Source organism: Streptomyces sp. ADI95-16, assembly GCF_003721495.1.
GTDB classification, from domain to species: Bacteria; Actinomycetota; Actinomycetes; order Streptomycetales; family Streptomycetaceae; genus Streptomyces; species Streptomyces goshikiensis.
On sequence record NZ_CP033581.1, the window covers coordinates 5,762,387 to 5,819,449 of the forward strand.

At 72.3% G+C, this 57,063-nt stretch carries 54 protein-coding genes and 2 pseudogenes (2 of these 56 only partly in view); 40 read left to right on the forward strand and 16 right to left on the reverse strand.

Features of this window, described 5'->3' with window-relative positions; translation table 11 throughout:
• The 4 genes from leuC to EES41_RS25905 all read left to right on the forward strand — a co-directional run.
• A protein-coding gene (gene leuC, locus EES41_RS25890; protein ID WP_123080514.1) for a 3-isopropylmalate dehydratase large subunit crosses the window boundary here: on the forward strand, positions 1-665 show its 3' end. The gene continues 760 nt to the left of window position 1, outside the view; the window shows 665 of its 1,425 coding nt (coding positions 761-1,425); its start codon lies off the left edge, out of view; it ends in the stop codon at positions 663-665.
• A gap of 3 nt (positions 666-668) precedes the next feature.
• Positions 669-1,262 carry a 3-isopropylmalate dehydratase small subunit gene (leuD, locus tag EES41_RS25895; RefSeq protein WP_123080515.1) on the forward strand — a complete coding sequence of 198 codons (594 nt, stop codon included), beginning with the start codon at positions 669-671 and terminating at the stop codon, positions 1,260-1,262.
• Between the two features lie 137 nt (positions 1,263-1,399).
• A complete protein-coding gene (locus EES41_RS25900) occupies positions 1,400-1,627 on the forward strand; it encodes a hypothetical protein (protein WP_008739877.1) in 228 nt (75 codons plus the stop codon).
• Positions 1,628-1,771: 144 nt separating this feature from the next.
• Positions 1,772-2,446: an HU family DNA-binding protein gene (locus EES41_RS25905; protein ID WP_123080516.1), complete on the forward strand. Its 675-nt coding sequence runs from the start codon at positions 1,772-1,774 to the stop codon at positions 2,444-2,446.
• Between the two features lie 308 nt (positions 2,447-2,754).
• Here the strand turns inward: EES41_RS25905 and cofC are convergent.
• Positions 2,755-3,354, reverse strand: a pseudogene (cofC, locus tag EES41_RS25910) (2-phospho-L-lactate guanylyltransferase); the annotation flags it as partial.
• A gap of 243 nt (positions 3,355-3,597) precedes the next feature.
• Here cofC and EES41_RS25915 point away from each other — a divergent pair.
• Genes EES41_RS25915 through EES41_RS25925 form a run of 3 tightly spaced genes read left to right on the forward strand, consistent with a single transcriptional unit; the run spans position 3,598 to position 6,554 of the window.
• On the forward strand, positions 3,598-4,350 hold the full coding sequence (locus tag EES41_RS25915; protein WP_123080518.1) for a 1-acyl-sn-glycerol-3-phosphate acyltransferase: 753 nt from the start codon (positions 3,598-3,600) through the stop codon (positions 4,348-4,350).
• The gene (locus EES41_RS25920) at positions 4,347-5,357 is read left to right on the forward strand and encodes an NAD(P)H-dependent glycerol-3-phosphate dehydrogenase (protein ID WP_123080519.1); all 1,011 of its coding nucleotides are present in this window, start codon (positions 4,347-4,349) and stop codon (positions 5,355-5,357) included. Before EES41_RS25915 ends, EES41_RS25920 begins: the two co-directional genes overlap by 4 nt.
• A 39-nt stretch (positions 5,358-5,396) precedes the next feature.
• Entirely contained in the window at positions 5,397-6,554 is a 1,158-nt protein-coding gene (locus EES41_RS25925; RefSeq protein WP_123080520.1) for a D-alanine--D-alanine ligase family protein, read from the forward strand.
• A gap of 93 nt (positions 6,555-6,647) precedes the next feature.
• Here EES41_RS25925 and EES41_RS25930 read toward each other — a convergent pair whose 3' ends face one another.
• Both EES41_RS25930 and EES41_RS25935 read right to left on the reverse strand, forming a co-directional pair.
• Positions 6,648-7,148: a DUF3515 domain-containing protein gene (locus tag EES41_RS25930; protein ID WP_123080521.1), complete on the reverse strand. Its 501-nt coding sequence runs from the start codon at positions 7,146-7,148 to the stop codon at positions 6,648-6,650.
• A 23-nt stretch (positions 7,149-7,171) separates the two neighbouring features.
• On the reverse strand, positions 7,172-7,405 hold the full coding sequence (locus EES41_RS25935) for an Lrp/AsnC family transcriptional regulator (protein WP_030028650.1): 234 nt from the start codon (positions 7,403-7,405) through the stop codon (positions 7,172-7,174).
• 245 nt (positions 7,406-7,650) lie between these two features.
• On the opposite strand from EES41_RS25935, the gene EES41_RS25940 reads away from it, so the two are divergent.
• The gene (locus tag EES41_RS25940; protein ID WP_123080522.1) at positions 7,651-8,634 is read left to right on the forward strand and encodes a thiamine-phosphate kinase; all 984 of its coding nucleotides are present in this window, start codon (positions 7,651-7,653) and stop codon (positions 8,632-8,634) included.
• On the forward strand, positions 8,631-9,434 hold the full coding sequence (gene thiD, locus EES41_RS25945; protein ID WP_123080523.1) for a bifunctional hydroxymethylpyrimidine kinase/phosphomethylpyrimidine kinase: 804 nt from the start codon (positions 8,631-8,633) through the stop codon (positions 9,432-9,434). The genes EES41_RS25940 and thiD overlap by 4 nt, the downstream gene beginning before the upstream one ends.
• Before the next feature lie 133 nt (positions 9,435-9,567).
• Here the strand turns inward: thiD and rpmB are convergent, their stop codons facing one another.
• On the reverse strand, positions 9,568-9,753 hold the full coding sequence (gene rpmB, locus EES41_RS25950) for a 50S ribosomal protein L28 (protein WP_007266795.1): 186 nt from the start codon (positions 9,751-9,753) through the stop codon (positions 9,568-9,570).
• Between the two features lie 249 nt (positions 9,754-10,002).
• Between rpmB and EES41_RS25955 the strand changes: the two genes are divergently transcribed.
• The 9 genes from EES41_RS25955 (at position 10,003) to mutM (ending at position 19,009) form a co-directional block, all read left to right on the forward strand.
• Entirely contained in the window at positions 10,003-11,676 is a 1,674-nt protein-coding gene (locus EES41_RS25955; protein ID WP_123080524.1) for a DAK2 domain-containing protein, read from the forward strand.
• Between the two features lie 26 nt (positions 11,677-11,702).
• Positions 11,703-13,904 (forward strand): ATP-dependent DNA helicase RecG, encoded by a 2,202-nt coding sequence (gene recG / locus EES41_RS25960; RefSeq protein WP_123080525.1) that lies wholly within the window; start codon positions 11,703-11,705, stop codon positions 13,902-13,904.
• Between the two features lie 61 nt (positions 13,905-13,965).
• Positions 13,966-14,544, forward strand: coding sequence for a 16S rRNA (guanine(966)-N(2))-methyltransferase RsmD (rsmD, locus tag EES41_RS25965; protein WP_073776578.1), 579 nt, complete (start codon positions 13,966-13,968; stop codon positions 14,542-14,544).
• 14 nt (positions 14,545-14,558) lie between these two features.
• The gene (gene coaD / locus EES41_RS25970; RefSeq protein ID WP_174261841.1) at positions 14,559-15,038 is read left to right on the forward strand and encodes a pantetheine-phosphate adenylyltransferase; all 480 of its coding nucleotides are present in this window, start codon (positions 14,559-14,561) and stop codon (positions 15,036-15,038) included.
• 104 nt (positions 15,039-15,142) lie between these two features.
• The gene (locus EES41_RS25975; RefSeq protein ID WP_123080527.1) at positions 15,143-16,210 is read left to right on the forward strand and encodes an ATP synthase F0 subunit B; all 1,068 of its coding nucleotides are present in this window, start codon (positions 15,143-15,145) and stop codon (positions 16,208-16,210) included.
• A 77-nt stretch (positions 16,211-16,287) separates the two neighbouring features.
• Positions 16,288-16,986, forward strand: a complete 699-nt coding sequence (locus EES41_RS25980) for a DUF177 domain-containing protein (protein WP_229895075.1) — start codon at positions 16,288-16,290, stop codon at positions 16,984-16,986.
• A 2-nt stretch (positions 16,987-16,988) separates the two neighbouring features.
• Positions 16,989-17,162, forward strand: a complete 174-nt coding sequence (rpmF, locus tag EES41_RS25985) for a 50S ribosomal protein L32 (RefSeq protein WP_003965982.1) — start codon at positions 16,989-16,991, stop codon at positions 17,160-17,162.
• A 19-nt stretch (positions 17,163-17,181) separates the two neighbouring features.
• On the forward strand, positions 17,182-18,015 hold the full coding sequence (rnc, locus tag EES41_RS25990) for a ribonuclease III (protein ID WP_123080528.1): 834 nt from the start codon (positions 17,182-17,184) through the stop codon (positions 18,013-18,015).
• A 133-nt stretch (positions 18,016-18,148) separates the two neighbouring features.
• The gene (gene mutM, locus EES41_RS25995) at positions 18,149-19,009 is read left to right on the forward strand and encodes a bifunctional DNA-formamidopyrimidine glycosylase/DNA-(apurinic or apyrimidinic site) lyase (protein WP_123080529.1); all 861 of its coding nucleotides are present in this window, start codon (positions 18,149-18,151) and stop codon (positions 19,007-19,009) included.
• Here mutM and EES41_RS26000 read toward each other — a convergent pair.
• Positions 18,982-19,383: a helix-turn-helix domain-containing protein gene (locus tag EES41_RS26000; RefSeq protein WP_073776565.1), complete on the reverse strand. Its 402-nt coding sequence runs from the start codon at positions 19,381-19,383 to the stop codon at positions 18,982-18,984. The two genes, mutM and EES41_RS26000, sit on opposite strands and share 28 nt — an antisense overlap.
• A gap of 78 nt (positions 19,384-19,461) precedes the next feature.
• Entirely contained in the window at positions 19,462-20,460 is a 999-nt protein-coding gene (locus tag EES41_RS26005) for a CAP domain-containing protein (RefSeq protein ID WP_123080530.1), read from the reverse strand.
• A gap of 131 nt (positions 20,461-20,591) precedes the next feature.
• Between EES41_RS26005 and EES41_RS26010 the strand changes: the two genes are divergently transcribed.
• The 4 genes from EES41_RS26010 to EES41_RS26025 all read left to right on the forward strand — a co-directional run bounded on the left by EES41_RS26010 (position 20,592) and on the right by EES41_RS26025 (position 27,138).
• Positions 20,592-20,873 carry an acylphosphatase gene (locus tag EES41_RS26010; RefSeq protein WP_008739932.1) on the forward strand — a complete coding sequence of 94 codons (282 nt, stop codon included), beginning with the start codon at positions 20,592-20,594 and terminating at the stop codon, positions 20,871-20,873.
• A 349-nt stretch (positions 20,874-21,222) separates the two neighbouring features.
• Positions 21,223-21,438 (forward strand): hypothetical protein, encoded by a 216-nt coding sequence (locus EES41_RS26015; protein ID WP_008739933.1) that lies wholly within the window; start codon positions 21,223-21,225, stop codon positions 21,436-21,438.
• A 139-nt stretch (positions 21,439-21,577) separates the two neighbouring features.
• Positions 21,578-25,489: an AAA family ATPase gene (locus EES41_RS26020; RefSeq protein ID WP_123080531.1), complete on the forward strand. Its 3,912-nt coding sequence runs from the start codon at positions 21,578-21,580 to the stop codon at positions 25,487-25,489.
• Between the two features lie 218 nt (positions 25,490-25,707).
• A complete protein-coding gene (locus EES41_RS26025) occupies positions 25,708-27,138 on the forward strand; it encodes a sugar porter family MFS transporter (protein ID WP_123080532.1) in 1,431 nt (476 codons plus the stop codon).
• A 49-nt stretch (positions 27,139-27,187) separates the two neighbouring features.
• Here the strand turns inward: EES41_RS26025 and EES41_RS26030 are convergent, their stop codons facing one another.
• Positions 27,188-28,174, reverse strand: coding sequence for an LLM class flavin-dependent oxidoreductase (locus EES41_RS26030; RefSeq protein ID WP_123080533.1), 987 nt, complete (start codon positions 28,172-28,174; stop codon positions 27,188-27,190).
• 63 nt (positions 28,175-28,237) lie between these two features.
• Positions 28,238-29,713 carry a cytosine permease gene (locus EES41_RS26035; RefSeq protein ID WP_123080534.1) on the reverse strand — a complete coding sequence of 492 codons (1,476 nt, stop codon included), beginning with the start codon at positions 29,711-29,713 and terminating at the stop codon, positions 28,238-28,240.
• A gap of 155 nt (positions 29,714-29,868) precedes the next feature.
• Between EES41_RS26035 and ftsY the strand changes: the two genes are divergently transcribed.
• The gene (gene ftsY, locus EES41_RS26040) at positions 29,869-31,092 is read left to right on the forward strand and encodes a signal recognition particle-docking protein FtsY (protein WP_123080535.1); all 1,224 of its coding nucleotides are present in this window, start codon (positions 29,869-29,871) and stop codon (positions 31,090-31,092) included.
• Positions 31,093-31,178: 86 nt separating this feature from the next.
• Here the strand turns inward: ftsY and EES41_RS26045 are convergent, their stop codons facing one another.
• Complete coding sequence (locus EES41_RS26045; protein WP_123082701.1) at positions 31,179-31,847, reverse strand: bifunctional DNA primase/polymerase; 669 nt, start codon at positions 31,845-31,847, stop codon at positions 31,179-31,181.
• Between the two features lie 437 nt (positions 31,848-32,284).
• Between EES41_RS26045 and EES41_RS26050 the strand changes: the two genes are divergently transcribed.
• From EES41_RS26050 to ffh, 5 genes are all read left to right on the forward strand, one after another.
• A complete protein-coding gene (locus EES41_RS26050) occupies positions 32,285-33,769 on the forward strand; it encodes a hypothetical protein (RefSeq protein WP_123080536.1) in 1,485 nt (494 codons plus the stop codon).
• A gap of 323 nt (positions 33,770-34,092) precedes the next feature.
• Positions 34,093-35,439 (forward strand): ammonium transporter, encoded by a 1,347-nt coding sequence (locus EES41_RS26055; protein WP_073776549.1) that lies wholly within the window; start codon positions 34,093-34,095, stop codon positions 35,437-35,439.
• Positions 35,436-35,774: a P-II family nitrogen regulator gene (locus EES41_RS26060; RefSeq protein WP_008739954.1), complete on the forward strand. Its 339-nt coding sequence runs from the start codon at positions 35,436-35,438 to the stop codon at positions 35,772-35,774. Before EES41_RS26055 ends, EES41_RS26060 begins: the two co-directional genes overlap by 4 nt.
• A 17-nt stretch (positions 35,775-35,791) precedes the next feature.
• On the forward strand, positions 35,792-38,245 hold the full coding sequence (locus tag EES41_RS26065; protein ID WP_123080537.1) for a [protein-PII] uridylyltransferase: 2,454 nt from the start codon (positions 35,792-35,794) through the stop codon (positions 38,243-38,245).
• Between the two features lie 154 nt (positions 38,246-38,399).
• Entirely contained in the window at positions 38,400-39,968 is a 1,569-nt protein-coding gene (gene ffh, locus EES41_RS26070) for a signal recognition particle protein (protein ID WP_123080538.1), read from the forward strand.
• Here the strand turns inward: ffh and EES41_RS26075 are convergent.
• From EES41_RS26075 to EES41_RS26100, 6 genes are read right to left on the reverse strand one after another with little or no spacing between them, the layout of a single operon-like run.
• Positions 39,958-41,181 carry an alanine racemase gene (locus EES41_RS26075; RefSeq protein WP_123080539.1) on the reverse strand — a complete coding sequence of 408 codons (1,224 nt, stop codon included), beginning with the start codon at positions 41,179-41,181 and terminating at the stop codon, positions 39,958-39,960. The genes ffh and EES41_RS26075 overlap by 11 nt on opposite strands.
• Positions 41,181-42,311 carry an aminotransferase class V-fold PLP-dependent enzyme gene (locus tag EES41_RS26080; RefSeq protein ID WP_123080540.1) on the reverse strand — a complete coding sequence of 377 codons (1,131 nt, stop codon included), beginning with the start codon at positions 42,309-42,311 and terminating at the stop codon, positions 41,181-41,183. Before EES41_RS26080 ends, EES41_RS26075 begins: the two co-directional genes overlap by 1 nt.
• Positions 42,302-43,309 carry a phosphotriesterase gene (locus EES41_RS26085; RefSeq protein WP_123080541.1) on the reverse strand — a complete coding sequence of 336 codons (1,008 nt, stop codon included), beginning with the start codon at positions 43,307-43,309 and terminating at the stop codon, positions 42,302-42,304. Before EES41_RS26085 ends, EES41_RS26080 begins: the two co-directional genes overlap by 10 nt.
• Positions 43,306-44,688, reverse strand: a complete 1,383-nt coding sequence (locus tag EES41_RS26090; protein WP_123080542.1) for a YhfT family protein — start codon at positions 44,686-44,688, stop codon at positions 43,306-43,308. Before EES41_RS26090 ends, EES41_RS26085 begins: the two co-directional genes overlap by 4 nt.
• A gap of 6 nt (positions 44,689-44,694) precedes the next feature.
• Complete coding sequence (locus tag EES41_RS26095) at positions 44,695-45,054, reverse strand: DUF2620 family protein (RefSeq protein ID WP_123080543.1); 360 nt, start codon at positions 45,052-45,054, stop codon at positions 44,695-44,697.
• A gap of 54 nt (positions 45,055-45,108) precedes the next feature.
• A complete protein-coding gene (locus tag EES41_RS26100) occupies positions 45,109-45,495 on the reverse strand; it encodes a transcriptional antiterminator (RefSeq protein ID WP_123080544.1) in 387 nt (128 codons plus the stop codon).
• 265 nt (positions 45,496-45,760) lie between these two features.
• On the opposite strand from EES41_RS26100, the gene ftsH reads away from it, so the two are divergent.
• Positions 45,761-47,719 carry an ATP-dependent zinc metalloprotease FtsH gene (gene ftsH / locus EES41_RS26105; RefSeq protein ID WP_123080545.1) on the forward strand — a complete coding sequence of 653 codons (1,959 nt, stop codon included), beginning with the start codon at positions 45,761-45,763 and terminating at the stop codon, positions 47,717-47,719.
• Between the two features lie 35 nt (positions 47,720-47,754).
• Here ftsH and EES41_RS26110 read toward each other — a convergent pair whose 3' ends face one another.
• Positions 47,755-48,429 carry a methyltransferase type 11 gene (locus tag EES41_RS26110; protein ID WP_123080546.1) on the reverse strand — a complete coding sequence of 225 codons (675 nt, stop codon included), beginning with the start codon at positions 48,427-48,429 and terminating at the stop codon, positions 47,755-47,757.
• A gap of 131 nt (positions 48,430-48,560) precedes the next feature.
• Between EES41_RS26110 and proS the strand changes: the two genes are divergently transcribed.
• The 11 genes and pseudogenes from proS to lepB (EES41_RS26170) all read left to right on the forward strand — a co-directional run.
• Positions 48,561-49,973, forward strand: coding sequence for a proline--tRNA ligase (proS, locus tag EES41_RS26115; protein ID WP_123080547.1), 1,413 nt, complete (start codon positions 48,561-48,563; stop codon positions 49,971-49,973).
• 234 nt (positions 49,974-50,207) lie between these two features.
• A complete protein-coding gene (locus EES41_RS26120; protein ID WP_100582774.1) occupies positions 50,208-50,807 on the forward strand; it encodes a hypothetical protein in 600 nt (199 codons plus the stop codon).
• A 277-nt stretch (positions 50,808-51,084) separates the two neighbouring features.
• Entirely contained in the window at positions 51,085-51,522 is a 438-nt protein-coding gene (gene rpsP / locus EES41_RS26125) for a 30S ribosomal protein S16 (protein ID WP_008737511.1), read from the forward strand.
• Positions 51,523-51,524: 2 nt separating this feature from the next.
• Entirely contained in the window at positions 51,525-51,764 is a 240-nt protein-coding gene (locus EES41_RS26130; RefSeq protein ID WP_007266827.1) for an RNA-binding protein, read from the forward strand.
• Between the two features lie 81 nt (positions 51,765-51,845).
• Positions 51,846-52,436: a ribosome maturation factor RimM gene (rimM, locus tag EES41_RS26135; protein WP_123080548.1), complete on the forward strand. Its 591-nt coding sequence runs from the start codon at positions 51,846-51,848 to the stop codon at positions 52,434-52,436.
• Positions 52,436-53,257, forward strand: a complete 822-nt coding sequence (gene trmD, locus EES41_RS26140) for a tRNA (guanosine(37)-N1)-methyltransferase TrmD (protein ID WP_123080549.1) — start codon at positions 52,436-52,438, stop codon at positions 53,255-53,257. The genes rimM and trmD overlap by 1 nt, the downstream gene beginning before the upstream one ends.
• Before the next feature lie 133 nt (positions 53,258-53,390).
• Positions 53,391-53,741: a 50S ribosomal protein L19 gene (gene rplS / locus EES41_RS26145; RefSeq protein ID WP_008737520.1), complete on the forward strand. Its 351-nt coding sequence runs from the start codon at positions 53,391-53,393 to the stop codon at positions 53,739-53,741.
• 44 nt (positions 53,742-53,785) lie between these two features.
• Positions 53,786-54,580: a signal peptidase I gene (gene lepB, locus EES41_RS26150; protein WP_123080550.1), complete on the forward strand. Its 795-nt coding sequence runs from the start codon at positions 53,786-53,788 to the stop codon at positions 54,578-54,580.
• Positions 54,581-54,953: 373 nt separating this feature from the next.
• A pseudogene (gene lepB / locus EES41_RS26160) lies at positions 54,954-55,912 on the forward strand (signal peptidase I); the annotation flags it as partial.
• A complete protein-coding gene (gene lepB / locus EES41_RS26165) occupies positions 55,836-56,741 on the forward strand; it encodes a signal peptidase I (protein WP_123080552.1) in 906 nt (301 codons plus the stop codon). The pseudogene lepB (EES41_RS26160) and the gene lepB (EES41_RS26165), both read left to right, overlap by 77 nt.
• A gap of 41 nt (positions 56,742-56,782) precedes the next feature.
• On the forward strand, positions 56,783-57,063 hold the 5' portion of the coding sequence (gene lepB / locus EES41_RS26170) for a signal peptidase I (RefSeq protein WP_123080553.1). The gene runs 583 nt beyond the window's last position; the window shows 281 of its 864 coding nt (coding positions 1-281); it begins with the start codon at positions 56,783-56,785; the stop codon falls past the right edge of the window.

Sequence of the window (57,063 nt, forward strand, 5' to 3'; positions counted from 1 at the left end):
ACTGGGACGCGGCGGTCGCCTACTGGCGGACCCTGCGCACCGACGACGACGCCGTCTTCGACGCGGAGGTCGTCATCGACGGCACCGCGCTGTCCCCGTTCGTCACCTGGGGCACCAACCCGGGCCAGGGCGCGCCGCTGTCGGCCAACGTCCCCGACCCCGCTTCGTACGAGGACGCTTCGGAGCGCCACGCCGCCGAAAGGGCCCTGGAATACATGGGGTTGGAGGCCGGACAGCCGCTGCGGGAGATCAACGTCGACACCGTCTTCGTAGGTTCCTGCACCAACGGCCGCATCGAGGACCTGCGCGCCGTCGCCGGCATCATCGAGGGCCGCAAAGTCGCCGACGGCGTACGGATGCTGGTCGTTCCGGGCTCGGTCCGCGTCGCGCTCCAGGCCGTGGAGGAGGGCCTGGACAAGGTCTTCAAGGAGGCCGGCGCCGAATGGCGGCATGCGGGCTGTTCGATGTGCCTGGGCATGAACCCCGACCAACTGGCGCCCGGTGAGCGCTCCGCGTCCACCTCCAACCGCAACTTCGAGGGCCGCCAGGGCAAGGGCGGGCGCACCCACCTGGTCTCCCCGCAGGTGGCCGCGGCCACCGCGGTGCTGGGCCATCTGGCCTCGCCCGCCGATCTGTCCGACGCCACCGCGACCGCCGGAGTCTGAACCATGGAAGCCTTCACCACCCACACCGGCCGGGCCGTCCCGCTGCGCCGCAGCAACGTCGACACCGACCAGATCATCCCGGCCCACTGGCTGAAGAAGATCACCCGCGACGGGTTCGAGGACGGGCTCTTCGAGGCCTGGCGCAAGGACCCCGAGTTCGTCACGAACCGCCCGGAGCGCGCGGGCGCGACCGTGCTGGTCGCGGGTCCCGACTTCGGCACCGGTTCCTCGCGCGAGCACGCCGTGTGGGCCCTGCAGAACTTCGGCTTCAAGACGGTCATCTCCTCCCGGTTCGCCGACATCTTCCGCGGCAACTCGCTGAAGAACGGTCTGCTGACCGTGGTCCTGCCGCAGGAGACCGTCGACCGGCTGTGGCAGCTGACCGAGGCCGACCCGACCGCCGAGATCACGGTCGACCTGGTCGCCCGCCAGGTCCGAGCGGAAGGCGTCGAGGCCGAGTTCGAGCTCGACGACAACGCCCGCTGGCGTCTGCTGGAGGGGCTGGACGACATCTCGCTCACCCTTCAGAACGAAGCGGACATCGCGACGTACGAAAGTGCCCGGCCCGCCCACAAGCCGCGCACCATTCGGGCCTGATTCCGGCCTGATCAGCGCTTATTCGCCCTCGGGTGATCATGAAGACAACACTGTGCCCCCCGCCCTCCGGCGGGGGGCACAGCTGTGTGTTGAGGCCCCGTGAGGCGACAACTCGCCCCAGATGGCACAATCTGTGCATGGAACGCGACAGTCAACTTGAGCTCTACGAACTGGTCGCGGACCGATTGAAAGAAGCACACACAAGGGTGCGCACGCTGCAAGTCCCGGAGGGCGTAAGGATGGCGCTGTCCCGGAAGCTGTTGGTCGTCACGGCCGCGGCGAAGCATGATCTCGCCGATGCGGCAAGGCGCCTGGACAGGTTGATGAAGGACCTCGACGAGGGTCGATTCCCTGAAGGCGACTGATGCGAAGGAACTCCGTAACGGCCTACAACGTTGCGGCACTAGGGTGATTAGCCCGTTTCGTGTTTGATTTGCGGTATATATCCGCCTAACGTGCGAAATAAGCTTGAACACATTCGTTCTGGCGAAGTCTCCGAAGGGGAAGACGTGAACAAGGCGCAGCTCGTAGAAGCGATTGCCGACAAGCTGGGCGGCCGCCAGCAGGCCGCGGACGCCGTCGACGCGGTACTGGACGCCATCGTCCGCGCGACCGTCGCGGGCGACCGGGTCTCGGTCACGGGCTTCGGCTCGTTCGAGAAGGTCGACCGCCCGGCCCGTTACGCCCGTAACCCGCAGACCGGTGAGCGCGTCCGGGTCAAGAAGACCTCCGTGCCCCGTTTCCGTGCGGGTCAGGGGTTCAAGGACCTGGTCAGCGGCACCAAGAAGCTCCCCAAGGGTGGCGAGGTGTCGGTGAAGAAGGCCCCCAAGGGCAGCCTCACCGGAGGTGCTTCCGCGACGGTCAAGAAGGCCGTGGCCAAGAAGGCCACCACCGCCAAGAAGGCGGCGGCGAAGACCGCGGTCGCGAAGAAGACCGTCGCCAAGAAGACCACGGCCACGGCCGTCAAGAAGGCCACCGCGAAGACCGCAGTGGCGAAGAAGGCCACGCCGGCGGCGAAGAAGGCCACCGTCAAGAAGGCGGCCGCCACGGCCAAGAAGACCGCGACCACGGCCAAGAAGACCGCTCCGGCGGCCAAGAAGGCCACCGCGAAGACCACCGCGCCCGCCAAGAAGGCGACGGCGCGCAAGACCACCGCGAAGAAGACCACGGCCCGCAAGAAGTAAGGGCAGCAGTCACACACGCCGGGCCGGCTTCCCCTCAGGTGGGGAAGCCGGCCCGCGGTGCGTTTTTTCGGGGTGTTTCCCCAGGTCGGACGGGGGGTGGCTCAGAAGGTCTGGAGGGTGATCAAGGTGATCCGCAGACCCGCCCCCTCGCCGTCCGTCTCGATCCGGACCCGCTGCCCGGGACGCAGCAGGCGCAGGCCGCCCGCCTCGAACGCCGGGGCCTCGAAGGGCACCGGGGTGCCGTCGTCCAGCAGCACGCTGCCGCTTCGGGTCTGGGAGTCGTACGTGTACGCGGTCGCCTGCATACGGGCACTGTATCGGGCCGTGTGCCGCCCCACGCCGAGGGCGAGGGCGGTCCGCAGGTCCGCCGCCGTGTCCACGTCCCGGCGCACGCTGTCGACACCCGCCAAGGTCATTTCCACCGCCCCCGAAGCGGAATGCCGCGCCCGGGACGGGCCGCCGAACGAGGGTGCCAATTCCACGTCCGGAGCAGCGGAAAGCAAGGTCGTCCCGATTCCCGCCGCATCCGCCAGAAATGCCCGGGGAAATACCGAAGCGGTTTCGAGCACGCGTAGCAATTCCGGCGGCCGCAGCGCCGGCAGATCCGCGTTCATCGCGGCCACCGCGCAGCCCGGGCGGCCCGCCCGGGCCGCCCGCGCCCCGTGGGCCAGGGCCGCGTTGAGCCCGGCGCCCGGGGCGTCCGCGACGATCCGGGCGCCCAGCCGGGCCAGTTCCGATCCGGCCAGCGAATCGTCCGTGACGACCACCACATCGGCGACCGCCGCGCAGGCCAGGGCCCCCGCCACGGTGTCCTGGGCGAACGCCAGCGCCAGCCCCGGCCGGGACGCGCCCACCGCCACCGCCAGCCGGCTCTTCCCCACGGCCAACGGCTTCAGCGGGACCACCAGGCTCCATACGCCGCTCGTGGCCGACTCCTTCCCCTGCGACGCGCTCGCGCGCCTCCGTAGACCATGGCCGGGTCATGGCCTGGTCATGCGTCGGCCCATTGTCGCCTTCGCCCGGGCCACCCGGGGGTTCGCGGCCGCGAGCGGGGCGTACGGTGTTCTCGACAGCGACCGGAATCCAGGGCCACACTTGTCCGGCCTACGAGGTGCCCAATCCACGCACCGGTCCTAGAGGAAGGTGTTCGAGTGTCCCGCCGCAGAATCGGCTTCTGGTACCGCCTGGCAGCGGTGATCGCGAAACCGCCGCTGGTAGTGCTCTTCAAGCGGGACTGGCGGGGAATGGACCACATTCCGGCCGAGGGCGGATTTATCACCGCCGTCAATCACAACTCGTATCTGGACCCGCTGTCGTACGCGCACTTCCAGTACAACACCGGCCGGGTGCCGCGATTGCTCGCGAAGGCCGCCCTCTTCAAGGTGCCTTTTGTCGGCTCGATCCTGCGCGGGTCCGGCCAGATCCCCGTCTACCGGGAGTCCACGAACGCCCTGGACGCATTCCGGGCCGCCGTGACCGCCATCGAGAGCGGCGAATGCGTGGCCTTTTACCCCGAGGGCACCCTCACCCGGGACCCCGACATGTGGCCGATGGCCGGCAAGACCGGCGCCGCCCGCGTCGCCCTGGTGACCCGGGCCCCCGTCATTCCGGTGGCCCAGTGGGGCGCGAACCTCGCGATGCCGCCCTACGCCAAGGAGAACAAGCTCCGGCTGTTCCCGCGCAAGACCCTCCAGGTGAAGGCCGGACCGCCCGTGGACCTCTCCGAGTTCTACGACCGCGAACCCACCCCGGACGTCCTCAAGGACGCCACCGAGACCATCATGGCGGCCATCACCGAGCTCCTGGAGGAGCTGCGGGGCCAGCAGGCGCCCGCGGAGCCGTACGACCATCGCAAGGCCAGGGCGGAACAGCGGCGCAAGGCCGCGGGGGAGGACATCAAGTGACACGTCCCGTGAAGGCAGCCGTCTACGGAACCGGCTCCTGGGGCACCGCCTTCGGCATGGTGCTCGCCGACGCCGGCTGCGAGGTGACCCTGTGGGGCCGCCGCCAAGAGGTCGTCGACGCCATCAACGGCGGCCGGACCAACCCGGACTACTTCCCCGGCGTCGAACTGCCCGCGAACATGCGCGCCACCTCCGACGCCGCCGAGGCCGCCCGCGGCGCCGACTTCGCCGTCCTGGCCATCCCCTCCCAGACCCTGCGCGGCAACCTCGCCGAATGGGCCCCGCTGCTGCCCGCCGACACCGTGCTCGTCTCCCTGATGAAGGGCATCGAACTCGGCAGCGCCAAGCGGATGAGCGAGGTCATCGAAGAGGTGGCCAAGGTCCCCGCCGGGCGCGTCGCCGTCGTCACCGGCCCCAACCTCGCCCGCGAGATCGTCGCCCGCCAGCCCGCCGCGTCCGTCGTCGCCTGTGTGGACGAGGCCGTCGCCCAGCGGCTCCAGGCCGCCTGCCACACCCCGTACTTCCGCCCGTACACCAGCACCGACGTCATCGGCTGCGAACTCGGCGGCGCCGTCAAGAACGTCATCGGCCTCGCCGTCGGCATCGCGGACGGCATGGGCCTCGGCGACAACACCAAGGGCTCGCTCATCACCCGCGGCCTCGCCGAAGCCACCCGGCTGGGCCTGGCCATGGGCGCCGACCCGCTCACCTTCTCCGGCCTCGCCGGCCTCGGCGACCTCGTCGCCACCTGCTCCTCACCGCTCTCCCGGAACCACACCTTCGGCACCAACCTCGGCCGCGGGATGACCCTGGAGGAGACCATCGCGGTCACCAAGCAGACCGCCGAGGGGGTCAAGTCCTGCCAGTCGGTGGCCGATCTGGGCCGCCGTCACGGAGTGGACATGCCGATCACCGACACCGTGGTGGAGATCGTCCACCACGGCAAGCCCCCGCTGGTCGCGCTCAAGGAACTGATGGGACGCAGCGCCAAACCGGAACGCCACTGACTCCATTCCGGACGTGTGAGCGGGTATCGTCGTGGCGATATGAGCAGCGAGAACCTCCCCCAGACCCCTGAGCAGCAGGGCCGCAAGCCCCGCGTGGCCGTCGTGTTCGGCGGCCGCAGCTCGGAACACGCCATCTCGGTCGTCACCGCGGGCGCCGTGCTGCGCTCCATCGACCGGTCCAAGTACGAGGTGCTGCCCATCGGCATCACCACCGACGGCCGGTGGGCGCTGACCGCCGACGAGCCGTCCCGGATGGCCATCGCCGACCGGAAGCTCCCCAACGTCGACGACCTCGCCGACTCCGAGGACGGCGCCGTCGTGCTCTCGGTGGACCCCGCCAACCGCGAGGTCGTCTACACCGAGCCGGGCGCCGTCCCCAAGGCCCTGGGCGAGGTCGACGTCGTCTTCCCGGTGCTGCACGGCCCGTACGGCGAGGACGGCACCCTCCAGGGGCTGCTGGAGCTCGCCGGGATCCCGTACGTCGGCTCCGGCGTCCTCGCCTCGGCCGTCGGCCAGGACAAGGACTACATGAAGCGGGTGTTCACGTCCTTCGGGCTGAACGTCGGCCCGTACCTCACCATCCGCCCCCGCGAGTGGACGCGCGACGCGGACGCCACCCGCGGCCGGATCCTGGACTTCGCCGCCGAGCACGGCTGGCCGCTGTTCATCAAGCCCGCCCGGGCCGGCTCCTCGATCGGCATCACCAAGGTCGACGACGTCTCCGGCCTGGACGAAGCGGTCCGCGAGGCCCAGCGCCACGACCCGAAGATCATCGTCGAGGCGCTGCTGCGCGGCCGCGAGATCGAGTGCGGCGTGCTGGAATTCGAGGACGGCCCGCGCGCGAGCGCACCCGCCGAGATCCCGCCGGTCTCCAGCCACGACTTCTACGACTTCGAGGCGAAGTACATCGACTCCGCCTCCGGAATCGTGCCCGCCCCGCTCACCCCGGAGCAGACCGCCGAGGTGCGGCGGCTCGCGGTCGAGGCCTTCGAGGCCGCGTCCTGCGAGGGCCTGGTGCGTGCCGACTTCTTCCTCACCGAGGACGGCACCTTCGTCATCAACGAGATCAACACCATGCCGGGCTTCACCCCCATCTCCATGTACCCGCGCATGTGGCAGGAGTCCGGAGTCGAGTACCAGGAACTGGTCGACCTCCTGATCCAGGCCGCCCTGCGCCGCCCCACGGGGCTGCGCTAGCCGCGCGCCCACCCGTACGACACAGCGACCGCCCGCCGGGATTCCCGGCGGGCGGTCGGTGTGCGAAGGGGCGCGCGGCCCTTGTCAGGACGATCAGTACGAGGAGACGCCCTCCGGGACGGTCCCGGCGACGGCGGCGGAGAGCCCGACGAGCATCCCCGCATCCGTGGCATGCTCCTTGTCGACCCGGACCTCGGTGTACGCGAGGCGCAGCCCGGTGATGAACCGGAACCCCCCGCCGGCACTGTCGGGGACCTGCTCCAGCAGCCACCGGACGCCGTTGACCTCGACGCCCTCCTGCTCCGGATCAGCCATCTCGGGGGGTTTGGGGATACCGCACCGCAGTACGATCGCCGAGCCGCCCCACGCGGCCGTCAGATCCGACGCGGGCCGGGTGGTGGTCCGCGCCAGGCCGGCCACCGTGTCGGGGAGCTTCTCGTGCAGTGCCGCACAGAGCTTCGCGACCTCGGCGGGCGGCGTGGGGGGCGGATCCACCCGGGCCTCGTCATCGCCCGGTGTGCAGCCCGCGAGGGCCAGTACGGCCGCCAGGGCGGGCAGGGCGAGCAGACGGAAGGGCCGGTGGTCGAAGGACATCACCGGCCAAGAGTAGACGGGGGCTACAGATGGACCACCGGGCAGGTCAAGGTGCGGGTGATCCCCTCCACCTGCTGGACTTTGGCGACCACCATGCGGCCGAGTTCGTCCACGGTGTCGGCCTGGGCGCGCACGATCACGTCGTACGGGCCCGTCACGTCCTCGGCCTGGATCACCCCCGGGATCTGGCCGATGGACTCGGCGACGAACGACGCCTTGCCCACCTCGGTCTGGATAAGGATGTACGCCTGTACCACGGAACCTCCAGGGCGGCCACGAGGATCATTTCCCCTAACCTTCGGATGGGCCCAGGCAGATCGGGCGGGCCCGGGGAAGAAGGGACGCCACGGTACCGCGTCGCCGAGCGTCACGGGGAGACCCGGGGGCCCGGCGCCACGCACGGCGGGGCGTACGGAGAGCAGAAGTTGACGTATCTGTTGACGGTACCCAGAGCTGTGACGGCTCGCGACCGCAAGCGGACTGGGCAAGAAGGGGCACAGCGATGAAGGGCACTGTGGGCGAGCTGGGGGAGTTCGGGCTCATTCGGGAGCTCACCTCACGGCTCACCACCACCCCGGCGGTCCGGCTCGGACCCGGCGACGACGCCGCGGTGGTGTCGGCCCCCGACCGGCGGGTCGTGGCGAGCACGGACATCCTGCTGGAAGGCAGGCACTTCCGCCGCGACTGGTCCACCGCCTACGACGTCGGCCGCAAGGCCGCCGCGCAGAACCTCGCCGACATCGCCGCCATGGGCGCGGTGCCGACCGCGCTGCTGCTCGGCCTCGTCGTCCCGGCCGAACTGCCGGTCACCTGGCCCACCGAGCTGATGGACGGCATCCGCGACGAATGCCAGGTCGCCGGCGCCGCCGTCGTAGGCGGCGACGTCGTCCGCGGCGACACCATCACCGTCGCCATCACCGCCCTCGGCGACCTGCGCAACCACGAGCCCGTGCTGCGCTCCGGCGCCCAGCCCGGCGACGTCGTGGCCGTCACGGGCTGGCTCGGCTGGTCCGCCGCCGGCTTCGCGGTGCTCTCGCGCGGCTTCCGCTCCCCGCGGGCCTTCGTCGAGGCGCACCGGCGCCCCGAGCCGCCGTACCACGCCGGCCCCGCGGCCGCCGGACTCGGCGCCACCGCCATGACGGACGTCAGCGACGGCCTGATCGCCGACCTCGGGCACATCGCCGAGGCCAGCAAGGTACGGATCGACCTGCGCTCGGCGGCCGTGGACATCCCGACCCAGATGCACGACATCGGCCAGGCCGTCGGCGTGGACCCGCTCCAGTGGGTGCTCACCGGCGGGGAGGACCACGCCATCGTGGCGACCTTCCCGCCCGACGTGAAGCTCCCCGCCCGCTGGAAGGTCATCGGCGAGGTGCTGAACCCCTCCGCGCAGCCCCAGGTGACCGTGGACGGCGCGCCCTGGCACTCCACCGGGGGCTGGGACCACTTCGGAGCCGACCCGGTCGCCGAGGACGGCGCCCGGTGACCGCCGCCCCGCCGCTGTGCCTGACCGTCGCCGGATCCGACTCCGGCGGCGGCGCGGGCATCCAGGCCGACCTCAAGACCATGCTGGCGCTCGGCGTCCACGGCATGAGCGTGGTGACCGCCGTGACCGCGCAGAACTCGCTCGGGGTGAAGGGTGCCTGGGAACTCCCCGCCGAGGCCGTCAGGGCCCAGTACCGGGCCGTGGTGGACGACATCGGGGTGGGGGCGGTGAAGACCGGGATGTTGTCCAGCGCCGTGCTGGTGGAGACGGTGGCCGAACTGCTGGCCGGAACCGCCGCCCCGGCCGTCGTGGACCCGGTGGGCGTCTCCAAGCACGGGGACGCGCTGCTCGCCCCCTCGGCGCTGGAAGCCGTGCGCAAGGAGCTGCTGCCGCGGGCCACCGTGGCCACCCCGAACCTGGACGAGGTCGAACAGCTCACCGGGATCGCCGTGACGAGCGAGGACGACATGCGGCGGGCCGCCGACGCCTTCCTCGGGTACGGGCCGCGCTGGGCGCTGATCAAGGGCGGTCACCTGGCCGCGCACGCGGGCGAGGCGGTGGACCTGCTCACGGACGGGGCCGACGAGCTCTGGCTCCGGGCGCCCCGCCACGACAACCGGCACACGCACGGCACGGGCTGCACCCTGGCGAGCGCGATCGCGGCCGGCCTCGCCAAGGGCCTGGAGGTCCCGGCGGCCGTCACCGAGGCCAAGGAGTACGTCACGGGCGCCATCGCCGCCGGATTCGCCCTCGGCGGCGGCATCGGCCCGGTGGACCATGCCTGGCGGTGGCACCGCTGAACCGGCGCCGCGCACGGGCCGGGTCAGGTCCGGGTCAGGGTCCGGGCAGCGTCCGGGCAAGGCAAAAGGCCGGTCCACCAGGGTGGACCGGCCTTCTTGGCAACCGGAAAGGGCTGCGCTACGACGGGTGGCGTCAGCGCGAGACCTTGCCGGCCTTGATGCACGAGGTGCAGGCGTTGAGGCGCTTCGGCGTCCCATTGACCACGGCACGGACGCGCTGGATGTTCGGGTTCCAGCGACGCGAGGTGCGGCGGTGCGAGTGGGAGATGTTGTTGCCGAAGCTCGGCCCCTTGGCGCAAACGTCGCAGTTGGCAGCCACAGGTCACTCCAAAGACTTCAGATGCACTTACAGTGAAATCCGGCGCACCGGATCAGAAGTCTGCGAAGTCTGAGTGGTTTGCCGGGGGAATGGCCCGACTTTCATCGGGCAACCGGAGCAGCATACAACGACTGCGTCCGTCCAAGAAAACTACCATGGCCGCCGCCGACCCCGCCCCGGGGTCCCGGGGCGGCGGCCGTCCTTCGTTACCCTGCGGTGAACCCTGGCCCGCACGAGGAGGAACGCCCGGTGCCGCACGAGCCCCAGCCGCAGCCCGCCGAAGAGCTCGACGCCGAAGCGGTGCGCACCTGGAGCTCGCTCGCCCTGGCCGCACTGGGCCGGGCCCGCGAGGACATCGACGCGATCAACGTCTATCCCGTCGCCGACGCCGACACCGGCACCAACCTCTACCTGACCGCCGAATCCGGCGACCGCGCGCTCGACGCCGTCTTCGGGACCGGGGGGACCGGACCGGCCGGCGTGAGCGACACCACAGCCCCGCCCTCCCTGCCCGAGGCGGTACGGGCCTACGCGCACGGCGCCCTCATAGGCGCCCGCGGCAACTCCGGGACGATCCTGGCGCAGCTGCTGCGCGGGGTGGCCGACGTACTGGGCACCGAACCCGAGGGCCGCGGCCCCGCCGGGCTGCTCGCCCAGGCGCTGACCCGGGCCGCCGAAGAGGCGTACCGGGCCGTCGCACACCCCGTCGAGGGCACCATGCTCACCGTCGCGACCGCCGCCGCGCGCGCCGGGGAAGCCGCCCTGACCACCGCCGGGACCGCCGCCGAGGTGGCCCGGGCCGCCTACGACGGGGCCCGCGCGGCCCTGGCGCAGACCCCGGGCCAGCTGGCCGCGCTGGGGCGGGCCGGGGTGGTCGACGCCGGGGGCTGCGGGCTGGTCGCCGTACTCGGGGCGCTCTGGCAGGCGCTCTCCGGGCAGGAACCCGGGCAGGAACCCGTCCGCGGGCGGGCCGTGCCCGTACCGCGGACGCCCGAGCCGTGCGCCGAGGAGCAGGGCGGGCCCGCGTACGAGGTGATCTACCTGCTGGAGGCCACCGAGGCGGCGGTCACGGCGCTGCGCGCCCGGCTCGACGGACTCGGCGACTCCCTGGTCGTGGTCGGCGGCGACGGGCTCTGGAACGTCCACGTCCATGTCGACGACCCCGGCGCCGCGGTGGAGGCCGGGGTGGTCGCCGGGCGGCCGTACCGGATCCGCATCACCCATTTCGGCGACGAGCGCCGCCGCGGCCGGGGCGAACGCGCCCAGCGGGCCGTGGTCGCCGTCGTCCCCGGCGAGGGGCTCGCCGGGCTCTGCGCCGAGGCGGGCGCGACCACCGTGCTCACCCGGCCCGGGGAGGAGCCGACCGCCGCCGCGCTGGCCGACGCCATCTCGCGGGCCCACGCCCGCGAGGTGGTGCTGCTGCCGGGCGGCGCCGACGGGCGGGCGGCCGCCGGGGCCGCCGCCGAGCAGGCCCGCGCCGACGGCGTCCGGGTCGCGGTGATCCCCACCCGGTCCGCCGTCCAGGCCCTGGCCGCGCTCGCCGTGCACGACCCGGAGGGCAGCTTCGACGAGGACGTGGTCGCCATGACCGCCGCGGCCGGCGCCACCCGCTACGCGGAACTGGCCGTCGCCGAAAGCCGGTCCTTCACCTCCGCCGGCATCTGCCAGGCCGGGGACGTCCTCGGGCTCATCGACGGGGACGTCGCCGTCATCGGCGCCGCCCTGCCGGAGACCGCCGAGGCGGTGCTGGAGCGGATGCTCGGCTCCGGCGGCGAACTCGTCACCCTCGTCCTCGGACCGGAGGTGCCCGACGCCCTCGCCGAGCACCTGGAGGCCTACGTACAGCACGGGCACCTGGCCGTGGACACCGTCACCTACCGCGGCGGACGGTACTCGCCGCCGCTCCTCATCGGGGTCGAATAGCCGGGTTGTCAGCGGCATGGTGTGCAATGGAACACGTGCCCGCGCTCGACGAAGACCTCAAGAAGACGCTCGGCCCCGCCACCGCCAAGGTGCTGGCCGAACAGCTCGGCCTGCACACGGCCCTGGACCTGCTCCACCACTACCCGCGCAAGTACGCGGAGCGCGGCGAGCTGACCGCGCTGACCGAACTCGCCGACCAGCTCGACGAGCACGTGACGGTGGTGGCACAGGTCGCGGACGCCCGGATCCTCACCTTCAACGGCGGCCGCGGCAAACGCCTCGAAGTCACCATCACCGACGGCAACGGCCGCCTCCAGCTGGTCTTCTTCGGCGCCGGAGTCCACAAACCGCACAAGGAGCTGCTGCCCGGAACCCGCGCCATGTTCGCGGGCAAGGTCGGCATGTTCAACCGCAAGCTCCAGCTCTCCCACCCCGCCTACGAGCCCCTCGGCGCGGACGCCTCCGACCAGGACGCCGCCAGCGCCTTCGCCGGCCGCCTCATCCCGATCTACCCGGCCTGCGCCAAGCTGGAGTCCTGGAAGATCGCCAAGTGCGTGGACGCCGTCCTGCCCAGCGCCCAGGAGACCGTGGACCCGCTGCCGCCCGCCCTGCGCGAGGGCCGCGGCTTGGTCCCGCTCACCGAGGCCCTGCTGAAGATCCACCGCCCGGCCACCAAGGCCGACGTCGAGGACGCCCGCCAGCGCCTGAAGTGGGACGAGGCCTTCGTCCTCCAGGTCGCCCTGGCCCGCCGCCGCCGCGCCGACTGCCAGCTCCCGGCCGTCCCCCGCCGCCCCGCCCCCGGCGGCCTGCTCGACGCCTTCGACGCCAAACTCCCCTTCACCCTCACCGAAGGCCAGCAGACCGTCTCGAAGGAGATCTTCGACGACCTCGCCACCGACCACCCCATGCACCGCCTCCTCCAGGGCGAAGTGGGCAGCGGGAAGACGATGGTGGCGCTGCGGGCCATGCTCGCCGTCGTGGACTGCGGCGGGCAGGCCGCGATGCTCGCGCCCACCGAGGTGCTCGCGCAGCAGCACCACCGGTCCATCACCGAGATGATGGGCGAACTCGCCGAGGGCGGCATGCTCGGGGGCTCGGACCAGGGCACCAAAGTCGTGCTGCTCACCGGGTCCATGGGGATGCCGGCGCGCCGGAAGGCGCTGCTCGACCTGGTCACCGGCGAGGCCGGCATCGTCATCGGCACCCACGCCCTGATCGAGGACAAGGTGCAGTTCCATGACCTCGGCCTGGTCGTGGTGGACGAGCAGCACCGCTTCGGCGTCGAGCAGCGCGACGCGCTGCGGTCCAAGGGGAAGCAGCCCCCGCACCTGCTCGTGATGACCGCGACCCCGATCCCGCGGACCGTCGCCATGACCGTCTTCGGCGACCTGGAGACCTCCGTCCTCGACCAGCTGCCGGCCGGGCGCTCCCCGATCGCCACCCACGTGGTGCCCGCCAAGGACAAGCCGCACTTCCTGGCCCGGGCCTGGGAGCGGGTCCGCGAGGAGGTCGGGAAGGGCCACCAGGCCTACGTGGTCTGCCCGCGGATCGGGAACGGCGACGAAGAGGCGGCCGACCCCAAGAAGAAGTCCGCCGAGGCCGAGGGGGACAAGCGGCCGCCGCTCGCCGTCCTGGAGATCGCCGACGAACTGCGCGGCGGCCCGCTGGCCGGGCTGAGCGTCGAGGTGCTCCACGGCCGGATGGACCCCGCCGACAAGGACGACGTCATGCGCCGGTTCGCCGCCGGCGAGGTCAAGGTGCTGGTCGCCACCACCGTCATCGAGGTCGGGGTGAACGTCCCCAACTCCACCGTCATGGTGATCATGGACGCCGACCGGTTCGGCGTCTCCCAGCTCCACCAGCTGCGCGGCCGCGTCGGCCGCGGCTCCGCCCCCGGACTGTGCCTGCTGGTCAGCGAGATGCACGAGGCCAGCCCCGCCCGGGCCCGGCTCGCGGCCGTGGCCGCCACCCTGGACGGCTTCGAGCTCTCCCGGATCGACCTGGAGCAGCGCCGCGAGGGCGACGTGCTCGGGCAGGCCCAGTCCGGGGTCCGCTCCTCGCTGCGGATGCTCGCCGTCATCGAGGACGAGGAGGTCATCGCCCAGGCCCGGGAGGAGGCCACCCGCGTCGTCGCCGAGGACCCCGAACTGGAGCGGCTGCCGGGCCTGAAGCTCGCGCTGGACGCCCTGCTGGACACCGAGCGGGAGCAGTACCTGGAGAAGGGCTGAGCGGCACGACCTATCGTGGAACCCCTGTACGTTTCTCCGCCTCCCCACCGAAGGACCCCAGATGACCCGCGTGATCGCCGGCAGCGCCGGCGGGCGACGGCTCGCCGTGCCGCCCGGCACCGGCACCCGCCCGACCTCGGACCGGATGCGCGAAGGGCTCTTCTCCACCTGGGAGTCCCTGCACGGCGTCGAGGGAGCCCGGGTCCTCGACCTCTACGCCGGCTCCGGCGCGGTCGGCCTGGAATCCCTCTCGCGCGGCGCCGACCGGGCGCTGCTGGTCGAGCCCGACGCGAAGGCCGCCAAGGCCATCCGGGACAACATCGAGGCGGTCGGCCTGCCCGGCGCCGAGTTCCGGGCCGGGAAGGCCGAGCAGATCGTCGCGGCCGCCGCGCAGGGGGAGCCGTACGACATCGTCTTCCTGGACCCGCCGTACGCCGTGGACCACGAGGAACTCCGCGAGATCCTGATCACACTCCGGTCCAATGGCTGGCTCACCGACGATGCACTGGTCACCGTGGAACGGAGCACCAGGAGCGGCGCCTTCCCGTGGCCCGAGGGGTTCGAGCCGCTCCGTTCGCGGAAGTACGGCGAGGGGACCCTTTGGTACGGCCGCGCCGCTTTCACCAGCGAAGAGTCATGAACGAGGGAGTTCAGTTGCGCCGCGTCGTCTGTCCGGGGTCCTTCGATCCCATCCACAACGGACACCTCGACATCATCGGACGCGCCTCCAGTCTGTACGACGTCGTGTACATCGCCGTGGGGATCAACGAGTCGAAGCAGGGCCTGTTCACCGTCGAGGAGCGGATCGAGCTGATCCGCGAGGCGACGGCCGACTACGGCAACGTCCAGGTCGAGGCCTTCCGCGGCCTGCTCGTCGACTTCTGCAAGCAGCGGGACATCCCGGCCATCGTCAAGGGCCTGCGCGCGGTCAGCGACTTCGACTACGAGCTCCAGATGGCCCAGATGAACAGGGGCCTGACGGGCGTCGAGACGCTGTTCGTCCCGACCATCCCCACCTACAGCTTCCTGTCCTCCTCCCTGGTCAAGGAGGTCGCGGCCTGGGGCGGGGACGTCGCCCACCTGCTCCCCGCGCACGTGCACGCGGCGCTCGTCGAGCGACTGGGCGAGAAGTGACGGCCTGAGGGCACCTCAGCCGGGTGCCGGGCGCCCGCCCGGTGGCCTTAAAGTCGTCCCGTCCGTCTCAGGAACCGCCCGAGGCCGAGAGAGTGCGAGCCCCCATGGACGTGCAGAAGAAGCTCGACGAGATCGTCGCGGCCGTCGGCGGCGCCCGGTCCATGCCCATGTCGGCCTCCTGCGTGATCAACCGCGCGGAGCTGCTCGCCCAGCTCGAAGAAGTGCGCCACGCCCTGCCCGGTTCGCTCGCGCAGGCGCGGGAGCTCATCGGCGACCGGGAACAGATGGTCGAGGAGGCCCGCCGGGAGGCGGACCGGATCATCGAGTCGGCGCACGCCCAGCGCGGTTCGCTGATCTCCGACACCGAGGTCGCGCGGCGCTCCCAGGACGAGGCGGACCGGATCCTGGCGGACGCCCGCCGCGAGGCCGAGGAGATCCGCGCCGAGGCCGACGACTACGTCGACAGCAAGCTCGCGAACTTCGAGGTCGTGCTCAGCAAGACCATCGGGTCGGTGGACCGGGGCCGCGAGAAGCTGCTCGGCCGCGGCCCGGGTCTGGACGAACAGGGCTACCCGGACACCGACGCCCCCGAGCCCAGCGACGACCCGCAGACGCAGCGCCGGCAGGCGGACACGTACGTGGACACCAAGCTCGCCACCTTCGAGGCGGTGCTCTCGGCGACCCTGGAGGCCGTCGGGCGCGGTCGCCAGAAGCTGCTGGGCCGGGTCCCGACGGACGACCTCGGCGCGCACATGGCCGCCCAGGACGCGGCGGGCGCGCAGCAGTCCCGCTCGGCGAGCGACGCGGACTTCCTGGCGGGCCTCGCGGAGCCGGAGGCGCCCGTCGCCCCCCTGATCCCGGCGCAGTCCCAGCCGGAGCCGGTGTACGACGGGTACGGATACCAGCAGCCCCAGCAGCCGGCCGCGTACTCCTACCAGGACTCGTACGGCGGCTACCCGCAGCAGGCGCAGCAGCCCGACCCGTACGCCGTGTCCTACGAGCAGCAGCCGGATCCGTACGGCGGCTACGGGCAGCAGGTCCAGCAGCCCCGGGAGCAGCCGTCGCAGCAGCAGCCCGAGCACCCGCAGCAGGCCGCGCTCGACGAGACCAGCTTCTTCGACACGAGCATGATCAACCTGGACCAGCTGCGCCAGTACGAACAGGGTCGCTAGCCCGGATTGGGCTCAGAGCGAAGCGCCGGGTATCCTGGCTCTTCGGTCGCGCGTATGCACCGCGGTCCATGCTGCCCTTGAGCGGCAGCATATTTGATCTTCAGCGATCTGTGAAAGCAGGAACGGCCCTGAATACCCGCCTCGACCACCGCAACCCCCTCGTGTTCGACACGCACGAGCTGGGTCGGCGTCCTGGTGCCATGCAGCGGCTGTCCCGTGAGATCGCGGCACCGGCGGACCTCGGTCTCGCCGGCGTCATCGGGGTTCCGGAAGGCGCCCCGCTGAAGCTCAACCTCCGGCTGGAGTCGGTCATGGAAGGGGTGCTTGTCACAGGCACCGTCCGTGCATCGGCGACGGGGGAGTGCGTAAGGTGTCTGGAGTCCGTCGAGCGCGAGCTCAAGGCGGACTTCCAGGAGATGTTCTCGTACCCTGACGCCGACGACCGGGGCCGCGCAGCGGAGCCGGCCGACGACGCCGAGGACGACGAGGACACGCTTCACCTTGAGGACGGCTTGTTCGACCTCGAACCCGTGCTGCGCGACGCGGTGGTGCTCGCACTTCCGCTGCAGCCGGTGTGCCGGGAGGACTGTCTCGGACTGTGCCCCGATTGCGGGCTCAGCCTGAACGACGACCCGGACCACCACCACGACGCCGTCGACATCCGTTGGGCGGCATTGCAGGGACTCGTCGTGACCGATCAGGACGACGAGAAGGACAACATGAGCGGCACTGCCTCTGACGGAGTTCAGGGCGCCGCCGAGAAGCAGGAGAAGTAGCCGTGGCTGTTCCGAAGCGGAAGATGTCGCGCAGCAACACGCGCCACCGCCGGTCGCAGTGGAAGGCTGCGGTCCCCACCCTGGTTTCGTGTGAGCGTTGCCAGGAGCCGAAGCTCCAGCACATCGCGTGCCCGAGCTGCGGCACCTACAACAAGCGCCAGGTCCTCGAGGTCTGAGCGGCTGGTGAGAGGCGCAATGTCTGAGCTGTCCAACGCTGAGAAGCAGGCAGACAGTAACAACGCGGCCTCGTCCCACACGCTTCTGGAAGGGCGGCTCGGGTATCGACTCGAGTCCGCCCTTCTGGTGCGTGCGCTGACCCACCGCTCGTACGCGTACGAGAACGGCGGTCTGCCCACCAACGAACGGCTGGAGTTCCTCGGGGACTCCGTGCTGGGCCTGGTGGTCACGGACACGCTGTACACGACCCACCCGGACCTGCCGGAAGGCCAGCTGGCCAAACTGCGGGCCGCTGTGGTCAACTCGCGCGCACTGGCGGAGGTCGGCCGCGGCCTCGAACTCGGCTCCTTCGTCCGGCTCGGCCGGGGCGAAGAGGGCACGGGTGGCCGGGACAAGGCCTCCATCCTCGCCGACACCCTTGAAGCGGTGATCGGCGCGGTCTACCTCGATCAGGGCCTCGACGCGGCCTCGGAGCTGGTGCACCGGCTCTTCGACCCGCTCATCGAGAAGTCCTCGAACCTCGGGGCCGGCCTGGACTGGAAGACCAGTCTCCAGGAGCTGACGGCGGCAGAAGGACTTGGTGTACCGGAATATCTGGTCACCGAGACCGGACCGGACCACGAGAAGACCTTCACCGCTGCCGCCCGCGTCGGTGGTGTCTCGTACGGCACCGGCACCGGCCGCAGCAAGAAGGAAGCGGAACAGCAGGCGGCGGAGTCCGCGTGGCGCGGGATCCGTGCCGCCGCGGACGAGCGGATCGCGGCGGCAGCGGCCGCGGCTTCCGCTGTCGTGCCCGCCAAGGCCGAGGACGACGGGGCGCCGATGCCCGCCGATCCGACGCCGGGCGTCTGACCCTTCCTTCACCCGTCCTCAGGGACACCCGCCCGCCCCCGCACCGCGGGGGCGGGCGGCCCCGTTTGCGGCCCGCGGCGGCCGGTAGGCTCGGGCGGAGGAAGAGATCCGCGCCACTCCCGGAGGAACCACCGTGCCCGAGCTGCCCGAGGTCGAAGTCGTCCGGCGCGGACTGGAGCGCTGGGTGGCCGGGCGGACCATCGAGGACGTCGAGGTACTGCACCCGCGGGCCGTGCGCAGGCACCCCGCCGGGGGCGTGGACTTCGCCGCGCGGCTGCGGGGCGAGACCGTCGGAGTGCCCCAGCGGCGCGGGAAGTACCTCTGGCTGCCCATCGCGGGGCGGGACCTGTCCGTGCTCGGTCACCTCGGCATGAGCGGGCAGCTGCTCGTGCAGCCGGCCGACGCCCCCGACGAGAAGCACCTGAGGATCCGGGTCCGCTTCGACGACGCCGCCGGCACCGAGCTCCGCTTCGTCGACCAGCGCACCTTCGGCGGGCTCTCGCTCCACGACAACACCCCCGACGGGCTCCCCGACGTCATCGCCCACATCGCGCGCGACCCCCTGGACCCGCTGTTCGACGAGGCCGCCTACCACCTGGCGCTGCGTGCCAAGCGGAGCACCGTCAAACGGGCCCTGCTGGACCAGTCCCTGATCAGCGGGGTCGGCAACATCTACGCGGACGAGGCGCTGTGGCGCGCCCGGCTGCACTACGAGCGCCCCACCGCCACCCTCACCCGCCCCCGGAGCGCGGAACTCCTCGGGCACGTGCGGGACGTGATGAACGCGGCCCTCGCCGTGGGCGGCACCAGTTTCGACAGCCTCTACGTCAACGTGAACGGGGAGTCCGGGTACTTCGACCGCTCCCTCGACGCCTACGGGCGGGAGGACGAGCCCTGCCGACGCTGCGGTACGCCGGTGCGCCGGCGGCCGTGGATGAACCGGTCCAGCTACTTCTGCCCGCGCTGTCAGCGGCCGCCGCGCGTGGTGTCGTAGGCCTGGCGGGCGGTCAGCACCTGCTCCATGCTGCCCTCCAGGAGGTGGATCAGCGCGACCAGCCGGCCGGCGACCTCGCGGCCGAGCGGGGTCAGCTCGTAGTCGACGCGCGGCGGGTTCGTCGGCTGCGCCTCGCGGTGGACGATGCCGTCGCGCTCCAGCGCCTGAAGGGTCTGGGAGAGCATCTTCTCGCTCACGCCGTCGACCCGGCGCCGCAGCTCGTTGAAGCGGCACGGGCCCTCGCGCAGGGCGCCGACGGTGAGGCTGCCCCAGCGGCCGGTGACGTGTTCCAGGGTCTCGCGGGACGGGCAGGCGCGCGCGAAGACGTCGAAGGGCGGGGGCTCGACGGCTTCGGTGCTGACGGGGGTCTCCATGACGAAAGCGTACTCCCGCGGCGCTAACCGGGGGAGTGCGCTTTCCCGTAGTTAGCGATCATGCGGGCCGGGCGGGCTTCAGAAGCCGAAGTCCTGGGTCCACCACGGGCCGCCGTCGGCGAAGTAGGCGCCGACGCCCAGGGTGCGGAACTCGCAGTTGAGGATGTTCGCCTTGTGGCCCGGGCTGTTCATCCACGCCTTCATCACGGCCTCGGCGTCACCCTGGCCCCGGGCGATGTTCTCGCCGCCGAGACCGACGATGCCGGCGTTCTGGGCGCGGACCCAGGGGGTGTTCCCGTCGGGGTCGGTGTGGTCGAAGAAGCCCCGTACGGCCATGTCCTTGCTGAACGCCGAGGCCAGCGTCGCGAGCGGGGGGTTCGCCCGGACCGGACCGCAGCCGGCCTGCGCCCGCTCCTGGTTCACCAGGGTGACCACGGCGGCCTCCTCGGCGGAGTGGCCGTCGCCGGTCGCCGGGGCGGCGGTGGACGGGGCCGGGGTGGGCGTCGGCGTGGGCGTCGGGGTCGGAGTGGGCGTCGGCGTGGGCGTCGGCTGGGGAGGCGTCGGCTTCGGCTTCGGCGGTACCGGCTTGGGCGGTACGGGCTTTGGCAGTGCCGGCTTTGGCAGTGCCGGCTTCGGGGCGGCCGGCTTCACCGGCGCCTTGGTGGGGGCGGCCGGGGAGGGCGTCGCGGTCGCCGAGGCGGCGGGCGCGGGGGCCGAGGGAGACGGGGAGGGGGAGGCCGGCTTCGACGGGGACGTCGAGGGCGAGGGCGGGACCGAGGGGGAGGCGGTGCCCGCGCCGGGACCGGTGGAAGCGCGGCCGGACAGGTTGGCGAGGCCGCTCTGCTGCTGCCCCACCGCGTCCCGCTCGGGCGTGGCCTTGGCGCCGGCCTCGGTCTTCCCCTCCGCCTTGGTCTCGGTGCCGACGTACGGGAAGGCGCTGCCGACCGGCACCACTCCGGTGGTGATCACGGCCGCGGTGCCGAGGGCCACGGCCACGGAGACGCCGAGCAGGCCGTTGCGCACGACGGCGCGCTTACCGGCGCTGCGCGGCGCGGCGTGGAGTCCGTGGCGTCCCATGGAGGCCGACCTTTCCTTGCAAGTGCGGATGTGCTCACCCAAAAGGGTGAGGACGGGTGGAGCGCGACTTTAGCCCATGGGGCCAGGGGGGCGATGTGACCGGAATTTGTTTGCCCGGTTAGCGTTCACGCATGAATGCAGACGTGCGCATGACCGCGTGGGTACGCGGCCGTGTACAGGGAGTGGGCTTCCGTTGGTTCACCAGGGCCAATGCTCTGGAGATCGGCGGGGTCGTCGGCTTCGCGCTCAATCTCGACGACGGCCGAGTACAGGTGGTGGCCGAAGGTCAACGTGAGAATTGCCACCGGCTGCTGGAGTGGCTCACCTCCGCCGACACGCCCGGGAGGGTCGACGGAGTGACAGAGATCTGGGGCACACCGCGCGGTGGCTACGACGGGTTCGCGATCAGATGACCGATCGACTGATCATGCCCTGATCAGATCTCTCTATGGTCCGCACATGGTCGGATCTGCGCATTCATCGCCGACACGTTGCCGCGGCGCGCGAATCGTGGAAGGCTCGGAACCGAGGATGATCTCCACGCCCCTTGCGAGGGCCGGGCTGCCCGCCGATACGGGGCGTGATCGTGTTGACCGTCAAACTTTTTGGTGAGACTCTGGAAGCCCCGCGCACCTGAGCTGTTTGGCAGTAGTGGCAGTAGTAAGCGCAGTGACTGTCAGTCGCTGCCGGACATCCGCGGGTGCGATTCCCTCACGACCCACACCGCTTCGGTCGGTCACTCAGTGTGGAGGACCATCCATCATGGCAAAGGCGCTTCTCGGTTACGTCGGCGGCTCCGATCCGCGACTCCTCGCCGAGATGCGACGGCTTCAGCAGCGCGTCCAGGACCTTGAGTCCGAGCTCGTACGGATTCAGTCCGAAAATGACGCGCTGAACGCGGCCGCCGCTCAGCACGGAGACTCGCTGCTGGACAGCATCGGTATCGACGTACCCCAGGCGGAGCCTGCGCTCACCTGACCCGCGCTCAACTCGTCGCTCGACTCCAGCCCCGCATGATCTGCAAGGGACGCCTCGGCGTCCCTCTTTCTTTCCCGGCTCTCCGGCTCACCGGCGCTTTCATCGGTGAATCCGGGCGCGAAAGGTAGAGTCCGGCGGCGTGCACCTCAAGTCCCTGACCCTGCGCGGCTTCAAATCATTCGCTTCCGCAACGACCTTGCGCTTCGAGCCGGGCATCACCTGTGTGGTGGGCCCGAACGGCTCGGGCAAGTCCAATGTGGTGGACGCGCTGTCCTGGGTCATGGGCGAGCAAGGGGCCAAATCCCTGCGCGGCGGGAAGATGGAGGACGTCATCTTCGCCGGCACGACCGGGCGTCCGCCGCTCGGCCGCGCGGAGGTCTCCCTGACCATCGACAACTCCGACGGCGTACTGCCGATCGACTACGCCGAGGTCACCATCACGCGGATCATGTTCCGCGGGGGCAGCAGCGAGTACCAGATCAACGGTGACACCTGCCGCCTGCTCGACATCCAGGAGCTCCTCTCCGACTCCGGCATCGGACGCGAGATGCACGTCATCGTCGGCCAGGGCCAGCTGGACTCCGTCCTGCACGCCGATCCGATGGGCCGCCGGGCGTTCATCGAGGAGGCGGCCGGCGTACTGAAGCACCGCAAGCGGAAAGAGAAGGCGCTGCGGAAGCTCGACGCGATGCGGGCCAACCTCGCGCGCGTACAGGACCTGACGGAGGAGCTCCGCCGGCAGCTCAAGCCGCTGGGGCGGCAGGCGGCCGTGGCCCGGCGGGCGGCCGTGATCCAGGCGGACCTGCGCGACGCGCGGCTGCGGCTGCTCGCCGACGACCTCGTGACGCTGCGGGGCGCGCTGGACGCGGAGATCGCGGACGAGGCGGCGCTGAAGGAACGCAAGGAGTCCGCGGAGGCCGAGCTGGCGGCCGCGCTGCGGCGGGAGGCGGCGCTGGAGGCGTCCGTACGGGAACTCGCGCCGCGCCTTGCCCGGGCCCAGCAGACCTGGTACGAGCTGTCGCAGCTGGCCGAGCGGGTACGGGGGACCGAGTCCCTCGCGCAGGCGCGGGTGAAGTCGGCGTCGGCCCCGGTGGAGGACGAACGGCGGGGCCGCGATCCGCAGGACATGGAGCGGGAGGCCGCGCGGATCCGCGAGCAGGAGGCGGAGCTGACGGCCGCGCTGGAGGCCGCGTCGCGGGCGCTGGAGGACACCGTCGAGCACCGGGCGGAGCTGGAGCGCTCGCTGGCCGAGGAGGAGCGGCGGCTACGGGACGCGGCGCGGGCCATCGCGGACCGGCGCGAAGGGCTGGCGCGGCTGACGGGCCGGCTGGGCGCGGCCAGGTCCCGGGCGGGATCGGCGCAGGCGGAGATCGACCGGCTGGTGGCGGCGCGGGACGAGGCGCGGTCGCGGGCGGCGGCCGCGCAGGCGGAGTACGAGGCGCTGGCGGAGGAGGTCGGGGGGCTCGACGACGCGTCGGTGGAGGCGGAGTACGAGGCGGCGCGGGTCGCGCTGGCGGCGGCGGAGGCGGAGCTGCTGGCCGCGCGGGACGGGCTGGCGGAGACGGAGCGCTCGCGCGCGGCGGTGGCGGCGCGGCGGGACGCGTTGGCGCTGGGGCTGCGGCGCAAGGACGGCACCGGGGCGGTGCTGGCCGCGCGGGAGCGGCTGGAGGGGCTGCTGGGTCCGGCGGCGGAGCGGGTGTCCGTGGCGGCGGGGTACGAGGTCGCGGTGGCGGCGGCGTTGGGGGCGGCGGCCGACGCGGTGGCCGTTGCCACGGTGAGCGGGGCGGCGGCGGCGATCCGCCACCTCCGCACCACCGACGCGGGCCGCGCCACGTTCCTGATCACCCCGCCACTTCCGGCGAATCCCGCGCTCCCGGGCCAGGTTCCGTCCCCGGGCGATTCCTTGTCGCCGGGCCGTACCGAGGTGCCGGGTGACGGTGTGCTTCCCGCGCAGGGGGGTGGGGGAGGGTTTCCCCACCCCGGCCCCTCCCGGTACCGGGGCACCGTGCCTCGGGCGGGCGCCCCGGCGCCGGACGGTGTCGCCGGTCAGGTCGACCGGGGCCCGGGCGGGCAGGCGGAGCCGCACCATCAAGCCCCGCCGGCGATTGAGGCGCGGGGGTTCGGGGGCGGAGCCCCTGACGGCGGGGCCGTCGGGGTGGCGACGGCCGTCGGCCCGGGCGACGGGTCCCTGATCGTGGCGGTGGCTCCCGGTGACGGGGGCGCCGTCGGCACCGGCGGCGGGGGGCCGGGTGGCGTGCCCGCCGGGGGGTTGGTGAGCGGGGAGGACGGTGCGGTGCGGGCCCTGCGGGCGGTGTTGCGGGACTTCGTCGTCGTCCGGGGGCTCGATGAGGCGCAGGCGCTGGTCGCGGCGCGGCCCGAGGCGGTGGCCGTGACCGCCGAGGGGGACGTCCTCGGGGCGCATCTCGCGCACGGGGGGTCGGCCGGTGCGCCGAGCCTCATCGAGGTGCGGGCCGCCGTGGACGAGGCCGCGGCCGAGCTGGCCCGGCTCGACGCGCGGCGGGAGACGGCCGTCGGCCGGCGGCAGGCCGCGCAGGAGCGGCGGGAGGCGGCCGGCGCCCTCGTCGAAGACCTCGGGCGCCGCCGCCGGGCCGCCGAACAGGCCAGGTCCGGCGTCGCCCAGCAGCTCGGGCGGCTCGCCGGGCAGGCGAAGGGCGCGGCCGGTGAGGCCGAGCGCGGGGCGACGGCCGCCGCCAGGGCGCAGGACGCGCTGGAGCAGGCGCTCGCCGAGGTCGAGGAGTGCGCCGAGCGGCTCGCGATCGCCGAGGAGATGCCCGTGGAGGAGGAGCCGGACACCGCCGCGCGGGACCGGCTCGCCGCGGACGGGGCCAACGCCCGCCAGACGGAGATGGAGGCCCGCCTCCAGCTCCGTACCCACGAGGAACGGGTCAAGGGCCTGGCCGGCCGCGCCGACGGGCTGGACCGCGCGGCGCGGGCCGAACGCGAGGCCCGGCAGCGCGCCGAGCGGCGCCGGGTCCGGCTGCGGCACGAGGCCGAGGTGGCCCGGGCCGTCGCCGACGGCGCCCGGCAGCTGCTCGCGCACGTCGAGGTGTCGCTGCGCCGCGCCGAGCGGGAGCGTTCCGCCGCCGAGCACGCCAAGGGCCTGCGCGAGCGGGAGCTCGACGGCGCCCGGGGCCGCGGCCGGGACCTGAAGGGCGAGCTCGACAAGCTCACCGACTCCGTGCACCGCGGCGAGGTGCTCGGCGCCGAGAAGCGGCTGCGGATCGAGCAGGTCGAGGGCCGGGCGCTGGAGGAGTTCGGGGTGGAGGCGGCCGCGCTGGCCGCCGAGTACGGGCCGGACCAGCCGGTCCCGCCGAGCCCGCCCGCCGAGGGGGAGCGGCTGCCGGAGGATCCGGAGCACCCCCGCAACCTGCCCGGCCCCTTCGTACGGGGTGAGCAGGAGAAGCGGCTCAGGGCGGCCGAGCGGGCGTACCAGCAGCTCGGCAAGGTCAACCCGCTCGCGCTGGAGGAGTTCGCGGCGCTGGAGGAGCGGCACCAGTTCCTGAGCGAGCAGCTCGACGACCTGCGCAGGACGCGGGCCGATCTCCTTCAGGTCGTGAAGGAGGTCGACCAGCGCGTCGAGCAGGTCTTCACCGAGGCGTACCGGGACACGGCCCGGGAGTTCGAGGGCGTGTTCTCGCGGCTGTTCCCCGGCGGCGAGGGCCGGCTGGTCCTGACCGATCCGGACGACATGCTGGCCACCGGGGTGGACGTGGAGGCGCGCCCGCCCGGCAAGAAGGTGAAGCGGCTGTCGCTGCTCTCGGGCGGCGAACGCTCGCTGACGGCCGTGGCGCTGCTGGTGTCTATCTTCAAGGCGCGGCCCAGCCCGTTCTACGTGATGGACGAGGTCGAGGCCGCGCTCGACGACACCAACCTCCAGCGGCTGATCCGGATCATGGAGGAGCTCCAGGAGAGCTCACAGCTGATCGTCATCACGCACCAGAAGCGGACGATGGAGGTCGCGGACGCGCTCTACGGCGTCTCCATGCAGGGCGACGGTGTCTCCAAGGTCATCAGTCAGCGTCTCCGCTGACCTTTATCTCTTCATGTAGTGAACACAAAGAGCCCCAACCTTGTGAACAATCCGGTTCATCTTCACTCTTGACTTCGGAAAGTGAAGCCATAGGCTCTGCTGTGCCGTGTTGACGTTCAGGTGGTGGCGAGCAGTTTGCTGTGCGCCACTAGAGGAACACGAGCAACGACGAAACCCCCACACCGCCCGCCGTCGCCGCCGGGCCCCAGGAGCGCACCTTGACCAGCACAGCGAACGCACCCGCGTCGGGCGGTGGAAGCGCGGCCCGGCCCGACCACCTCGGCCACGTCATCTTCATCACCGCGGCCGCTGCCATGGGCGGCTTCCTCTTCGGTTACGACAGCTCCGTCATCAACGGAGCCGTCGTCGCCATCCGCGAACGCTTCGACGTCGGCTCGGCGGCGCTCGCCCAGGTGATCGCCGCCGCCCTGATCGGCTGCGCCTTCGGCGCCGCCACCGCCGGCCGCATCGCCGACCGGATCGGCCGAATCCGCTGCATGCAGATCGCGGCCGCCCTGTTCACCGCGAGCGCCATCGGCTCCGCCCTCCCCTTCGCCCTCTGGGACCTCGCCATGTGGCGGGTCGTCGGCGGCTTCGGCATCGGCATGGCCTCGGTCATCGGCCCCGCCTACATCGCCGAGGTCTCCCCGCCCGCCTACCGCGGCCGGCTGGCCTCCTTCCAGCAGGCGGCCATCGTCATCGGCATCGCCGTCTCCCAGCTGGTCAACTGGGCCATCCTCAACCTCGCCGACGGCGACCAGCGCGGTGAGATCGGCGGCCTGGAAGCCTGGCAGTGGATGCTCGGCGTGATGGTCGTCCCCGCCGTGCTCTACGGCCTGCTGTCCTTCGTCATCCCGGAGTCCCCGCGCTTCCTCGTCTCGGTCGGCCGTACGGAGAAGGCCAAGGGGGTCCTGCGCGAGGTCGAGGGCTCGGGCATCGACGCCGACGCCCGCATCCGCGAGATCGACCGCTCCATGCGCTCCGAGCACAAGTCCACCTTCAAGGACCTGCTCGGCGGCCGCTTCGGCTTCCTGCCCATCGTCTGGATCGGCATCGGCCTCTCGGTCTTCCAGCAGCTGGTCGGCATCAACGTGATCTTCTACTACAGCTCCTCGCTGTGGCAGTCGGTCGGCATCGACCCGAGCGCCTCGTTCCTGTACTCCTTCGAGACCTCCGTCGTGAACATCGTCGGCACCGTGATCGCGATGATCTTCGTCGACCGGATCGGCCGCAAGCCGCTCGCCCTCATCGGCTCCGTCGGCATGGCGCTGTCCCTGGGCACGGCCGCCTGGGCCTTCTCGTTCAAGACCGGGACCGGCGACGACATCTCCCTGCCGGACACCCAGGGCGTCGTCGCCCTGGTCGCGGCCAACCTCTTCGTCCTCTTCTTCGCGCTCTCCTGGGGCGTGGTGGTCTGGGTGCTGCTCGGCGAGATGTTCCCCGGCCGCATCCGCGCCGCCGCCCTCGGTGTGGCCGCCGCCGCCCAGTGGATCGCCAACTGGGTCATCACCGTCTCGTTCCCGTCGCTCTCCGACTGGAACCTGTCGGGCGCCTACATGATCTACACGTTCTTCGCCCTGCTCTCGATCCCCTTCATCCTCAAATGGGTGCCGGAGACCAAGGGCAAGGCGTTGGAGGAGATGGGGTAACCACCCCCGCCAACACCCCCTCTCCTCTTACGACAGGTGCTGCCCCCGCTCATTCCCTGAGCCGGGGCAGCACCTGTTCGCACAGCAGCTGGAGGCTGCGCCAGCCCTCGTCGACCGGCATCCCGCCGCACAGCGGGTGCAGGACCAGGTTCCCCGCCTCGCCGGCGCCCCTGGCGTACGCGACGGCCTCCACCGGGGTCAGCACCCGGTACACGCCCTCCGCGCGCAGCTCCGCGACCGTCCGCGCGCCGGACCGTACGGCGCTGCGGATGTCCTTGGACTGCCAGGAGGCGTACGTCCCGGCCTCGTGCAGGAACCGGTCGCCGTACTCCGCCCAGACCCGGTCCGGGTCCTCCGCGATGTGCAGCAGCGGGGTCTCTGCGGCGGGCATCACGCAGAAGCCCTCCGTCCCGTGCTCCGCGAGCTGCTCCCCGTAGTACGCCTCCAGCTCGGGCAGGTGCGCGCTCGGGAAGAACGGCAGCCCCAGCCGGGCCGCGCGGCGGGCGGCCGCCCGGGAGCTGCCGCCGACCAGCAGCAGCGGGTGCGGCCGGGTGAACGGGACCGGGGTGACCCGTACCGTACGGCCCCGGAACTCGAAGGGCTCGCCGGTCCACGCCTTCAGCAGGGTCTCCAGCAGCTCGTCCTGGAGCCGGCCGCGCCGGCCCCACTCCACGCCGTGCTGCTCGTACTCCTCGGGCCGGTAGCCGATGCCCGCGACCGTGACGAGGCGGCCGCCGCTGAGCAGGTCGAGGACGGCGATGTCCTCGGCCACCTTCAGCGGGTCGTACAGCGGGCCGATGATCGCCGAGACGGTGACGGCGATCCGCCGGGTCGCGCCGAAGACCGCGCCCGCGAAGGCGAACGGCGAGGGCAGCCAGTTGTTGGCGGTGCCGTGGTGCTCCTCGGTCTGGACCGTGTCGACGCCGCGGTCGTCCGCGTAGCGCGCCATCTCCAGCGCGGCCTTGTAGCGGGCGCAGAGCGTCTCGGGGGTGCCGTGCGGGTCGACGAGATTGAACCGGGCCACGGTGATGGGCATGGAGGAGTCCCCCTTCGCCGGATGTGGGTGGACGGGCGAAGGGGGACGTTAGCTGACGTTGCGTCAGTTGCCCAGGGATCCCGTGAGCGCCGGCTCCTCGGACGGGTCCGCGGACCCGGGAGCGGGGGCGGGGGCGGTGCGGGGGAGCAGCGCGTAGAGGACGGCGGACGTGAGGATGCCGGCAGCCCAGCCCAGGCCGTTGCGCCCGATCCAGGTCGAGGCGAGCGGGCCGCCGAACCAGTCGACCTTGGTGAACAGCAGGCCCACCAGCAGGGCCGCGCCCCAGGCGGTCATGGCCTGCCAGGCGAAGCCGCCCCGGTACCAGTAGGCACTGGACGGGGTGGTGTCCAGCAGCGCGGCCCCGTCGTAGGCCGTGCGGCGGAGCATGTCCACGCCGAAGACCCCGATCCACGCGGAGAACGCCACCGCCAGCAGGGTCAGGAACGAGATGAACGAGCCGAAGAAGCTGGTCGCCACCACCATCAGCAGGAAACCGAAGACCAGGCTGATGACGGCGTTGACGCTGACCGCCCACGCGCGGGGGACCTTGATGCCCAGGGTCTGCGCCGTGAACCCGGCGGAGTACATCGACATCGAGTTGATCAGCAGCATGCCGACCAGGGCGATCAGCAGGTACGGCACCGCGAGCCAGGTCGGCAGCAGCTCGCCGATGAAGGAGACCGGGTCCTGCGCGGTCGCCAGGTCGGGCGTGCCGACGGCCATCACCGCGCCCATCAGCACCATCGGCAGGACGACCACGCTCGCGCCGCCGATCGTCGCGCCGACCAGGCCCCGGGAGGAGGCGGTGCGCGGCAGGTAGCGGGTGAAGTCCGGACCGGACGGAACCCAGCTGATGCCGCCCGCCGCGATCGTGCCGATGCCCGCGATCATCATCGCCGTGGAGCCGGCCGGCTTGCCGAAGACGTCCGACCAGTCCGTGGTGGCCACCAGATAGCCGAGCACGAGCACGCTGAACCCGCCGAACAGGTACGTCGACCACTTCGAGCAGACGCGCAGCGCGTTGATGCCGAGCCCCGACACCACGAACGTGCAGGTGACGAAGAACAGCAGCGTGACCACGATCAGCGGGGTGTTCTTCCTGACGCCGAAGAGCAGGTCCAGGACGGTCAGCACCGCGTAGGCGCCGCTGACCGCGTTGATGGTCTCCCAGCCCCAGCGGGCCACCCAGATCAGCGCGCCCGGGAAGAGGTTGCCGCGCTGACCGAAGACCGCCCGGGAGAGCGCCATGCCGGGCGCGCCGCCGCGCTTGCCGGCGATGGAGATGAGCCCGACGAGCCCGTACGACACGACGGGCGCGGCGATCGCGACGACCAGCACCTGCCAGATGTTGAGCTTGTTGAAGATCACCAGGCCCGCGCCCATGGTGAGCAGCAGCACACTGATGTTGGCGGCGACCCAGGTGGGTACGAGCTCGCGGACGCGGCCGTCGCGCTCGGCGTCCGGTACGGGCTCCAGCCCGCGGGTCTCTATCGCGGCGTCCACCGCTCCGTCGGCGGACTCGGCGGGCTCGGCAGGCATGCGGTTCTCCGGGGGACGCGGTCAGGGGGAAGTCGCTCATCATCATGGATGTGCCGCTAAAACCACAAATGGCGGCGTACGGCACGATCGCCATCGCCGGGAGCCACCGCCGAGGTCCCTGCTCCGCGGCGGCCGTGGCCGATACTGGACGGGTTATGGACATCCTCATCCTTGCTGTAGTCATCGCCCTGGTCGCGGTCGGCGCGATCAGCGGGCTCGTGGTCAGCAGCCGCAAGAAGAAGCAGCTGCCGCCCACGGCGCCGCCCAGTACGCCGACCATCACTGCCCCGCCCGCCGAACCGCAGGTGGGGGAGGACGCCGCACCGACGGCCCAAGAGCCGCGCCGCACGATCGAGGAGGTCGGCCTCCCCGAGGCCGAGGCCGAGGTCGCGGAACCCGCCGCCCCGCCGGTCGCCGAGCCCGAGGCGCCCGCCGCCCCCGAGATCGAGGTGCCCGAGCCCACGGCCGGCCGTCTCGTCCGGCTGCGCGCCCGCCTCGCCCGGTCGCAGAACTCGCTCGGCAAGGGGCTGCTCACGCTGCTCTCCCGCGAGCACCTCGACGAGGACACCTGGGAGGAGATCGAGGAGACCCTCCTCATCGCCGACGTCGGTGTCGTACCGACCCAGGAGCTGGTGGACCGGCTCCGCGACCGGGTCAAGGTGCTCGGCACCCGCACCCCGGCGGACCTGCGCGCCCTGCTGAAGGAGGAGCTGCTGACCCTGGTCGGCACCGACTTCGACCGGGCCGTGAAGACCGAGGGCGGCGCCGACACCCCGGGCGTCGTGATGGTCGTCGGCGTCAACGGCACCGGCAAGACCACCACCACCGGCAAGCTGGCGCGCGTGCTCGTCGCCGACGGCCGCAGCGTGGTGCTCGGCGCGGCCGACACCTTCCGGGCCGCCGCCGCCGACCAGCTCCAGACCTGGGGCGACCGGGTCGGCGCGCGCACCGTACGCGGCCCCGAGGGCGGCGACCCCGCCTCGATCGCCTACGACGCGGTCAAGGAGGGCATCGCCGAGGGCGCCGACGTGGTGCTCATCGACACCGCCGGCCGCCTGCACACCAAGACCGGCCTCATGGATGAGCTCGGCAAGGTCAAGCGCGTCGTCGAGAAGCACGGCCCGCTGGACGAGGTCCTGCTGGTCCTGGACGCCACCACCGGGCAGAACGGCCTGACCCAGGCCCGCGTGTTCGCCGAGGTCGTGGACATCACGGGCATCGTGCTGACCAAGCTCGACGGCACCGCCAAGGGCGGCATCGTCGTCGCCGTCCAGCGCGAGCTGGGCGTCCCGGTGAAGCTGATCGGTCTCGGGGAGGGCGCCGACGACCTGGCCCCGTTCGAGCCGGAGGCGTTCGTGGACGCCCTGATCGGCGACTGAGCGCGCCGTCCCGAAGGCGAGTGAGTGCCCCGTGTCCGGCCGGACACGGGGCACTCGTCCGTACGGGGCGGAGCGACAGGGCCCGGCTAGCGGCGGAACCGGTGGCAGAGGTACGCCAGGGTGCCGAGCAGCAGCCGGGCCTGCGGGGGGCCGCCCGCCGAGTCCAGCGCCGGCGGCCGCAGCCAGCTGACCGGACCGAGCCCCGCGAAGTCGGACGGCGGGGCGGTGACGAACGCCCCGGGGCCCAGCGCGCGCAGGTCGAGGTCCGCGTCGTCCCAGCCCATCCGGTACAGCAGCTGCGGCAGCTCGGCCGCGGCGCCCGGGGCCACGAAGAACTGGGCCCGGCCGTCCGGGGTCGCGGTGACCGGTCCCAGCGGCAGGCCCATCCTCTCCAGCCGCACCAGCGCGCGCCGGCCGGCCTCCGCGGAGACCTCGATGACGTCGAAGGCGCGGCCCACCGGGAGCAGCACCGCCGCGCCGGGGTATTCGCCCCAGGCCTCGGTGACCTCGTCCAGGGTTGCCCCGGCCTTGACGGTCGGAGCGAAGTCCAGCGGATGCGCCCCGGGCGCGCTGCAATTCGTATGACCGCAGGAGCACTGGCGGGCGGGGGCCGCGGCGCGGGCGCCCGGGACCGCGTCCCAGCCCCACAGCCCGGTGTACTCCGCCACCGCCGTGCACTCCGACGTCCGGCCGCGGCGCCGAGCGCCGGAACGGAATTCCCTGGTGCTGCGACTGCCGCCGATCGTGAAGCCCATGCCCATGCCCCCTCCAACGGGTCGGACGCGCCGGTGGTTACGACGTAGGCGGGACCGGATGGGAGCCGTGTGCCGAGCGATCCCCGCCCGGCGCACTCCTCGCCGCGCGCGCCCCGGCGCACTCCTGTCCACCCGATCGATTTCGCCTAGGTGTCAAGTGAATCGCGCCTGGCCGGTGGCTAGTTCATTCGAAGGGGTGGCGAATGGTGGCGTTTCTGGAATCGACCTCGCGGTGGAGGTGATCGTAGGATTACTTTCAGTGCACGAACCCGGAAGGCGTATCGAGCGTGGGTATGCCGGAGGCAATCGGTGGAGGACCTGTGAAGGTCCCAGGCGGCGCGGGCCGCCCCGGCCAGGGTTTCGTGTGAAGAAGCTGAGCGGATGGGGGCGTTCCTGTGGGCGGCAACGGCGCAAGCGGAACGAGTGCGGAGTCCGATGTGTCGTCCGAGTCGGAAGTGCCGCCGGGGACCGCCGATCGCAACGAACAACTGACGTCGTGGTTCGTGCGCAGCGGTTGGTCCAAGGGCGAACTCGCCCGCCAGGTCAACCGCCGCGCCCGCCAGATGGGCGCCCACCACATCAGCACGGACACCTCCCGGGTGCGCCGCTGGCTCGACGGCGAACAGCCCCGCGAACCCGTCCCGCGGATCCTCTCCGAGCTGTTCTCCGAACGCTTCGGCTCCGTCGTCGCCATCGAACAGCTCGGCCTGCGCACCGCCCACCAGACCCCCTCGGTCTCCGGCGTGGACCTGCCCTGGGCCGGACCCCAGACCGTCGAGCTGCTCGGCGAGTTCTCCCGCAGCGACCTGATGCTGGCCCGGCGCGGGTTCCTCGGGACCTCGCTCGCCCTCTCCGCCGGCCCCGCCCTCATCGAGCCCATGCAGCGCTGGCTCGTCCCGGTCCCGGCCGCCGACCCCGGACCGCGCACCGGGGGCGGACCGGCGGGCCCCTCCGGGCACCGGCCCCCGCGGCTGTCCGGCCCGGAGCTCGACCTCCTCGAAGCCACCACCGTGATGTTCCGCCAGTGGGACGCCCAGTGCGGCGGCGGACTGCGCCGCAAGGCCGTCGTGGGCCAGCTCCACGAGGTCACCGACCTGCTCCAGGAGAACCACCCGGCCCCGGTCATGAAGCGGCTCTTCAAGGTCGCCGCCGAGCTCTCCGAACTGGCCGGCTGGATGAGCTACGACATCGGCCTGCACCCGACCGCGCAGAAGTACTTCGTCCTCGCCCTGCACGCCGCGAAGGAGGCCGGGGACAAGCCGCTGGGCTCGTACATCCTCTCCAACATGAGCCGCCAGATGATCCACCTCGGCCGCCCCGAGGACGCCCTGGAACTCATCCACCTCGCCCAGTACGGCAGCCGCGACTGCGCGGGCCCCCGCACCCAGGCCATGCTGTATGCGATGGAGGCCCGCGCCTACGCCAACATGGGCCAGCCCAGCCGCTGCAAGCGGGCCGTCCGGATGGCCGAGGACACCTTCGGAGACCTCGCCTTCGGCAGCGAGCCCGAGCCCGACTGGATCCGGTTCTTCTCCGAGGCCGAGCTCAACGGCGAGAACTCGCACTCGTACCGCGATCTGGCCTACGTGGCCGGGCGCAGCCCCACCTACGCCTCCCTCGCCGAACCGGTGATGGCGCGGGCCGTCGAACTCTTCGAGAAGGACGAGGAGCACCAGCGCTCCTACGCCCTCAACCTCATCGGCATGGCCACCGTCCACCTGCTCCAGCGGGAGCCCGAGCAGGCCACCGTCCTCGTCGGACGCGCGCTTGACGTGGCCGGAAAGGTGCGGTCCGAAAGGGTGAACACCCGGCTGCGCAAGACCGTGGACACCGCCGCGCGTGAGTACGGCGACGTCGCCGAGGTGGTCCGGCTGACCGACCACCTCGCCTCCCGGCTCCCCGAGGCCGCGGAGGCCGTCTGACGGCCCTGTGGCCGCCCCCAAGGCGCCGGCCGCGGCAGTCCACCCCGTGAAGCCCGATCAGGCTCCCCCAGCCAGGTCTCCCAGGGTGCTGCCGCGGCCGGTCCCGTGAACGATCCGTTCATGGACGCGTAACACGTACGTCCTCTTCGTCATCGGCGTGAAACACGCAGCGGCGCCGCCGGAAACCGGCCTGCGCGAATCTCAGGGCCAATAACCGGCCAGTCCCCAGGCGGGGCCACCCCCACTCCCAGGCCCCACGCCTTGCGCCGCTCAGGTTTTCACGCTCGCCCGCACGCGAACGTACCGACGACGAGGAGACGCCGATGGCATCAGCCATCACGACCCTCGCGGCAGACGCCCCGACGCTGTCTGCCGCGAACACCGGGTTCATGCTCATCTGCTCCGCCCTGGTCATGCTGATGACCCCGGGACTCGCCTTCTTCTACGGAGGCATGGTCCGCGTCAAGAGCAGCCTCAACATGCTGATGATGAGCTTCATCAGCCTCGGGATCGTCACGATCCTCTGGGTCCTCTACGGTTTCAGCCTCGCCTTCGGCACCGACTCCGGCTCCCTCATCGGCTGGAACTCCGACTACGTCGGCCTCAGCGGCATCGGCATCACCGAGCTGTGGGACGGCTACACCATCCCGGTGTACGTCTTCGCCGTCTTCCAGCTGATGTTCGCCGTCATCACCCCGGCCCTGATCAGCGGCGCCCTCGCCGACCGCGTCAAATTCAGCGCCTGGGCCCTGTTCACGGCCCTCTGGGTCACCGTCGTCTACTTCCCCGTCGCCCACTGGGTCTGGGGCGCCGGCGGCTGGCTCTTCGAACTCGGCGTGATCGACTTCGCGGGCGGCACCGCCGTCCACATCAACGCGGGCGCGGCGGCCCTCGGCGTCATCCTGGTCATCGGCAAGCGCGTCGGCTTCAAGAAGGACCTGATGCGCCCGCACAGCCTCCCCCTCGTGATGCTGGGCGCCGGTCTGCTCTGGTTCGGCTGGTTCGGCTTCAACGCGGGCTCCTGGCTCGGCAACGACGACGGCGTCGGCGCGGTCATGTTCGTCAACACCCAGGTCGCCACCGCCGCCGCCATGCTCGCCTGGCTCGGCTACGAGAAGCTGCGCCACGGCTCCTTCACCACCCTCGGCGCCGCCTCCGGCGCCGTCGCCGGGCTCGTCGCGATCACCCCCTCCGGCGGATCCTGCTCCCCGCTCGGCGCGATCGCCATCGGCGCCATCGCCGGTGTCGTCTGCGCCATGGCCGTCGGCCTCAAGTACAAGTTCAACTTCGACGACTCCCTCGACGTGGTCGGCGTCCACCTCGTCGGCGGTGTCATCGGCTCCCTCCTCGTCGGCTTCTTCGCCACCGGAGGCGTCCAGTCCGACGCGGCCGGCCTCTTCTACGGCGGCGGCCTGGCACAGCTCGGCAAGCAGGCCATCGGAGTCTTCGCCGTCCTCGCCTACTCTCTGGTCGCGTCCGCGCTGCTCGCCTTCCTCCTCGACAAGACGATCGGGATGCGGGTCACCGAGGACGACGAGGTCTCCGGCATCGACCAGGTCGAGCACGCCGAGACCGCCTACGACTTCAGCGGAGCCGGTGGCGGCGCCTCCTCCCGGAGCACCGCCGTCCCCGTGTCCGTCGCCGCCGCGAGCAAGAAGGTTGACGCATGAAGCTGATCACCGCGATCGTGAAGCCGCACCGCCTGGACGAGATCAAGGACGCCCTCCAGACGTTCGGGGTCCAGGGCCTCACGGTCACCGAGGCCAGCGGCTACGGCCGCCAGCGCGGCCACACCGAGGTCTACCGCGGCGCCGAGTACACCGTGGACCTCGTACCGAAGATCCGCATCGAGGTGCTCGTCGACGACGACGCGGCCGATGACGTCATGGACGTCATCGTTTCCGCCGCCCACACCGGCAAGATCGGTGACGGCAAGGTGTGGAGCGTCTCCGTGGACTCGGTCGTCCGGGTCCGTACCGGCGAGCGCGGCGCCGAAGCGCTCTAGGCGACGGGAGCCACCGGGTGACGAGCGTCGAGAACACGACCACGGATCCGACCGATCCGACCGATCCGGCCGGTCAGGCCGGCCCCGGACCCGGCGGCTACGCCGCGGCCCGGCTGCGACTCCTCCAGGAGGAGTCGCGGTCCGGGCCCTCCCGGCGTTCCGCCCTGGCCGGACTGACCGACGACTGGCTGGGCGCGCTGTTCGCGGCCGCCGTACGGGAAACCGGCGTACGGGGTGCGGCCCTGGTCGCCGTCGGCGGCTACGGGCGGGGCGAGCTCTCCCCGCGCAGCGACCTCGACCTGCTGCTGCTCCACGACGGCAAGGCCGCTCCGCGGGCGCTGAGCGCGCTCGCCGACCGGCTCTGGTACCCCGTCTGGGACCTGGGCGTGGCCCTGGACCACTCGGTACGGACCCCCGCCGAGGCGCGCAAGACCGCCTCCGAGGACCTCAAGGTGCACCTCGGGCTGCTCGACGCGCGGCCCGTCGCCGGTGACGCGGGGCTCCTCGCGGGCCTGCGGACCTCCGTACTGGCCGACTGGCGCAACCAGGCCGCCAAACGGCTGCCGCAGCTGCACTCCCTGTGCCGGGAGCGGGCCGAGCGGGCCGGGGAGCTGCGGTTCCTTCTGGAGCCCGACCTCAAGGAGGCCCGCGGCGGCCTCCGGGACGCCACCGCCCTGCGGGCGGTCGCCGCCTCCTGGCTCGCCGACGCCCCGCGCGAGGGACTGGCCGAGGCCCGGCGCCGGCTGCTGGACGCCCGGGACGCGCTGCACCTGGTGACGGGCCGGGCGACCGACCGGCTCTCGCTCCAGGAGCAGGACCAGGTCGCCGCCCGGCTCGGGCTGCTGGACGCCGACGCGCTGCTGCGGGAGGTGTACGAGGCCGCCCGGGTCGTCGCGTACGCCGGTGACGTGACCTGGCGGGAGGTCGGGCGGGTGCTGCGCGCCCGGGCGGCCCGGCCGAGGCTGCGCGGGCTGCTGGGCGCCCGGGGGCAGGCGGCGGCCGAGCGGGCGCCGCTCGCCGAGGGGGTCGTGGAGTCCGAGGGGGAGGCCGTGCTGGCCCTGGCGGCGCGGCCCGACCGGGACCCGGTGCTGCCGCTCCGGTTCGGGGCGGCGGCCGCGCAGGCGGGCGTGCCGGTGTCGCTGCACGCCGTACGGCGCCTCGCGGCGCAGGCGAAGCCGCTCCCGGTGCCGTGGCCGGCGGAGGCGCGGGAGCAGCTGGTGACCCTGCTGGGGGCGGGGGAGCCGACGGTCGTGGTGTGGGAGGCGCTGGAGGCCGAGGGCCTGATCACGCGGCTGCTGCCCGACTGGGAACGGGTGCGGTGCCGCCCGCAGCGCAACCCCGTGCACACCTGGACGGTCGACCGGCACCTGATCGAGACGGCGGTACGGGCCTCCGCGCTGACCCGTCGCGTGAGCCGGCCGGACCTGCTGCTGATGGCGGCCCTGCTGCACGACATCGGCAAGGGCTGGCCCGGGGACCACGCGGTGGCGGGCGAGACCATCGCGCGCGACGTGGCGCAGCGGATGGGCTTCGACGCGCGGGACGTCGCCGTGCTGGGCGTCCTCGTACGGCACCACCTGCTGCTGATCGACACCGCCACCCGGCGCGACCTCGACGACCCGGCGACCGTGCGCTCGGTGGCGGAGGCGGTGGGATCGCCGGGGACGCTGGAGATACTGCACGCCCTGACGGAGGCGGACGCGCTGGCCACCGGGCCGGCGGCGTGGAGCGCGTGGCGCGGCTCGCTGGTGGCGGACCTGGTCTCGCGGGTGGCGTCGGTCCTGCGGGGCGCGGCCCCGCCGGTCTCGGAGGCCGAGATTCCTTCGACGGAGCAGGAACGCCTGGCGGTGGAGGCGCTGCGCACCGGGGAGCCGGTGCTGGCGCTGCACGCCCGCCAGGAGGAGGACGTGGTCGGGGTGGAGCTGGTCGTCGCCGTCCCCGACCAGCCGGGGGTCCTCCCGGCGGTCGCGGGCGTCCTGGCGCTGCACCGGCTCACGGTCCGCGCCGCCGACCTGCGCTCGCTGGAGCTCCCGGACCGGCTGGGCGAGGTGCTGGTGCTGCGGTGGCGGGTGGCGGCCGAGTACGGGGCGCTGCCGGAGGGGGCCCGGCTGCGGACGGACCTGATCCGGGCGCTGGACGGCTCGCTGGACGTCCCGGCGAAGCTGGCGGACCGGGAGGCGGCGTACCCGCGCCGGCGGGGCGTCGTCCCGCCGCCGCCGCGGGTGACGGTGGTCCCGGACGTGTCCTCGCTGGCCACGGTCCTGGAGGTGCGCGCCCCGGACGCGGTGGGGCTGCTGCACCGGATCGGGCGGGCGCTGGAATCCGCCGGGGTCCGCGTCCGCAGCGCGCACGTCTCGACCCTCGGCGCCAACGCGGTCGACTCCCTGTACGTCGTCGACCCGGACGGCAAACCCCTCACCGCCCCGGCGGCCACCGCGCTGGCCGCGACCCTGGAAGCCGCCCTCCGCTGACCCGGGGCCCGGGCCCCGCGCGGCGGCGGCCGTCGCGCGCGGGCCGGGGGCGGGCCGGGCTCGGGTCCGGGAACGGGCGGGTCCCCGGACAGGGGAAGGGCCCGATACCCTGGGGGGCGACCACACGCCCCCGACCCGAGGAATCGCGACCACCGTGTTCGATACGCTTTCCGACCGCCTCAGCGCGACCTTCAAGTCCCTCCGGGGCAAAGGTCGCCTCTCCGAGCAGGACATCGACGCTGCGGCGCGGGAAATCCGTATCGCCCTCCTTGAGGCCGACGTCGCCCTCCCGGTCGTCCGCTCCTTCATCGCGAACGTCAAGGAGCGCGCCCGCGGCGAAGAGGTCTCCAAGGCCCTGAACCCGGGCCAGCAGGTCCTCAAGATCGTCAACGACGAGCTCGTCTCGATCCTCGGCGGCGAGACCCGCCGCCTGCGCTTCGCGAAGACCGCGCCCACCGTGATCATGCTCGCGGGTCTCCAGGGTGCCGGTAAGACCACCCTCGCCGGCAAGCTCGGCCTGTGGCTGAAGGGGCAGGGCCACGCCCCGCTCCTCGTGGCCTGCGACCTCCAGCGCCCCAACGCCGTGAACCAGCTCAGCGTCGTCGCCGAGCGCGCCGGCGTGGCCGTCTACGCGCCCGCCCCCGGCAACGGCGTCGGTGACCCGGTCCAGGTCGCCAAGGACTCCATCGAGTACGCGCGCACCAAGCAGTTCGACATCGTCATCGTCGACACCGCCGGCCGCCTCGGCATCGACCAGGAGCTGATGCAGCAGGCCGCGGACATCCGCGACGCCGTCAGCCCGGACGAGATCCTCTTCGTCGTCGACGCCATGATCGGCCAGGACGCGGTCAACACCGCCGAGGCCTTCCGCGACGGCGTCGGCTTCGACGGCGTCGTGCTCTCCAAGCTCGACGGCGACGCCCGAGGCGGTGCCGCGCTCTCCATCGCGCACGTCACCGGCAAGCAGATCATGTTCGCCTCGAACGGCGAGAAGCTCGACGAGTTCGACGCGTTCCACCCCGACCGCATGGCGGGCCGGATCCTCGACATGGGTGACATGCTCACCCTCATCGAGCAGGCCGAGAAGACCTTCAGCCAGGCCGAAGCCGAGAAGATGGCGGCCAAGCTGGCGAAGGGTCCCAAGGAGTTCACGCTCGACGACTTCCTGGCCCAGATGGAGCAGGTCCGCAAGATGGGCTCCATCTCCAAGCTCCTCGGCATGCTGCCGGGCATGGGTCAGATCAAGGACCAGATCAACAACATCGACGAGCGCGACGTGGACCGCATGGCGGCGATCATCAAGTCGATGACCCCGGCCGAGCGCCAGGACCCGCACCTCATCAACGGCTCGCGCCGCGCCCGTATCGCCAAGGGTTCCGGCGCCGAGGTCAGCGCCGTGAAGTCGCTCGTGGAGCGCTTCTTCGAGGCCCGCAAGATGATGTCCCGCATGGCCCAGGGCGGCGGGATGCCCGGCATGCCCGGCATCCCGGGCATGGGTGGCGGCCCCGGCCGGCAGAAGAAGCAGGTCAAGCAGGCCAAGGGCAGGCGCAAGAGCGGCAACCCGATGAAGCGCAAGGAAGAAGAGGCCGCTGCGGCCGCCCGTCGCGAGCAGGGCCCGCAGGCCGTCGAGCCCGCCGCCGGCAACCCGTTCGGGCTGCCCGCCGGCGGCCAGGACGGCCAGGACTTCGACCTCCCGGACGAGTTCAAGAAGTTCATGAAGTAGCCCGTGCGCGGGTGGGGCCCCGGTCGTCGTGACGGCCGGGGCCCTTGCCGTACGCCCGGCCGAGCGCGTCGTACTGCCCCACCAGCCGCGCGGACCCGCCGGACAGCCCGGCGACGACCGCGACCCGGCTGCGGGTGACGAAGATCTGGGTGCGGAAGGCCAGGACCACCGTGTCCCCGGCCCGCACCCGCCCGGCGCCGCCCGCCGGGGCCGCGAGCAGGCGGTAGTAGTCGATGTTCCCGGCCGGGGCCTCCTCGACCGCCAGGCGAGCGCCGGTCCGCGCGAGCAGCGCGCCCCGGATCACCGCGCGCGGGTAGAACCCGCCCCCGTACACCGCCGGACGGCCGTCGGCGAGGGTGTGCGCCACCTCGGTCACGTACACGTACGCGGGCCGCTCCGGCTGCCGCCGGTCCACGGCGTGCAGCGGGGTCGTGCCCGTCAGGGCGTGCCCCGGCTCCCCGTGGGTGGCGCCGTGCTCCGCCAGCAGCGGCAGCGCGGCCACCGAGGTGGCGCCCGGCGCGCTCAGCTTCAGCCCCGTGTGCCCGCGCGCCGCCAGCGCCGCCCGCGCCGCGACCGCCCGCGCCAGGTTCGCGGTCGGCCCGGGCAGCCCCGACACGGGGTCGCACACCACGCACGGGAACGCCGTCACCCCCGCGATCCGGATCCCCGGCAGCCGCTCCAGCCGCTCGGCGTACCCCTCCAGCGCCTCCGGCGGTACGCCGCCCTCCTGCCCGGCGAACCCCGTCCCCGCGGCCGCCTCCAGCCGTACCAGCACGTCCTGTACGAAGCCCAGCGCGCGCGCCGCGGCGGAGACGGCCCGCGCGTTGTCGAGGTCGAACACCGTCACCGCCTCCGGGCGCCAGGCCAGCAGCTCCGGCAGCGCCCGGCGCGGGATCTGTACGAGGTGCCCCAGGTTCCCGGCCCGGACCCCGGCGGCCCGCAGCGCCCGCGCCTCGGCGGGGTCGATCGCCGCGAAGGCCGGCAGGTGGCGGGCGACGGCCCGGACCAGCTCGGGGCTGCGCCCGAACTGCTTGGCCACGCACCACAGGCCCAGCCCGTACCGCTCCGCCCCGGCGGCGAGCGCGGCCGCGTTGGCCTCGACGGCGTCCAGGTCCAGCACGTACGTGTCGGGCGGGATCACCCCCGCGCCGTGCAGGGCGGCGGCCGCCTCGGCCAGCGCCGGATTGCGCCCGAGCACCGCGTCCAGGAACATCAGCGGCCGCCTTCCCGGTCCCGGCCCCGGTCCAGCTCCACGAGCGAGCGGCGCAGGATCCCCAGGACCAGATCCGCCCCGGCCCGCATCGGGTTGATCCGCACCGTCCGGTCGGCGAGCCCGGGGGAGTCCGCCAGCGAGGAGCCCGACAACCGGTAGAACAGCGGGGCGATCTCGTACCGGGAATTGCACCCCACCGGATACGGCGCCGCCCCGAACCGGGCCGCGACGGCCGGCAGCTCCCGCGCCACCGGCCGCTCCAGGCGCACCAGCACGCACCGGTCCTGCGCGTTCGCGATCCGCACCTCCGCGACCCCCGGCACCTCCCCGGCCGCCAGCCGGGCGGCCACCTCCCGCGTCACCTGTGACTGGAGCGCCCACATGACCGGGACGTGGGTGAGCGCCCGCAGCGCGTCCAGTGCCTGCTGCCCCTGGACCTGCCCGCCGCCGGAGTAGTTGTCGCGGCGGACCCGCCCGACCAGATCGCGGGCCCCGGCGACCACCCCGACCCCCTCGGGCCCGTGCAGCTTGAACAGGGAGAAGCAGGAGGCGTCGGCGCCCAGCTCCACCCCGCACGCCGGGACCCGCAGCACGGCGTAGTTGTCGTCCACGACCGTCCGCACCCCGGCGGCCGCGCAAGCGGCGAGCACCTCCCCCGGATCGTAGGAGTCCCCGAGCCGCTGGCGGGTGTGCTGCACGTAGGCGAACCGGAACCGCCCGCCCGCCAGCGCCTCCTTGAGGTCGCGGGGCCGGTTGAAGTCCGTCTCCACGCACTCCACGCCCAGCCCCCGCAGGGTGACGGCCGTGCTCCGGTACACCGGCGCCCGGTGGATCAGCAGCGGTTCCCCGGCGCTCACCGCGGCGCCCAGCGCGGCCCGGATGGCGCCGGTCCCGGCGCCCTGCACCAGCGCGGCGTCCTCGGCCCCCAGGAACTCGGCGAGCACCGCCTCGACCCGGGCGGTCGTCCGGGGCCGCCCCAGCCCGGGGACCACCCCGGCGTCCGCCTCGAAGAGCTGCGGGCCCTCGAAACGGGCCGCGACGCACTCCAGCAGCCGGAACTGGCGGGCCACCGCGTCCGCGAGCGGGATCGTGGCCAGCGGGAACGTCTCGGGAAGCCGCGTCACCGGCACTCCTCCTCCACGAGGTCGGCGCCGGGATCGGCGTCGGTGTCGGCTTCGGTGTCGGCTTCGGCGCCGGTCAGGAACCGGAGCACATTGCGCCGGGTCATCAGGTCGATCAGGTCCTCGCCCACCCCCGCCGCCCGCAGCCGGGGCAGGAACGAGCGGAACAGGTGCCCGTACCCCTGGCCGCCGCGCGCCGACAGGTAGCCGCGCCGGGAGACGTCGCAGCTCAGCAGCGCCCGGTCGGCGTACCCGGCCTCCAGCAGGGCGAGCAGCAGCCGCAGCCGTACGGCGTCGCTGCGGTAGTGCTCCTTGCCCACGGTGTCGAAGGCGACGTACGCCCCCGCCGCCGCCATCTCCCGGTGCGCCGCGGGGTCGTCCAGCAGGTCCTGGTGCCCCACGCAGACCCGGTGCGGCGCCAGCCCGGCGCCGGTCAGCAACTCCAGCTGGGCCCGGCCGCCCCGCCCCAGCCCGGCGTGCGTGGACACCGAGAGCCCCGTCGCCGTGGCGGCCCGCGCGGCGGCCAGCAGCGAGCGGGCCTCGGGCTCGCTGGGCCGGTCGCCGTGGCTGCCGACCTCGCCGATGACCCCTGGGCGGATGCCGGTGGCGCCGATTCCGCCCTCGATCTCGGCGATCAGCGTCGCGGCGAGCTCCGCCACGTCCGCGCGCCCGACCTCCGCCGGGTGGAACCCCTCGTGGTACCAGCCCGTGCCCGCCACCACCGGCACTCCGCAGGCCCCCGAGATCCGGGCCAGCGCCGCGGCGTCGCGGCCCATGCCCCGGCAGGTCAGCTCCACCACGAGGGAGAGCCCGAACTCCTCGCGCAGGGCGGCGAGCTCCGCGGTGACGGCGGGCCCGTCGGCCGCCGGGTCCAGGGCGGCGGCCGCGTCCCCCGCCCGGCTCAGGTCCAGGGCGAGGTGCTCGTGGGCCAGCGCGGGCCCCCGTACGGCCGTGGCCGCCAGCGGCCCCAGTACGGTCCGCAGCGTGCGCACGGCGACGGCCGTCATGCCGGACCTCCCGCCACCGGGGTGAACAGGCCCAGCCAGTACAGCCCGTTGAGCGCCACACCGCCGGCGAGCACGGCGGCCGGGGCGGCGGCCATCCGTACCACCGGCCGGCCCATCGCCTCGTTGAGCAGGTACAGCCCGCCGCAGATCAGGATGCCGAGCCCGCCGCCCATCGCGTTGGCGGCCATCAGCGAGCCGAAGAGGATGGCGAGCCCCAGCGCGTCCCCGATGGCCGCGCGCAGGTGCTCCGAACAGTCGCGGACGCTCGGCAGCCGGCCCAGCGCCCTGCCGATGGAGGACAGCGCGAGGACTTCGAGGGCGAAGACGAGGGCGCCGACGGCGGCCGCCACGAAGGGGTTCGGCAGCAGGTACCCGATCGGGTACACGAGGGTGAAGCCCGCGATCCCGTACGCGCCGGAGGCCAGGGCGGTCGTCGCGATCAGCGGGAGGAAGCCGAACACCCGGTAGAAGTCGACCTGCGCGGCCTCGGCGTACTGGCCCTTCGCGATGAGGAAACTGGTCGCCTCGCCCCCGCCGAACACCTTCATCTGGGCGAGTGCGCAGACGCCCGCGCCGAGCGCCATGAACAGCGGCAGGTGACGCCGCAGCCGGGCCGCCCCGGAGCTGAACAGCGAGGCCATCGGATCCTCGGCGCCCGGGCCCGGACCCCCGCCCCCGCCCACGCCCCCGGCCCCTTCCGCGGCCACGGTCCCCGAGGCCCGTGCGGTCCGCACGTCGGCGGCCACCGCGAAGCCGATCAGCATCAGCACGCCCACCGCCATGGCGGGCGCGCCCGCGAACACCCCCGGCCACACCCGCATCGTCAGGACCACCAGTCCCAGCGTCACGGCGCCCGTCAGACCGCCCCGCAGCCGCCCGAACTGCTTGGTCACCGCGAGCGCCGGGAACAGCGCGAACAGGAACAGGATCGGCGTGGACATCTGCCGCATGGCCGTCAGGAAGTCGACCGGCAGCCCGTGCGCCAGCTCGTTCGCGCCGCCCAGGCCGTAGACGACGACGGCGCCCCAGGCCGCGCCGAGCAGCGGGGCCAGCCACCGGCGCGGGGCGAGGATGCCGAGCACATCGGTCGGCAGGAACAGCAGCCAGGGGTTGAGCACCCCGGTGGACAGCGCCATCGGCGCCCCGAGCCCGAACACGAACCCGGCCGAGAGCCCGAAGGACACGGCGCCGGTCGCGTTGCGGGTGGCGCGCCCGTGGATGAAGTCGAGCATGAACGGGCGTACCCCGTCGTTGAAGACGGCCAGTGCCATGTGCGCGGCCCCCGCGGTCAGCGCGCACACCCCGACGACCAGCAGCTTCTGGGCCGGCGAGAAGTCCAGGCCGGCGGCGTCCGCGGCGGCGGCGAGGGCGGTGCCCACCCGGGGTCAGACGGTCCGGGCGGCGATGGCGCGGGCCATCAGCGGGGCGAGCGTGTCGATCCGGTCGAGGGCGAAGCCGAACACCCGCTTGCCCTCCGCCAGCAGGGCCGTGACATCCGCCTCGGTGGGGACCGACCGGCCGAAGGTGTGGCAGTCGGCGCGGCCCAGCAGACCGACGAGCACCCCGAGGGAGGCGCCGGCGCCGGTGTGGCAGGTCCCGAGGAAGTAGTCGGCCCGGCCCGCGCTGAGCGCCGCCGCCGCGTCCATGTCGTTGGAGACGGCGATCTCGATGCCGGCGATGCCGAGGCCGGTGACGGCGGTGACCACTTCGGCCTTGCCGACGCCACCGGTGAGGATCTTCGCCATGGTCGTGCTCCTTGCTCTGCGCGCCGGATCTGCGCGAAGGGTCAGCGGGACGGGTCAGCGGGACGGGTTCTCAAGGGGACGGGCGGCGAGTGCGGCGAGGTGCAGGCCCAGGAAGCCGATCTCGGCGGCGGGCAGCAGGGCGCCGAGGGAGCCCGCCGCGCGCCCGGAGATGGCGCGGGCCCGCTCCACGGCCTCGGGGTGACCGGCCAGCTCGGCGGCCACCCGCTCGTCGGCGTCGCCGGGCTCGACGGGCTCCCCGTCCAGCACCCGGGTCAGGGCCAGCAGCAGATGGCTCGTCAGCATCCCGGCCGTGGCCTCCGTGACGGTCCGGCCCTCGGCCGCGAGCGCGCGAAGCTCGGCGGTGACGAACGCGGCGACCTCGGGGCGGACCCGGCCGCTGTCCCGGAAGAGCCGGATGCGGAGTGCGAGCTGATCGTCCACGGCCGTCCTCGGTCGTCTGCGCGGTCTTCCGGGGCGGTGCGCGGGCCGGTACCCGTGGTCATCCGGGTGGCCGGATCTCGCCCGGGGCCACAATGGTCGATCAGCGCCCCGGCACCCGCCCCGACGCCCCGGGGGACCCGGCGCGGACCCGTCCGGCGGCGCCGGGACTCACCCGGTCGGCGGCCCGCGCGGACGGAAGTCCTGCGAGCGCGATGCCCCGGTACGTCCCTTATCGTCGGCCGGGAGGACGGCAGAAGGAGGCCCCGTGCCCACGCCTACCCCCGTGCCCCCGCGCGACCGGGCCGATACGCCCTGGCGCTCGGAGGGCGCCCCGCCCGGTCCGCCGCCGAAGAGGCGGATGCCCGGCGGCTGGCGGGGACTGATCCTCGCTGCCCTGATCGTCTACCTGGTGACCAACCTGGTCCTGTCCTTCTTCAACGAGGGCGACGAGCCGGTCATCTCGTACACGGAGTTCAGCGAGCAGGTGGCCGCCGGCAACGTCTCGAAGATCTACTCCAAGGGCGACGCCATCCAGGGCCAGCTGAAGGCCAAGCGACCGCTGCCGGACGGCGACAAGGGCGACTACACGAAGTTCGTCACCCAGCGCCCGGCCTTCGCCGACGACCAGCTGTGGGCCAACCTCACCAAGCAGAACGTCACCGTCACGGCCTCCCCGGTCGTCGTCCAGCGCAGCTTCCTGGCCAACCTGCTGCTCTCACTGGCCCCCATGCTGCTGCTGGTCCTGCTCTGGGTGCTCGTCGCCCGGCGGATGTCCGGCATGGGCGGCATGGGCGGGCTGGGCCGCAAGGCACCGCCCAAGCCCGTCGAACTCGCGGGTGCCAAACGGACCACCTTCGAGGACGTCGCCGGCATCGACGAGGTCAAGGGCGAGCTCAACGACGTCGTGGACTTCCTCAGGAACCCGCAGCAGTACCAGCGGCTGGGCGCCCGGATGCCCGGCGGGGTCCTGCTGGCCGGAGCGCCCGGCACCGGCAAGACCCTGCTGGCGCGGGCCGTCGCCGGCGAGGCCGGGGTGCCGTTCTTCTCCGCCTCCGCCTCCGAGTTCATCGAGATGATCGTCGGCGTGGGCGCCTCCCGGGTCCGCGAACTCTTCGCCGAGGCGCGCAAGGTGGCCCCCGCGATCGTCTTCATCGACGAGATCGACACCATCGGCCGGGTCCGCGGCGGCGGCGCCGCCATGGGCGGCCACGACGAGCGCGAACAGACCCTCAACCAGATCCTCACCGAGATGGACGGGTTCTCCGGCTCGGAGGGCGTGGTCGTCCTGGCCGCCACCAACCGGCCCGACGTCCTGGACCCGGCACTCACCCGGCCCGGCCGCTTCGACCGCACGGTGGCGGTCTCCCCGCCGGACCGGTCCGGCCGCGAGGCCATCCTGCGCATCCACACCCGGGACATCCCGCTGGCCCCGGACGCGGACCTGGAGCAGGTGGCCCGCACCACGCCGGGCATGACGGGCGCGGACCTGGCCAACCTCGCCAACGAGGCCGCCCTCCTCGCCGTGAAGCGGGGGCAGGACCGGGTCACCCAGGCGGACTTCATGGACGCCCTGGAGAAGGTCCAGCTGGGCGCGGCGCGTTCGCTCGTCATGCCGGAGGAGGAGCGCCGCCGCACCGCGTACCACGAGAGCGGACACGCCCTGCTGGGCATGCTCCAGCCGGGCGCCGACCCCGTCCGCAAGATCACCATCGTCCCGCGCGGCCGGGCGCTCGGCGTCACCCTCTCGACACCGGACGCGGACCGGTACGCGTACACCGAGGACTACCTGCGCGGCCGCATCATCGGCGCCCTCGGCGGCATGGCCGCCGAGCAGCTCGTCTTCGACGTCATCACCACGGGCGCGGAGAACGACCTCGAACAGGTCACCAACCTCGTGCGCGGCATGGTCGGACGCTGGGGCATGAGCGAGCGCGTCGGCCGCCTCACGGCGATCCCGGCGGACGCCCAGAGCCCGTACGGGCTGCTGGCCGCCCCGGCCACCCTCGACGTCGTCGACCACGAGATGCGGCGCATCGTGGACGAGTGCCACGCGGAGGCACTCCGCCTGCTGCGCGAGCACCGCCCGAAGCTGGACGCCCTGGCGCGGGCGCTCCTGGTCAGCGAGACCCTCGACGAACCGGCCGCCTACGCCGCCGCGGGGATCCCGCGCCCGGCCAAGAACGCCGACCCCAACGGCGCCGGCCCGCGAGCCGCCGACTTCTAGTGCATTCCTGGAGCGCCACATTCCTGGAGCGCCGGTCAGGCCATCCGGGCGATCACGTACCGAAAGATGTTCGGCAGCCACACGGCTCCGTCGCCGCGCTCGTACGGGTGAAGGGCCTCGGCCAGCTCCTTCTCCGCGAGCGCGGGATCGGCGCACCGGTAGAGCCCCGTCGACAGCAGCCCCCGTACCGCGCTGTCCACGTCCGCGTACCCGAACGGGCAGAACACCCGCCCCGAGCCGTCCGGCACCAGCCCCGCCGCCTCCACCGCCGCGTCCAGGTCCCGCGCCACCGGCCCGCCGCCCAGCACCTGAGGCACCGTGCACCGCTCCGCCGGGCCCCAGTCGGCCAGCACCACCGCCCCGCCCCGCCGGACCGCCGGCAGGGCCAGCGCCAGCTCGGCCGGGCGCGGCGAGAAGGCCAGCAGCACGTCGTACGGCACCCGGGGGGCGGGAGGGGCCGCCATCACCTCCAGCAGCCGCTCGCGGGCCAGCGCCCGGCGGGCCGGATCGGGCTCCACCCCCGTGGCCAGGGCTCCCCGCCCCGCGGCCAGCAGGAGGGCGAGCCCGGCCCCGCAGTCGAGGCCGAGCAGCCGGTTGCCCGGCCCGACCTCCAGCCGGTCGTAGACCGCCTCGTACAGCGGTACCAGCATCCGTTCCTGGATCTCCGCCCAGTCCCGGGCGACGAGCGTCGCCGTCGGCGTCGGTGTCATCGAAAGAGCGCTCCTGATTCCGTGTCGCCCCCTTGCCCCCGTTGCCAGGGAACTCCCCATTCGCCCCCGCGTCCAGAGGAGTGCGCCACCCGATTCACGCTCGGTGCGCCGGGCGCCGTACCATTCGCGCCATGGCAAAGGCACCCGTTCTCACCCCCCAGGCGGAGGATTTCCCCCGCTGGTACCAGGATCTGATCAACAAGGCCGAGCTGGCCGACAACGGTCCGGTACGCGGCACCATGGTCATCCGACCGTACGGCTACGGGCTGTGGGAGCGGATGCAGCAGGAGATGGACGCGCGCATCAAGGACGCGGGCGCCCAGAACGCCTACTTCCCGCTGTTCATCCCGCAGTCGTACCTGACGAAGGAAGCGGAGCACGTCGAGGGCTTCGCCCCCGAGCTCGCGGTCGTCACGCACGGCGGCGGCAAGGAGCTCGAAGAGCCGGTCGTCGTCCGGCCCACCTCCGAGACGATCATCAACGACTACTTCTCCAAGTGGGTCCAGAGCTACCGGGACCTGCCGCTGCTCATCAACCAGTGGGCCAACGTCGTCCGCTGGGAGATGCGCCCGCGCGTCTTCCTCCGTACGAGCGAGTTCCTGTGGCAGGAGGGCCACACGGCCCACGCCACGTACGAGGAAGCCCGCGACTACGCCGCCCGCATCCACACGGACGTGTACGGCGACTTCATGACGAACGTGCTCGGCATCGACGTCGTGCTCGGGCGCAAGACCGCCAAGGAGCGCTTCGCCGGTGCCATCAACACCCTCACCCTCGAGGGCATGATGGGCGACGGCAAGGCCCTCCAGCTGGGCACGAGCCACGAGCTCGGCACCAACTTCGCCAAGGCTTTCAATACGCAGTACCTGTCGAAGGAAGGCAAGCAGGAGCTCGTCTGGCAGACCTCGTGGGGCGTCTCGACCCGCATGGTCGGCGGCCTGATCATGTCCCACGGCGACGACAACGGCCTCCGCGTCCCGCCGCGCCTCGCGCACGTCCAGGTCGTCGTCATGGCGATCAAGGGCGACGAGGCTGTGGCCAAGGTCCGCGAGCTGGGCGCCCAGCTGAAGGCCGCCGGACTGCGCGTCCAGGTCGACGACCGCGTCGACACCCCGTTCGGCCGCCGTGCCGTGGACTGGGAGCTCAAGGGCGTACCGGTGCGCATCGAGATCGGCCCGCGCGACCTGGAGAACGGCACCGCGATGCTGGCCCGCCGCATCCCGGGCGGCAAGGAGGCGGTGCAGATCTCCGCGCTGCTCGACCTGCTGCCCAAGGTGCTGGAAGAGGACCAGGCGCAGCTGCTGCGCGAGTCCCGCGAGCGCCGTGAGGCCCGTACCTCCGACGTCTCGACCATCGAGGAGGCCGCCGAGGCCGCCATCGCCGGTGGCTGGGCGCGGATCCCGTGGGCCGACCTCGGCCCCGAGGGCGAGGCCAAGCTGGCCGAGCAGGCCGTCTCCGTACGCTGCCTGATCGCGGCGGACGGATCGGTTCCGGAGACGGACGACGCTCCCGGTACGCTCGCGATCGTCGCGCGCTCGTACTAGGCAGCCAGGCGGCCAGGCGGCACCTGCCGGCACCGCAGTCTTCCCACGCCCCGGCGTGCGGCCCGCGCCGCACGCCGGGGCTGGTCTCTTTGGTCGACGTTACGTACCGACTCCTCCTGACTTCTACGCACCCGTCCTCGTCAGGACACATGAGACTGAACTGACTGGTACGTGCAAAAAATTTGGAATGGCCCGGAATCGGAACACCTGGGCACTCCGGCTCGTTGTTACGACGTGAGCACGACACCACCTGTTCTCGCCGCAGAGCTGGCGCAGGCGTGGGCCGACATTCAGCGGTACCACCCCGAGCTGCCTGACCTTGCCGCGCCCGAGTCCCTGATCGGAGAGTCCTCGTCCGCCTGTGGCGCCGAGCTCTCCTTCGAGCGACTGCTGCACGAGGCAGTCCACGGCATCGCCGCAGCCCGCGGTGTCCGGGACACCTCGCGCGCCGGCCGCTACCACAACCGCAGATTCCTCGCGATCGCCGAGGAGATGGGGCTGGACCACTCGGAAGAGCCGCACGCCAGCAGCGGCTTCTCGCTGGTCTCGCTCAGTCCCGAGGCGAAGAAGCGCTACCGCCCGACGATGGAACGGCTCCAGCGCGCCCTCAAGGCGCACACGGTCGCCACCGCCGCCGACACCAAGCGCAGCTTCCGCGGTCCGGCCGCCCGGCACGGCTCGTCCGGTGGCGGGGTGCGGGTCAAGGCGGTCTGCGACTGCGGGCGCAACGTGCGGGTCGTCCCCTCCGTACTGGCCCAGGCGCCGATCGTGTGCGGCGGCTGCATGAAGCCCTTCCGCATCCCCGAGGCGGCCGTCGCGGCCGCCGCCTCCTGAGCCCGGCGGCCCCCGGCGCCCGGCCGTGAGGGGCGGGCGGCGTGGTCCCGCGCGCTTCCGCGGGGCGGGGCGGAGTTCAGTCGCGCGCTCGCGCGCCGCTGATGGCCACTGCCCGTGAGAAGCGCCGCAGGCATGTGGCACAATGGCTAGCTGTACTCGACAGTCGCATAGGACCCCTCTCTCCTCCGGCTGACGCGTCCATCGGGCACCCGAGTACCGCAACCCCACGTGGCATCTCATGTGCCCAACCACGTCAAGTTCAGGAGACACCACTCCAGTGGCAGTCAAGATCAAGCTCAAGCGCCTCGGCAAGATTCGCCAGCCGCACTACCGCATCGTCGTCGCCGACGCCCGCACCCGCCGGGATGGTCGCGCGATCGAGGAGATCGGTATCTACCACCCGACCTACAACCCGTCGCGCATCGAGGTCAACGCCGAGCGTGCGCAGTACTGGCTGTCCGTCGGCGCCCAGCCCACCGAGGCTGTGCTCGCCATCCTGAAGCTGACCGGTGACTGGCAGGCCCACAAGGGCCTTCCCGCCCCCGCGCCGCTCCTGCAGCCGGAGACGAAGGAGAGCAAGCGTCGCTCCTTCGACGAGTTCGCCAAGGCCCTCGAGGGCATCGGCGAGGGCAAGGGCGAGGCCATCACGCAGAAGAAGAAGGCCGACAAGAAGGCGGACGAGGCTGAGGCCACCGCCGAGTCGACCGAGGCCTGATCATGCTCGAGGAGGCTCTTGAGCACCTCGTGAAGGGCATTGTGGACAACCCCGACGACGTGCAGGTCGCCTCGCGCAACCTGCGCCGCGGGCAGGTGCTGGAGGTCCGGGTCCACCCCGATGACCTCGGCAAGGTGATCGGCCGCAACGGCCGCACCGCACGTGCTCTGCGTACCGTCGTGGGCGCCATCGGCGGCCGGGGGATCCGCGTCGACCTCGTCGACGTGGACCAGGTCCGCTGAGCAGTTGAATCACCGGCACGGGCCGGGGAGGGCATACGTGCCCGCCCCGGCCCGTCGTCGTCTGAACAGGAGAGACACACAGTGCAGCTGGTAGTCGCGCGGATCGGCCGCGCCCACGGGATCAAGGGTGAGGTCACCGTCGAGGTGCGGACCGACGAGCCGGAGCTGCGGCTCGGGCCCGGTGCCGTCCTTGAGACCGAGCCGGCGTCGGCGGGTCCGCTGACCATCGAGACGGGCCGCGTGCACAGCGGAAGGCTGCTGCTCCGCTTCGAAGGCGTCAAGGACCGCACGGGCGCCGAGGCCCTGCGCAACATCCTGCTGATCGCCGAGGTGGATCCGACGGAGCTGCCGGAGGAAGAGGACGAGTACTACGACCACCAGCTGATGGACCTGGACGTGGTGCTGGAGGACGGGACCGAGATCGGCCGGATCACCGAGATCTCCCACCTCCCCTCGCAGGACCTCTTCATCGTCGAGCGGCCGGACGGCACCGAGGTGATGATCCCCTTCGTCGAGGAGATCGTCGCCGAGATCGACCTGGAGGAGCAGCGCTGCGTCATCACCCCGCCGCCCGGGCTGATCGACGACCGCGCCGAGATCGCCTCGGCGCGTGACGCGGAGGCCGGGACCGAGGCCGAGGCCGACGCCGAGGCTGAGGCTGAGGAAGCCTGATGCGTCTCGACGTCGTCACGATCTTCCCCGAGTACCTGGAGCCGCTGAACGTCTCCCTCGTCGGCAAGGCGCGGGCCCGTGGCCAGCTCGACGTACACGTCCACGACCTGCGGGAATGGACGTACGACCGGCACAACACGGTCGACGACACCCCGTACGGCGGTGGCCCCGGCATGGTCATGAAGACCGAGCCCTGGGGCGAGGCCCTCGACGCGGCCCTCGCCGACGGCTACGAGTCCGGCGCCCACGGGCCCGTCATGGTCGTCCCCACGCCCAGCGGCCGCCCGTTCACCCAGGAACTCGCCGTCGAGCTCTCCGAGCGGCCCTGGCTGATCTTCACCCCGGCTCGCTACGAGGGCATCGACCGCCGCGTCATGGACGAGTACGCGACGCGGATGCCGGTGTACGAGGTCTCCATCGGCGACTACGTCCTGGCCGGCGGCGAGGCGGCCGTCCTGGTCGTCACCGAGGCCGTGGCCCGGCTGCTGCCCGGGGTCCTCGGCAACGCCGAATCGCACCGGGACGACTCCTTCGCCCCCGGCGAGATGGCGAACCTGCTGGAGGGGCCGGTCTTCACCAAGCCCCCGCAGTGGCGCGGGCGCGGCATCCCGGACGTGCTGCTCAGCGGCCACCACGGGAAGATCGCGCGGTGGCGCCGGGACGAGGCCTTCCGCCGGACGGCCTCGAACCGGCCCGACCTGATCGAGCGCTGTGAGGCCTCCGCCTTCGACAAGAAGGACCGGGAGACCCTGAGCGTCCTCGGCTGGAAGCCCACGCCCGACGGCCGATTTTGGCGCAGGCCGCAGAGCGTGGAAGAATAGGCGGCTGCTGTGTGCTCGCGTGCGCCCCTGCCACAGGGGGACCGTCGCCCGCCGAGTGACCCGGCTCCCGAATTCTCTCCGGAAACCCGCACCGGCGACCTGTGGCGTCGTGCGAAGAAAGCAGACGAACAACATGTCTCACCTGCTCGATGGCGTCAACGCCGCCTCGATCCGCTCCGACGTCCCGGCCTTCCGCCCGGGTGACACGATCAACGTGCACGTCCGCGTCATCGAGGGCAACCGCTCCCGTATCCAGCAGTTCAAGGGCGTTGTCATCCGTCGCCAGGGCTCTGGCGTCTCCGAGACCTTCACCGTTCGCAAGGTCTCCTTCAGCGTCGGCGTGGAGCGCACCTTCCCGGTGAACTCCCCGATCTTCGAGAAGATCGAGCTCGTCACCCGCGGTGACGTGCGTCGCGCCAAGCTGTACTTCCTCCGTGAGCTCCGCGGCAAGGCCGCGAAGATCAAGGAGAAGCGCGACCGCTGATCTCCCCTCCGGGTTCCGGGGGCGGCCGGATAGGCTCGCACCCGATGGACACCGAAGCAGAGCTCACACGACGCGGCCACTCCTCTCCCGGACAGGGGGAGGAGCGGCCGCGTTCTGCGTTCCCCGGGCTGCGCGGGATGCGCGGGGTGGGCGGGCTGACCTGGCGGCGGGCCGGACTGCTCGGTGTGGTCTGCACCGTCTTCCTGCTGCTGCTCAGTAATTTCGTCGTACAGCCCTTCCTGATCCCGAGCCGGTCGATGGAGCCGACGCTTGAGGTCGGGGACCGGGTGCTGGTGAACAAGACGGCGTACCGGTTCGGTGACCGGCCGAAGCGCGGGGACGTGGTCGTCTTCGACGGCACGGGCTCCTTCGTGCCGGAGCACGCCGGGGCCGGTGGCAACGCGGTCGGCGAGGCCCTGCACGGAGCCGCCTCGGCGCTGGGGCTCGCAGAGCCCTCCGACACCGACTTCGTGAAGCGGGTCGTGGGGGTGGGAGGCGATGACGTGGTGTGCTGCGACGCGGGCGGCCGGATCAAGGTCAACGGGGTCCCGCTGGACGAGCCGTACCTTTATCCGGGTGACACTCCCTCGAAGGTGCCCTTCCGGATCGCCGTACCGCTGGGGGCCCTGTGGGTCATGGGTGATCATCGTTCCCAGTCCCGGGACTCCCGGGACCACCTGGGCGAGCCGGGCGGGGGGATGGTGCCGGTGGAGAAGGTGATCGGACGGGCCGACTGGATCGGCTGGCCGGTGACGCGCTGGGGCTCCGTATCGCGCGAAGGGTCGGGTTCCACCGCGGGTGCCGCCCCGGGAGCGGGCGCCGGTGGCGCTCATGGGTAGCCGGGGCAGGCCGAGAAGCGGGCGCGAGCCCGAACCCGGGCCCCGGCGCGAGCCTTTGCCGCCCTTGCGGGAGCCCGCGCCGCCACGGCGGCCGCCCGAGTTCTGGCGCGCGCCCGAATCGCCCGGTGGGCCGGCGCCCCGGCCCGCGCCCGAGCCGCAGCGTGTGCCCCAGCCCCAGCCCCAGCCCCAGCCGCGGCCGGAACCGCGGCCGCGACCCCGGCCGGAGCCGGAAACCCTGAGGCGGTTCGAGACCGTACGGGAGCCCGAGCCCCGGCGCGATCCCGGGTCCCGGCGTGAGCCGGGGTCCCGGCGCGATCCCGGCACCCGGCGCAGGTCCGCGTCCGAATCCGTGGGGTCGGAGGCCGGCGGCGGCCGGGCCGAGCGGCGGCGGCTGGCGCGCCGGGTCAAGCGGCGGCGCCGTACCCGCAGGGTGGGCGAACTCCCGCTGCTGGTCATCGTGGCGCTGTGCATCGCCCTCGTCCTCAAGACCTTCCTGGTGCAGGCCTTCTTCATCCCCTCCGGTTCGATGGAGCAGACCATCCGGATCGGCGACCGGGTCCTCGTGGACAAGCTGACCCCGTGGTTCGGCTCCAAGGTCGAGCGGGGCGACGTCGTCGTGTTCAAGGACCCCGGCGGCTGGCTCAGGGGCGAGACCGCCCGGACCGCCCCCGACCCGGTCGTGGTCAAGCAGATCAAGCAGACCCTGACCTTCATCGGACTGCTGCCCTCCGCCGACGAGCAGGACCTGATCAAGCGGGTCATCGGCGTCGGCGGGGACACCGTCGTGTGCTGCGACGCCCAGGGCCGGGTCACCGTCAACGGATCGCCGCTCGATGAGCCTTACGTGAACCCCGGCAATACGCCTTCGGACATCCGCTTCGAGGTGACCGTGCCCAAGGGACGGCTGTTCGTCATGGGTGACCACCGTGCGAATTCGGCCGATTCCCGCTTCCACCTCGACGAGGCCTTCGCAGGCACCATCTCCGAGGAGGGCGTGGTCGGGGAGGCGGTCGTCATCGCCTGGCCGTTCGGACACTGGCGCAGGCTGGAGACACCGGCCACCTTCCGCATGGTGCCGGATCAGGCGCGGACCGGGCGGCGCGGCCCCGGCAGGCGCCGTAGGGGCACACCGTTCGCATAGTGTGTCCTCGGTCTCCCGAGCCCTAGGGAACTCCCGCTCGTTAAGGGAGGGGAGGGCCCGTTTCCGATCCGGTGCGGGCGGCGACTTTGCGATGAAGGAGTGGATGTGGGGGATGTGGCGGTAGGCGCTCGATCCGGACGCGACGAAGGCGAGGAGCGGCCGGACGATGCCGTCAAGCGCGAGGCCGAGGAGAAGGAGGGCGAGGAGGACGCGGCGCGTCCGCAGCGCTCCTTCTGGAAGGAGCTCCCGCTCCTCATCGGTATCGCCCTGCTGCTGGCCCTGCTGATCAAGACCTTCCTGGTCCAGGCGTTCTCGATCCCCTCCGAGTCGATGCAGGACACGCTCCAGAAGGGCGACCGGGTCCTCGTCGACAAGCTGACCCCGTGGTTCGGCTCGGAACCCGAGCGCGGTGAGGTCGTGGTCTTCCACGACCCGGCCGGCTGGCTGGACGGGGAGCCCACCCCGCAGCCCAACCTCGCGCAGCAGATCCTCAGCAAGATCGGCCTGATGCCGTCGGCCGATGAGAAGGACCTGATCAAGCGGACCATCGCCATCGGCGGGGACACGGTCGAGTGCAAGAAGGGCGGCCCGGTCGTCGTCAACGGCAAGGAGCTGGACGAGCCGTACATCTACCCGGGCAACACCGCGTGCGACGACGCCCCGTTCGGGCCGATCACGGTGCCCAAGGGCAAGATCTGGGTGATGGGCGACCACCGCCAGAACTCGCAGGACTCCCGCTACCACATGCAGGACAAGAACCAGGGCTTCGTGCCGGTCGACAAGGTCGTCGGGCGGGCCGTGGTCGTCGCCTGGCCGCTCACCCGCTGGGCGACCCTGCCGGTGCCGGACACCTTCGACCAGCCGGGCATCGGCAACCAGGCCAAGGCGGGCGCGCTGGGTCTCGGCGCCTCGGGTCTGGCCCCGGTCGGGCTCGGCCCGGCCGCACTCGGAGTCACCGGTGCCGTGCCGCTCGTGATGTGGCGCAAGCGGAGGCTGACCCGGGGTCGTACCGCCGGGTAGGGTGCCGCCCAGGTCAACGGTCCGGCTATGGGGGCGCTGCAATGGGCGGAACACAGGTAATACGCGGACAGAAGGATGGCCGCGGCGGTCTCGGCAACGTGTTGTCGGGAATCGCCGTGGCCATCGGCTTTGTGCTCTTCCTGGGCGGGTTCATCTGGGGTGCGGTCGTGTACCAGCCCTACACGGTGCCGACCGACTCGATGATGCCGACGGTGAACCCCGGGGACCGGGTGCTGGCGCAGCGCATCGACGGCGCCGAGGTGCGCCGGGGCGACGTCGTCATCTTCAATGACTCCCTGTGGAGTGACTCGCCCATGGTCAA

Coding starts and splice junctions, on each gene's coding strand:
- EES41_RS26055 (WP_073776549.1), top strand. CDS start 34,093: ATGGCATCAGCCATCACGACCCTCGCGGCAGACGCCCCGACGCTGTCT.
- ftsY (WP_123080535.1), top strand. CDS start 29,869: ATGGACATCCTCATCCTTGCTGTAGTCATCGCCCTGGTCGCGGTCGGC.
- recG (WP_123080525.1), top strand. CDS start 11,703: ATGGAACACGTGCCCGCGCTCGACGAAGACCTCAAGAAGACGCTCGGC.
- EES41_RS26045 (WP_123082701.1), bottom strand. CDS start 31,847: ATGGGCTTCACGATCGGCGGCAGTCGCAGCACCAGGGAATTCCGTTCC.
- EES41_RS26035 (WP_123080534.1), bottom strand. CDS start 29,713: ATGCCTGCCGAGCCCGCCGAGTCCGCCGACGGAGCGGTGGACGCCGCG.
- rsmD (WP_073776578.1), top strand. CDS start 13,966: ATGACCCGCGTGATCGCCGGCAGCGCCGGCGGGCGACGGCTCGCCGTG.
- leuD (WP_123080515.1), top strand. CDS start 669: ATGGAAGCCTTCACCACCCACACCGGCCGGGCCGTCCCGCTGCGCCGC.
- EES41_RS26000 (WP_073776565.1), bottom strand. CDS start 19,383: ATGGAGACCCCCGTCAGCACCGAAGCCGTCGAGCCCCCGCCCTTCGAC.
- EES41_RS26005 (WP_123080530.1), bottom strand. CDS start 20,460: ATGGGACGCCACGGACTCCACGCCGCGCCGCGCAGCGCCGGTAAGCGC.
- EES41_RS26095 (WP_123080543.1), bottom strand. CDS start 45,054: ATGGCGAAGATCCTCACCGGTGGCGTCGGCAAGGCCGAAGTGGTCACC.
- EES41_RS26075 (WP_123080539.1), bottom strand. CDS start 41,181: ATGTTCCTGGACGCGGTGCTCGGGCGCAATCCGGCGCTGGCCGAGGCG.
- EES41_RS25900 (WP_008739877.1), top strand. CDS start 1,400: ATGGAACGCGACAGTCAACTTGAGCTCTACGAACTGGTCGCGGACCGA.
- EES41_RS25925 (WP_123080520.1), top strand. CDS start 5,397: ATGAGCAGCGAGAACCTCCCCCAGACCCCTGAGCAGCAGGGCCGCAAG.
- rnc (WP_123080528.1), top strand. CDS start 17,182: ATGTCTGAGCTGTCCAACGCTGAGAAGCAGGCAGACAGTAACAACGCG.
- rplS (WP_008737520.1), top strand. CDS start 53,391: ATGTCTCACCTGCTCGATGGCGTCAACGCCGCCTCGATCCGCTCCGAC.
- EES41_RS25930 (WP_123080521.1), bottom strand. CDS start 7,148: ATGTCCTTCGACCACCGGCCCTTCCGTCTGCTCGCCCTGCCCGCCCTG.
- EES41_RS26010 (WP_008739932.1), top strand. CDS start 20,592: ATGAATGCAGACGTGCGCATGACCGCGTGGGTACGCGGCCGTGTACAG.
- EES41_RS25975 (WP_123080527.1), top strand. CDS start 15,143: ATGGACGTGCAGAAGAAGCTCGACGAGATCGTCGCGGCCGTCGGCGGC.
- EES41_RS25940 (WP_123080522.1), top strand. CDS start 7,651: ATGAAGGGCACTGTGGGCGAGCTGGGGGAGTTCGGGCTCATTCGGGAG.
- EES41_RS26015 (WP_008739933.1), top strand. CDS start 21,223: ATGGCAAAGGCGCTTCTCGGTTACGTCGGCGGCTCCGATCCGCGACTC.
- EES41_RS26085 (WP_123080541.1), bottom strand. CDS start 43,309: ATGACGGCCGTCGCCGTGCGCACGCTGCGGACCGTACTGGGGCCGCTG.
- EES41_RS26130 (WP_007266827.1), top strand. CDS start 51,525: ATGCTCGAGGAGGCTCTTGAGCACCTCGTGAAGGGCATTGTGGACAAC.
- trmD (WP_123080549.1), top strand. CDS start 52,436: ATGCGTCTCGACGTCGTCACGATCTTCCCCGAGTACCTGGAGCCGCTG.
- EES41_RS26030 (WP_123080533.1), bottom strand. CDS start 28,174: ATGCCCATCACCGTGGCCCGGTTCAATCTCGTCGACCCGCACGGCACC.
- lepB (WP_123080550.1), top strand. CDS start 53,786: ATGGACACCGAAGCAGAGCTCACACGACGCGGCCACTCCTCTCCCGGA.
- EES41_RS26060 (WP_008739954.1), top strand. CDS start 35,436: ATGAAGCTGATCACCGCGATCGTGAAGCCGCACCGCCTGGACGAGATC.
- proS (WP_123080547.1), top strand. CDS start 48,561: ATGGCAAAGGCACCCGTTCTCACCCCCCAGGCGGAGGATTTCCCCCGC.
- EES41_RS26110 (WP_123080546.1), bottom strand. CDS start 48,429: ATGACACCGACGCCGACGGCGACGCTCGTCGCCCGGGACTGGGCGGAG.